The organism is Pseudomonas sp. B10(2017) (assembly GCF_002113295.1).
Taxonomy (GTDB): Bacteria; Pseudomonadota; Gammaproteobacteria; order Pseudomonadales; family Pseudomonadaceae; genus Aquipseudomonas; species Aquipseudomonas pudica.
Window position 1 is genome coordinate 1 of sequence record NZ_NEJU01000002.1, and the last position, 57,671, is coordinate 57,671.

Annotated in this window: 45 protein-coding genes (1 of these 45 running past the window's edge); 22 read left to right on the top strand and 23 right to left on the bottom strand. The window is 64.9% G+C overall.

Translation table 11 applies throughout. The annotated features are described in order from the left end of the window. Positions 1-116: 116 nt before the first annotated feature. On the bottom strand, positions 117-1,316 hold the full coding sequence (locus CAF92_RS02580) for an MFS transporter (RefSeq protein ID WP_085599019.1): 1,200 nt from the start codon (positions 1,314-1,316) through the stop codon (positions 117-119). Between the two features lie 105 nt (positions 1,317-1,421). Beyond that, a complete protein-coding gene (locus CAF92_RS02585; RefSeq protein ID WP_085599021.1) occupies positions 1,422-2,327 on the bottom strand; it encodes a LysR family transcriptional regulator in 906 nt (301 codons plus the stop codon). A gap of 117 nt (positions 2,328-2,444) precedes the next feature. Between CAF92_RS02585 and CAF92_RS02590 the strand changes: the two genes are divergently transcribed. The 3 genes from CAF92_RS02590 to CAF92_RS02600 all read left to right on the top strand — a co-directional run bounded on the left by CAF92_RS02590 (position 2,445) and on the right by CAF92_RS02600 (position 6,816). After that, positions 2,445-2,795 (top strand): cupin, encoded by a 351-nt coding sequence (locus tag CAF92_RS02590; protein ID WP_046615410.1) that lies wholly within the window; start codon positions 2,445-2,447, stop codon positions 2,793-2,795. A gap of 206 nt (positions 2,796-3,001) precedes the next feature. After that, the gene (locus CAF92_RS02595) at positions 3,002-5,419 is read left to right on the top strand and encodes a glucose/quinate/shikimate family membrane-bound PQQ-dependent dehydrogenase (RefSeq protein ID WP_085599023.1); all 2,418 of its coding nucleotides are present in this window, start codon (positions 3,002-3,004) and stop codon (positions 5,417-5,419) included. Between the two features lie 128 nt (positions 5,420-5,547). Continuing rightward, positions 5,548-6,816 carry a carbohydrate porin gene (locus CAF92_RS02600; protein WP_085599025.1) on the top strand — a complete coding sequence of 423 codons (1,269 nt, stop codon included), beginning with the start codon at positions 5,548-5,550 and terminating at the stop codon, positions 6,814-6,816. A gap of 123 nt (positions 6,817-6,939) precedes the next feature. Here the strand turns inward: CAF92_RS02600 and argE are convergent, their stop codons facing one another. Both argE and CAF92_RS02610 read right to left on the bottom strand, forming a co-directional pair. Next, positions 6,940-8,100, bottom strand: coding sequence for an acetylornithine deacetylase (gene argE / locus CAF92_RS02605; protein ID WP_085599027.1), 1,161 nt, complete (start codon positions 8,098-8,100; stop codon positions 6,940-6,942). After that, positions 8,093-8,770 (bottom strand): DUF1028 domain-containing protein, encoded by a 678-nt coding sequence (locus CAF92_RS02610; protein WP_085599029.1) that lies wholly within the window; start codon positions 8,768-8,770, stop codon positions 8,093-8,095. The genes argE and CAF92_RS02610 overlap by 8 nt, the downstream gene beginning before the upstream one ends. A gap of 371 nt (positions 8,771-9,141) precedes the next feature. Between CAF92_RS02610 and CAF92_RS02615 the strand changes: the two genes are divergently transcribed. Then, positions 9,142-10,461, top strand: coding sequence for an NAD(P)/FAD-dependent oxidoreductase (locus CAF92_RS02615; protein WP_046615415.1), 1,320 nt, complete (start codon positions 9,142-9,144; stop codon positions 10,459-10,461). Further along, positions 10,461-10,877: a RidA family protein gene (locus CAF92_RS02620; RefSeq protein WP_085599032.1), complete on the top strand. Its 417-nt coding sequence runs from the start codon at positions 10,461-10,463 to the stop codon at positions 10,875-10,877. The genes CAF92_RS02615 and CAF92_RS02620 overlap by 1 nt, the downstream gene beginning before the upstream one ends. Positions 10,878-11,103: 226 nt before the next feature. On the opposite strand, the gene CAF92_RS02625 is transcribed toward CAF92_RS02620, so the two are convergent. From CAF92_RS02625 to pgm, 4 genes are all read right to left on the bottom strand, one after another. Next, positions 11,104-13,509 carry a TonB-dependent receptor gene (locus tag CAF92_RS02625; RefSeq protein WP_085599033.1) on the bottom strand — a complete coding sequence of 802 codons (2,406 nt, stop codon included), beginning with the start codon at positions 13,507-13,509 and terminating at the stop codon, positions 11,104-11,106. A gap of 66 nt (positions 13,510-13,575) precedes the next feature. Then, positions 13,576-14,520: a FecR domain-containing protein gene (locus CAF92_RS02630; protein ID WP_085599035.1), complete on the bottom strand. Its 945-nt coding sequence runs from the start codon at positions 14,518-14,520 to the stop codon at positions 13,576-13,578. Beyond that, positions 14,520-15,029: a sigma-70 family RNA polymerase sigma factor gene (locus CAF92_RS02635; RefSeq protein ID WP_085599037.1), complete on the bottom strand. Its 510-nt coding sequence runs from the start codon at positions 15,027-15,029 to the stop codon at positions 14,520-14,522. The genes CAF92_RS02630 and CAF92_RS02635 overlap by 1 nt, the downstream gene beginning before the upstream one ends. Before the next feature lie 79 nt (positions 15,030-15,108). Further along, positions 15,109-16,746 (bottom strand): phosphoglucomutase (alpha-D-glucose-1,6-bisphosphate-dependent), encoded by a 1,638-nt coding sequence (gene pgm, locus CAF92_RS02640; RefSeq protein ID WP_085599039.1) that lies wholly within the window; start codon positions 16,744-16,746, stop codon positions 15,109-15,111. Between the two features lie 324 nt (positions 16,747-17,070). On the opposite strand from pgm, the gene CAF92_RS02645 reads away from it, so the two are divergent. Together CAF92_RS02645 and CAF92_RS02650 are read left to right on the top strand one after the other, a co-directional pair. After that, entirely contained in the window at positions 17,071-17,718 is a 648-nt protein-coding gene (locus CAF92_RS02645; RefSeq protein ID WP_085599041.1) for a DUF1345 domain-containing protein, read from the top strand. Positions 17,719-17,992: 274 nt separating this feature from the next. After that, positions 17,993-18,253, top strand: a complete 261-nt coding sequence (locus CAF92_RS02650) for a DUF1652 domain-containing protein (RefSeq protein WP_046615421.1) — start codon at positions 17,993-17,995, stop codon at positions 18,251-18,253. On the opposite strand, the gene CAF92_RS02655 is transcribed toward CAF92_RS02650, so the two are convergent. From CAF92_RS02655 to CAF92_RS02700, 9 genes are all read right to left on the bottom strand, one after another. Further along, the gene (locus CAF92_RS02655) at positions 18,250-20,340 is read right to left on the bottom strand and encodes a bifunctional diguanylate cyclase/phosphodiesterase (RefSeq protein WP_085599043.1); all 2,091 of its coding nucleotides are present in this window, start codon (positions 20,338-20,340) and stop codon (positions 18,250-18,252) included. The two genes, CAF92_RS02650 and CAF92_RS02655, sit on opposite strands and share 4 nt — an antisense overlap. A 275-nt stretch (positions 20,341-20,615) precedes the next feature. Further along, positions 20,616-22,103 (bottom strand): efflux transporter outer membrane subunit, encoded by a 1,488-nt coding sequence (locus CAF92_RS02660; protein WP_085599046.1) that lies wholly within the window; start codon positions 22,101-22,103, stop codon positions 20,616-20,618. Further along, entirely contained in the window at positions 22,100-25,207 is a 3,108-nt protein-coding gene (locus tag CAF92_RS02665; RefSeq protein WP_085599048.1) for an efflux RND transporter permease subunit, read from the bottom strand. Before CAF92_RS02665 ends, CAF92_RS02660 begins: the two co-directional genes overlap by 4 nt. Continuing rightward, complete coding sequence (locus CAF92_RS02670; protein WP_046615426.1) at positions 25,204-28,302, bottom strand: MdtB/MuxB family multidrug efflux RND transporter permease subunit; 3,099 nt, start codon at positions 28,300-28,302, stop codon at positions 25,204-25,206. The genes CAF92_RS02665 and CAF92_RS02670 overlap by 4 nt, the downstream gene beginning before the upstream one ends. After that, positions 28,299-29,621, bottom strand: coding sequence for an MdtA/MuxA family multidrug efflux RND transporter periplasmic adaptor subunit (locus tag CAF92_RS02675; protein ID WP_046615427.1), 1,323 nt, complete (start codon positions 29,619-29,621; stop codon positions 28,299-28,301). The genes CAF92_RS02670 and CAF92_RS02675 overlap by 4 nt, the downstream gene beginning before the upstream one ends. 348 nt (positions 29,622-29,969) lie before the next feature. Beyond that, positions 29,970-30,470 carry a thiol peroxidase gene (tpx, locus tag CAF92_RS02680; RefSeq protein WP_046615428.1) on the bottom strand — a complete coding sequence of 167 codons (501 nt, stop codon included), beginning with the start codon at positions 30,468-30,470 and terminating at the stop codon, positions 29,970-29,972. 166 nt (positions 30,471-30,636) lie between these two features. Further along, the gene (locus tag CAF92_RS02685; RefSeq protein WP_046615429.1) at positions 30,637-31,917 is read right to left on the bottom strand and encodes a serine/threonine transporter; all 1,281 of its coding nucleotides are present in this window, start codon (positions 31,915-31,917) and stop codon (positions 30,637-30,639) included. 346 nt (positions 31,918-32,263) lie between these two features. Next, on the bottom strand, positions 32,264-33,460 hold the full coding sequence (locus CAF92_RS02690) for an amino acid aminotransferase (RefSeq protein ID WP_046615430.1): 1,197 nt from the start codon (positions 33,458-33,460) through the stop codon (positions 32,264-32,266). A gap of 233 nt (positions 33,461-33,693) precedes the next feature. Next, on the bottom strand, positions 33,694-34,719 hold the full coding sequence (locus tag CAF92_RS02700) for an Ldh family oxidoreductase (protein ID WP_085599050.1): 1,026 nt from the start codon (positions 34,717-34,719) through the stop codon (positions 33,694-33,696). A gap of 143 nt (positions 34,720-34,862) precedes the next feature. On the opposite strand from CAF92_RS02700, the gene CAF92_RS02705 reads away from it, so the two are divergent. The 11 genes from CAF92_RS02705 (at position 34,863) to CAF92_RS02755 (ending at position 47,599) form a co-directional block, all read left to right on the top strand. Beyond that, positions 34,863-35,735, top strand: coding sequence for a MurR/RpiR family transcriptional regulator (locus tag CAF92_RS02705; protein WP_046615432.1), 873 nt, complete (start codon positions 34,863-34,865; stop codon positions 35,733-35,735). 22 nt (positions 35,736-35,757) lie between these two features. Continuing rightward, positions 35,758-36,510, top strand: a complete 753-nt coding sequence (locus CAF92_RS02710) for a transporter substrate-binding domain-containing protein (RefSeq protein WP_046615433.1) — start codon at positions 35,758-35,760, stop codon at positions 36,508-36,510. Positions 36,511-36,655: 145 nt separating this feature from the next. After that, entirely contained in the window at positions 36,656-37,375 is a 720-nt protein-coding gene (locus CAF92_RS02715; RefSeq protein WP_046615434.1) for an ABC transporter permease, read from the top strand. Further along, positions 37,372-38,082: an ABC transporter permease gene (locus CAF92_RS02720; protein ID WP_025338833.1), complete on the top strand. Its 711-nt coding sequence runs from the start codon at positions 37,372-37,374 to the stop codon at positions 38,080-38,082. The genes CAF92_RS02715 and CAF92_RS02720 overlap by 4 nt, the downstream gene beginning before the upstream one ends. Positions 38,083-38,098: 16 nt before the next feature. Then, on the top strand, positions 38,099-39,343 hold the full coding sequence (locus CAF92_RS02725; protein ID WP_046615435.1) for an FAD-binding oxidoreductase: 1,245 nt from the start codon (positions 38,099-38,101) through the stop codon (positions 39,341-39,343). 22 nt (positions 39,344-39,365) lie between these two features. Beyond that, positions 39,366-40,148, top strand: a complete 783-nt coding sequence (locus CAF92_RS02730; RefSeq protein WP_085599052.1) for an amino acid ABC transporter ATP-binding protein — start codon at positions 39,366-39,368, stop codon at positions 40,146-40,148. Between the two features lie 436 nt (positions 40,149-40,584). Beyond that, positions 40,585-41,394, top strand: a complete 810-nt coding sequence (locus CAF92_RS02735) for a gamma-glutamyl-gamma-aminobutyrate hydrolase family protein (RefSeq protein ID WP_046615437.1) — start codon at positions 40,585-40,587, stop codon at positions 41,392-41,394. 451 nt (positions 41,395-41,845) lie between these two features. Then, the gene (gene kdgD, locus CAF92_RS02740; protein WP_085599054.1) at positions 41,846-42,757 is read left to right on the top strand and encodes a 5-dehydro-4-deoxyglucarate dehydratase; all 912 of its coding nucleotides are present in this window, start codon (positions 41,846-41,848) and stop codon (positions 42,755-42,757) included. Between the two features lie 102 nt (positions 42,758-42,859). Next, entirely contained in the window at positions 42,860-44,221 is a 1,362-nt protein-coding gene (locus tag CAF92_RS02745) for an MFS transporter (RefSeq protein ID WP_046615439.1), read from the top strand. Between the two features lie 78 nt (positions 44,222-44,299). After that, positions 44,300-45,853 carry a galactarate dehydratase gene (gene garD / locus CAF92_RS02750; protein WP_085599056.1) on the top strand — a complete coding sequence of 518 codons (1,554 nt, stop codon included), beginning with the start codon at positions 44,300-44,302 and terminating at the stop codon, positions 45,851-45,853. 165 nt (positions 45,854-46,018) lie between these two features. Beyond that, positions 46,019-47,599: an aldehyde dehydrogenase (NADP(+)) gene (locus tag CAF92_RS02755; protein ID WP_085599058.1), complete on the top strand. Its 1,581-nt coding sequence runs from the start codon at positions 46,019-46,021 to the stop codon at positions 47,597-47,599. A gap of 169 nt (positions 47,600-47,768) precedes the next feature. Here CAF92_RS02755 and CAF92_RS02760 read toward each other — a convergent pair whose 3' ends face one another. Beyond that, the gene (locus CAF92_RS02760) at positions 47,769-48,518 is read right to left on the bottom strand and encodes a FadR/GntR family transcriptional regulator (protein ID WP_046615442.1); all 750 of its coding nucleotides are present in this window, start codon (positions 48,516-48,518) and stop codon (positions 47,769-47,771) included. Between the two features lie 196 nt (positions 48,519-48,714). Here CAF92_RS02760 and CAF92_RS02765 point away from each other — a divergent pair, with 196 nt between their 5' ends. Further along, positions 48,715-49,365, top strand: coding sequence for a DUF998 domain-containing protein (locus CAF92_RS02765; RefSeq protein WP_085599060.1), 651 nt, complete (start codon positions 48,715-48,717; stop codon positions 49,363-49,365). A 74-nt stretch (positions 49,366-49,439) separates the two neighbouring features. After that, positions 49,440-49,769 (top strand): hypothetical protein, encoded by a 330-nt coding sequence (locus CAF92_RS02770; protein ID WP_085599062.1) that lies wholly within the window; start codon positions 49,440-49,442, stop codon positions 49,767-49,769. A gap of 170 nt (positions 49,770-49,939) precedes the next feature. Here the strand turns inward: CAF92_RS02770 and CAF92_RS02775 are convergent, their stop codons facing one another. From CAF92_RS02775 to CAF92_RS02785, 3 genes are all read right to left on the bottom strand, one after another. Further along, the gene (locus tag CAF92_RS02775; RefSeq protein ID WP_085599064.1) at positions 49,940-50,860 is read right to left on the bottom strand and encodes a LysR family transcriptional regulator; all 921 of its coding nucleotides are present in this window, start codon (positions 50,858-50,860) and stop codon (positions 49,940-49,942) included. Positions 50,861-50,900: 40 nt separating this feature from the next. Continuing rightward, positions 50,901-51,875 (bottom strand): quinone oxidoreductase, encoded by a 975-nt coding sequence (locus CAF92_RS02780; RefSeq protein WP_085599066.1) that lies wholly within the window; start codon positions 51,873-51,875, stop codon positions 50,901-50,903. A gap of 113 nt (positions 51,876-51,988) precedes the next feature. Next, positions 51,989-53,203, bottom strand: a complete 1,215-nt coding sequence (locus CAF92_RS02785) for a YeeE/YedE family protein (RefSeq protein WP_085599068.1) — start codon at positions 53,201-53,203, stop codon at positions 51,989-51,991. A gap of 259 nt (positions 53,204-53,462) precedes the next feature. On the opposite strand from CAF92_RS02785, the gene CAF92_RS02790 reads away from it, so the two are divergent. After that, a complete protein-coding gene (locus tag CAF92_RS02790; protein ID WP_085599070.1) occupies positions 53,463-54,371 on the top strand; it encodes a LysR family transcriptional regulator in 909 nt (302 codons plus the stop codon). On the opposite strand, the gene CAF92_RS02795 is transcribed toward CAF92_RS02790, so the two are convergent. Then, positions 54,372-54,890, bottom strand: coding sequence for a DMT family transporter (locus tag CAF92_RS02795; protein WP_046615445.1), 519 nt, complete (start codon positions 54,888-54,890; stop codon positions 54,372-54,374). 290 nt (positions 54,891-55,180) lie between these two features. Continuing rightward, a complete protein-coding gene (locus tag CAF92_RS02800) occupies positions 55,181-55,762 on the bottom strand; it encodes a hypothetical protein (RefSeq protein WP_085599072.1) in 582 nt (193 codons plus the stop codon). A 227-nt stretch (positions 55,763-55,989) separates the two neighbouring features. Here CAF92_RS02800 and CAF92_RS02805 point away from each other — a divergent pair, with 227 nt between their 5' ends. Then, positions 55,990-57,671, top strand: the 5' portion of a protein-coding gene (locus tag CAF92_RS02805) for a TonB-dependent siderophore receptor (RefSeq protein WP_178081759.1). It continues 451 nt past the right edge of the window; the window shows 1,682 of its 2,133 coding nt (coding positions 1-1,682); its start codon is at positions 55,990-55,992; the stop codon falls past the right edge of the window.

Below are 57,671 nucleotides of genomic sequence, written 5' to 3' on the forward strand. Positions count from 1 at the left end.
AAAGCTGGCCAGAATTGCATTCGCCTTGATGAAGACTCAAGGCGAATACATGAGCAAAGGGGGCAAAAAGCATTGCCCACAACCATAGAATCTCCCACAGGTGACCGCGCTACCGTTCAACCCCGACGCGCCTTTACAAGGAATATCAGCAAGGCCACCCCCGGCAACCCCGCCCCCACCAGCGCCACACCCTGCCAGCCAAACTGGCTGAACACCGCACTGGCTACCGCCGAACCCAGCGCCCCACCCAGGAAGATGCTGGTCATGTACACCGCGTTCAGCCGCCCGCGGCTGGCCGGGTCCAGCGCGTACACTTCACGCTGGCCGATGACCATGTTCATCTGCACCGCAAAATCCAGCAGCACGCCGGTCAGGCCCAGGCCGATCACGCTGTAGCCCGGCACTGTCAGCCCCAGCAACAGTGCCGCTGGCGCCAGCAACAACGCCAGCAGTGAACCGGCCCGGGCATGCCCGGCATCGGCCAGGCGGCCGGCCATGGGTGCGGCAACGGCGCCCACCGCGCCCACCAGGGCGAATACCGCGATCTGGCTCTGCGACAGGCCATGCTCGGTTGCCAGGGCCATCGGCACCGCCGTCCAGTAAAGGCTGAACGCCGCGAACATCAACGCCTGGTAAAGCGAGCGCTGGCGCAGCAAGGGATAACGGCGCAGCAACGTGAGCAGCGACAGCATCAGGCCGGCATAGCTGGCCTTGTGCTCGGGCACCCGCCTCGGCAAGGTCAGGGCCAGCAGCAGGATGATCGCCAGCATCACCCCGGCAGCGCCAATGAACACCGCACGCCAGCCGAAGTAGTCGGCCACCAGGCTGGACAACGGCCGCGCCAGCAGGATACCCAGCAGCAGGCCGCCCATGATGTTGCCGACCACCCGCCCACGCTGCTGCTCCGGCGCCAGGTGCGCGGCCAGCGGGATGAGCATCTGCACCGCCACGGAACTGAAACCGATCAGCAGCGCGTAGCCGAGGAACAGCTGGCCTTGGCCGCTGCTGCTGGTACCCGCCAGCAGCAGGCTGACGCAGGCCAGCACGGCGGTAGCCACCATCAAGCGGCGGTTCTCCAACAGGTCGGCCAGTGGAACCAGCAACAGCAGGCCCAGGGCATAGCCCAGCTGTGTGAGTGAAACGATCAGGCTGGCATGCTCGGTGGACAGCCCCAGGTCCGGGGCGATCAGGCCAACGATGGGCTGGGCGTAGTAGATATTGGCGACGATGGCGCCGCAGCAGAAAGCCAGCAGGGCGACCAAGGCCCGGCTGAGGCCGGTGGCTGCAGGCTGCGCCGCGGCAAGGGAAGGGTTCATGCGAATGTCCTCGGCAATGGCTGGAATATGCTGGCCACCATACCCAGACGTTCTTCAGGCGAGAATCCAGCGCTGGCGCAACAGGGCTTTGCACACTGCGCAACACTAGGTGCTGCGCTGCAACAGGTTTTCGCAAAAGTCGATGAAGGCATTCACCCGCCGCGAACCACGATGGTTGGGCAGGTACAGGGCGTTGATGCTGTCATTGGCAGCGCCGGGGCTGGCCTGCCAATCGGGGAACAGCCGCTGAAGGCGCCCGGCCGCCACATCCTCTTGCACCAGCCAGTCGGCGAGCAGCGCGATACCGCTGCCCGCCAGTGCGGTTTCGCGCAGCATGTCGGCATTGGCACTGCGCAACGGCCCGCTCACATCCAGTTCCAGACTGTCCTGCCCACGGGCCAGGCGCCAGGGGCGCCCTTTCTGCCCGTAGCGAAAGCGCAGGCAGGCGTGCCCGAGCAACTGCCGCGGATGCTCCAGCGCGTCTCGCCCGGCCAGATAGCCCGGGCTGGCCACCAGCCAGCGCTGGAAGCGCCCCAACTGGCGGCATACCAGCTCGTCATTGGGCGAGGGGTCGCCCAGGCGGATCGACAGGTCATAGCGCCCGTCAAGCAGGTCATCCAGGCGGTCACTGAGGTCGATGTCCAGCTCCAGAGCCGGATGTTGCGCCAGAAACGGCCCAAGGTGCGGGGCGATGACCCGCCTGCCGAACTCCACCGGCAAGCACAGGCGCAGCACACCGACAGGCTCCTCGCCCCGGTCGGCGACACTGGCATCGGCCTCGTCCAGGGCCTCGAAAATACCCCGCGCGCGCTGGTAATACCGGGCGCCGGCCTCGGTCAGGCTGACCTGGCGGGTGGAGCGGTTGAGCAAGGTGGCGCCCAACGCCGCTTCCAGCGCATCGACCAGGCGCGTCACCGACGATGTCGCCAGCCCGAGCCGGCGTGCGGCAGCAGAAAAGCCCTGGGCATCGACGGTGGCCACGAACATCTTCATCGCCAGGAGTTTGTCCATTTGTTGCCCGTCTTCCAAATCCCGGAAAGTTCTTACAAACAGCCGGGCCGGTCAAGAAGCGCGGCGTACGGCAATTGCGTCCATAGTGGAACCACCCCCTTCGAAACGAGGTTTTCCATGATCCCGACCAACCTGCTGACTGCCCTGCCCCCTTGCGACCCCACCAGCGCCGAATGGGTCGACCAACTGCTCAGCCGCCCGGGCGTGCGCGTGGAACGTATCGTCTCCAGCGGCCAGGCCAGCCCGCCCGGTTTCTGGTACGACCAGGCCGAAGGCGAATGGATCGTGCTGCTCAGTGGTGCCGCCGGCCTGCGCTTCGAGCACGAGAGCCACACCCGCCTGCTGGCGCCGGGCGATTGCCTGGACATCCCACCGCATTATCGCCACCGCGTGGAATGGACCGCCCCCGGCACCGCCACCATCTGGCTCGCGGTGTTCTACAGCAGCGGTACTCCGTGGCCGGCGTGAATCCGGTCATTGAAAATCGAACGCGGGTCACCCACCCGACATGAACATCCTGTTTACTGCATTTTTAAACGCATGATCTAGACTTTTAGCCACACAGTGCACAGTTCAGCCCTGCGACAATCCGCCCCACAAAATTATGTACCAACTTGTTAATTAGCAAGCTAAGAGATTACACTGCGCGCATTCCACCTGCTGAGATCCCTGGCATGAAAGAAACCCCGCGCGCCTCTGGCGCCACAAACATCATCCTGGTCGGCCTGGGCGTGATCATCGCCCTGCTCGGCCTCCTCCTGGCTGCGGGCGGCGTCAAGCTGGCCGGCCTGGGCGGTTCCTGGTACTTCCTTATCGGCGGCCTGGCCATGGCCATCGCCGGCGTCCTCATCGCTCGCCGCAAACCGGCTGGCGCCTGGCTGTACGCGGCATTTCTGGTCGGCACTGCCATCTGGGCGCTGATCGATGCTGGCCTGGTGTTCTGGCCGCTGTTCTCGCGCCTGTTCATGTTCGGCGCAATCGGCATGGTGGTGGCGCTGGTCTACCCGCTGCTGGCCCGTGCCAATGGCGCCAGCGCCGGCCGCGGTGCCTATGGCGTTGCCGGGGTGATGGCCGTGCTGCTGGTGATCGCCGCCGGCAACATGTTCGTCGCCCACCCAAGTGTCGCCCCCACCGGCAAAGGCCCGGGCATGACCCCGGTCGAAGCCGACAAGGCGCAGAAGGACTGGGCCCACTACGGCAACACCGAAGGTGGCAGCCGCTTCGCCGCGCTGGACCAGATCAACCGCGACAACGTCAACAAGCTGAAGGTAGCCTGGACCTACCACACCGGTGACGTGGCGCTCAGCGACGGCAACGGTGCCGAAGACCAGCTGACCCCGCTGCAGGTCGGCAACAAGGTGTTCATCTGCACCCCGCACAACAACCTGATCGCCCTCGATGCCGACACCGGCAAGGAGCTTTGGAAGAACGCGATCAACGCCCAGTCCAAGGTCTGGCAGCGTTGCCGTGGCATGGCCTACTTCGACGCCACTGCCGCCATCGCCCAGCCGACCCAGCCGAACAGCTCGCCAATCACCGCGGCCAGCGTACCGGCCGGTGCCAACTGCCAGCGTCGCCTGCTGACCAACACCATCGATGGCCGCCTGATTGCCGTCGACGCCGATAACGGCGAGTTCTGCCAGGGCTTCGGCAACAACGGCCAGGTCGACCTCAAGGCCGGCCTGGGGGATGTGCCGGACTCCTACTACCAGCTGTCCTCGGCACCTCTGATGGCCGGTACCACCGTGGTGGTCGGCGGCCGCGTCGCCGACAACGTCCAGACCGACATGCCAGGCGGCGTGATCCGTGGTTTCGACGTGATCACGGGTGAAATGCGCTGGGCCTTCGACCCCGGCAACCCGGAAGATCGCCAGGCGCCGCAGGGTGACAGCACCTATGTGCGCAGCACCCCCAACAGCTGGGCCCCGATGTCCTACGACCCGGCGATGAATACCGTGTTCCTGCCGATGGGCTCGTCGTCCACCGACATCTACGGTGTCGAACGCAGCAAGCTGGACCACACCTATGGCGCTTCGGTACTGGCCCTGGACGCCACCACCGGCGACCAGAAGTGGGTGTTCCAGACCGTGCACAACGACCTGTGGGACTTCGATCTGCCGATGCAGCCGAGCCTGATCGATTTCACCAAGGACGACGGCCAGTCGGTACCTGCAGTGGTAATCGGCACCAAGGCCGGGCAGATCTACGTGCTCGACCGCGCCACCGGCAAGCCGCTGACCCAGGTCGACGAAGTACCGGTCAAGCCAGGCAACATCCCCAACGAGCCATACTCGCCAACCCAGCCGAAGTCGGTGGGCATGCCGCAGATCGGCGCGCAGACCCTGACCGAATCGGACATGTGGGGCGCAACCCCGTACGACCAGCTGCTGTGCCGCATCGACTTCAAGAAAATGCGCTACGACGGCCTGTACACCGCGCCGGGCACCGACCTGTCGCTGAGCTTCCCGGGTTCGCTGGGTGGCATGAACTGGGGCAGCATCTCCACCGACCCGGTACATGGTTTCATCTTCGTCAACGACATGCGCCTGGGCCTGTGGATCCAGATGATCCCGTCGCAGAACAAAGGCAGTGCCGCTTCCGGAGGCGAAGCGCTGAACACCGGCATGGGCGCAGTACCGCTCAAGGGCACCCCGTATGCGGTGAACAAGAACCGCTTCCTGTCGGTGGCCGGCATTCCGTGCCAGGCGCCGCCATTCGGCACCCTGACCGCCATCGACATGAAGACCCGCCAGGTGGCGTGGCAGGTACCGGTGGGTACCGTCGAGGACACCGGCCCGCTGGGCATCCGCATGCACCTGCCGATCAAGATCGGCCTGCCGACCCTTGGCGGCACCCTGTCGACCCAGGGTGGCCTGGTGTTCATCGCCGGCACCCAGGACTTCTACCTGCGCGCCTACGACAGCAGCAACGGCAACGAAATCTGGAAGGCCCGCCTGCCAGTTGGCAGCCAGGGCGGCCCGATGACCTACGTCTCGCCGAAGACCGGCAAGCAGTACGTGGTGATCACGGCTGGCGGCGCGCGCCAGTCGACTGACCGTGGCGACTACGTGATTTCTTACGCCTTGCCGTAACACCGCGTCGCCCCCTTCGCGGGTAAACCCGCTCCTACAGGAACTGCACCGTTTGCAAGGGCAGTGAAAATCCTGTGGGAGCGGGTTCACCCGCGAAGAGGCCTTAGAAGACAACCCGAGATTCAGCAATGCCATCCGCAATTCGCATCACCCCCACCCTGCTGCTGGCCCTGGCCAGCAGCACCGCCCTGGCCGACGGCGACCTGATGACCCGCAGCACCCTGACCGGTGACTGGGGCGGCCTGCGTCACCAGCTGGAAGAAGACGGCGTCAAGTTCACCGGCGACTACAGCGGCGAAACCGCCTACAACGCCCACGGTGGCCTGCACCGCTCGGCGCGCTACTCGCAAAACCTGAAACTGGGTGTGCAGTTCGACCTGTCGAAACTGTACGGCCTGGACAACGGCGGCAAGGTCCAGCTGACCATCAACGACCGCCGCGGCAACAGCGCCTCGGAAGACCTGGTGGGCAACCGGCTGCCGATCCAGGAAAACTTCGGCGGCCTGTACACCCGCCTGACCGAGCTGAGCTACGAGCGCACCCTGTTCACCCCGGCACTCAACGTCAAGCTCGGCTACATGGCCATGGGCAACGACCTCGGCGGCCTGGACAGTGGCATCCTGTGCAACTTCATGAACGCCGGCTTCTGCGGCCACCCGCTGAACATGTCTGGCGGCAGTGGCTGGACCAATTACCCCAATGCCCACCTGGGCGTGCGGGGGAAGTACGACCTGTCGCCGTCCTGGCAGCTGCGTGTGGCGGCGTTCAACGTCGACCCGGAAAGCAACGGCAATTCCAGCCGCGCCTGGCACCTGGGCCCCAAGCACACCACCGGCACCGTGGTACCGGTAGAGCTGGTGTACAAGCTGCAGGGCGAGCTGCCCGGCGAGTACAAACTGGGCTACTACTACGACAGCTCCGATGTGAAGCGCATCGGCAGCGACGAGGAAGTGTCCGGCCGCGGCGGCCACTACCTGCTGGTCGACCAGGCCGTGTGGAACGACCAGGGCTTGCCGGGCCGCAGCCTGCATGCCTTCGGCCAGTACTCGGCGTCGAGCAAGGCCGCCTCGCCGTTCACCAAGTGGTATGGCGCTGGCGTGGTGCTGTACAAGCCGTTCGCAGGCCGCCCGAAGGATACCGTGGCGCTGGGCTATGGCCGTGCCGTGCCCAACCCGCGTAGCCGCGACGTGCTGGAAGATGCCGCGTTCAATGCCGGGGAGCAGTTCCCCGATATCGACAGCGCCGAGCAGCTGGTCGAGCTGAGCTATGGCTACCAGGCCACGCCATGGCTCAACCTGCGCCCGGATGTGCAGTACATCATCGAACCGGGTGCGTTCTCCGGGAAGGATATCGACAACGCGCTGGTGGTTGGCCTGCAGGTCAAGGCTACCTTCTGAAATCTTGATTGGGGCTGCTCTGCAGCCCTTCGCGGGCACGCCCGCTCCTACAGGTATATCGCCGGCTGTCCTGGCGGTGCTGTACCTGTGGGAGCGGGCGTGCCCGCGAAGAGGCCAGCGCAATCAACCCTGCCTGAGGTAATCCACCAGCCTCAGCAACATGGCATCACACCCCCGCAACTGCTCGACACTGACGAACTCATCCGGCTTGTGCCCTTGGTCCATACTCCCGGGCCCACACACCACAGTCGGGATGCCTGCCTGTTCGAACAGCCCACCTTCAGTACCAAACGCCACCGTACCGAACTTATCCGAACCACTGAGCAACGCCACCAGGCGAGCCGCCTCGCTATCCGCTGGGGTGGCCAGCCCCGGATACGCACTCAACGGCTGCAAGCGAATGGCGCTGGCGGCATTGACCTTGCGCATGCGCGGCAGCAATTCGGCCTCGGCATAGGTTTGCAACTGGTCGGCCACTGCCTGCGCCTCGAACCCCGGCAAGGCCCGCACTTCGAAATCGAATTCGCATTCCGCCGGCACGATGTTCAGCGCCCTGCCCCCTTTGATCACACCAGTCTGCACAGTGGAGAACGGTGGGTCGAAGCGCTTGTCGTGATGCTCCGGCAACGCCAGGGCATCACCGATATCACCCAGCTTGCCGATCAGCTTCGCCGCATACTCGATGGCATTCACCCCATACGGCGCATACGCCGAGTGGCAGGCCGCGCCATGCACCTGGCAACGCATCGCCAACTTGCCCTTGTGCCCCAGCACCGGCTTGAGTTCGGTGGGTTCGCCAATCAGGCACAGCCGTGGCTTGTGAGGGCGCTGCTCCAGCGCGGCCAGCATCGAGCGCACCCCCAGGCAGCCGACTTCCTCGTCGTAGGAGAACGCCAGGTGCACCGGCATGCGCAACGGCTGGGCGAGAAACGCCGGTACAGCCGCCAGCACCGAAGCGATGAAGCCCTTCATGTCGGCCGTGCCCCGGCCATACAGACGCCCGTCGCGCTCACTCAGGGCAAACGGCTCGACTGTCCAGGCCTGGCCGTCCACCGGCACCACATCGGTATGCCCGGACAGCACCACGCCGCCAACGTCCCGGGGGCCGATGGTGGCAAACAGGTTGGCCTTGGTGCCTTCCGGGTTATGGAACAGTTCGCTTTCCACCCCCAGCTCGGCCAGGTAGTCGCGGATGAAGCCGATCAGTTCGAGGTTGGAATCCCGGCTGACCGTGGCAAAGCCGATCAGCCTGGCCAGCAGCGCGCGACTGGCAAATTCACTCATCGCCCGGCACCCCGTAGCTTGGCGCGGCAGTCGGGTTGAGGGCGCGGGTGACGTAGTCCTGCATCTGCGGCCGGTACGCCTGCCACAGGCCATCGAGTACAGCGATCGGGGCGGCCTCGGCCCAGTCCACGCGCAGGTCCACCAGCGGCCAGGTCAGCTCGCCGGCAATCTTCAACGCCGCCGAGTGCACCGGCCCCGCCTCGCCGCCTGCGGCCATCGCCGCGTGCATGGCCGCCAGCAGGCGGTCGGCCAGATGCCCGCCAGCCTGTTCAAAGGCCTGCACCATCGCCTCGATCACCTGGGTCGAGGCCAACAGGTTGCCTGCTGCCGCACATTGCTCACCGGCGAGGGCGTAGTGCGTGCCCAAGGCTTCCTTGCCAGTGAACAGCGCCACCTGGCCATGGCTGTCGATCACCGTGAGCTGGCGGTACTCGCTCCAGCCATTGGCGCTCAGTACACGGTCCAGCGCAGCGGCAGGCGGCAACTGGCCCTGTTCCAGGGCATCGAGAATCTGCGGGCCCAGCGCCGGCAAGGTGATGTTCTGGGTGGCGACCGCACCCACACCGGCACGCACCCACGGGCAGCGGGCGCCCACTGCGATGCTTGAAGAGCTGATGGCGATACCGACCTGGCCGGTTTCCTGGCAACGACCGATGATGGAAAAAGTCATGTCATGGTTCCTGTTGTGCTGTGCGATACACGGCATTCTGGGTTGAACCTTTCGGCCGGCGAAACGACCTTTTTCCGAGGGGTTAGGCAGGAAAAAACTTTGTTGTGGCTGAGATCGAGCGCCGCCCGCGCGGCGCTTCGCAGCACAAGGCTGCTCCTACATCTGTTTCGGGCCAATCATTCCTGTCGGCACAGCGCGCGGCCCCTTTGCGTCCAACTCGCAAGCCACAGAATCCAGGGTCTTCGCCGTTTTATCGGCAAACCCCAGCTAAATACTATTTTCGCCAATTCCACGGCATCCCTAGTCTGGCCCCAGGCAACGGCGGTCCTCCAAACCGACCTGACAAAAACCGCCTGAACAAGGGCTCGGACATGACACTGAACAACCTCGAAATCGACACCCTCGTCGTCGGCGCCGGCCAGGCCGGCGTGGCCATGAGCGAACACCTGAGCAAGCTTGGCGTGCCGCACCTGGTGCTGGAGCGCAAGCGCATCGCCGAGGCCTGGCGCACTGGCCGCTGGGACTCGCTGGTGGCCAACGGCCCGGTCTGGCACGACCGCTTCCCGGGGCTGGAATTCAACCTCGACGCCGACGCCTTCGCCGGCAAGGACCAGGTGGCCGACTACTTCGAGCAGTACGTACGCAAGTACAACCTGCCCGTACGCACCGGCATCGAAGTGAAGAAAGTGCTGCGCAACAGCGACCGTCCCGGTTTTACCATCGAAACCAGTGAAGGCGTGATTCGCGCCAACCGCGTGGTCGCCGCCACCGGCCCGTTCCAGAAGCCGGTGATCCCGGCCATCGCACCGAAAGACGGCAACCTGCACCAGATCCATTCCGCGGCCTATTACAACCCCGAGCAGTTGCCAGAAGGCGCTGTGCTGGTGGTCGGCGCCGGTTCCTCCGGCGTGCAGATCGCCGAAGAACTGATGCGTGCCGGGCGCCAGGTGTACCTCTCGGTAGGCGCCCACGATCGCCCGCCACGCGCTTACCGCAACCGCGACTTCTGCTGGTGGCTGGGCGTGCTGGGTGAGTGGGATGCGGAAATCGCCAAGCCTGGCCGCGAGCACGTGACCATTGCCGTCAGTGGCGCACGTGGCGGCCACACCGTTGACTTCCGCGCCCTCGCCCACCAGGGCATGACCCTGGTCGGCCTGACCCAGTCGTTCGAAAACGGCGTGGCGCGCTTCCAGGACAACCTGGTCGAGAACATCAACCGCGGCGACGAAAACTACCTGGCCCTGCTGGATGCCGCCGATGCCTACATCGAGCGCAACGGCCTGGACCTGCCGGAAGAGCCCGAAGCCCGCAAGCGCCTGGCCGACCCTGAATGCATGCGCAACCCGCTGCAGCAGCTGGACCTGGCCAAGGCCGGCGTCACCAGCATCATCTGGGCGACCGGTTACGGTGTCGACTTCAGCTGGCTGCAGGTAGACACCTTCGACGCCAACGGCAAGCCCCAGCACCAACGCGGCGTGGCCCGCGAGCCGGGCGTGTACTTCCTTGGCCTGCCGTGGCTGTCGCGCCGTGGCTCGTCGTTCATCTGGGGCGTGTGGCACGACGCCAAGCACGTCGCCGGTCACATCGCCACGCAACGCACCTATACCGCCTACCGCGACCGCGAACAACGCGCGGCGGATGAGCAGCAACAATCCAAGATCAGCAACGTCAGCACCCTCGGAGCCCACTGATGCCTACCCATACTCGCATCCGCATGTTCAACACCAAGGCCACCTACCCCAACCAGACCCTGGACAACGACCTGTGCCAGGCGGTGCGCGCCGGCAACACCATCTATGTGCGCGGCCAGGTCGGCACCGACTTCGAAGGCAACCTGGTGGGCCTGGGTGACCCAAGGGCCCAGGCCGAGCAGGCGATGAAGAACGTCAAGCAGCTGCTCGAAGAGGCCGGCTCGGACCTGTCGCACATCGTCAAGACCACCACCTACATCACCGACCCGCGCTTCCGCGAGCCGGTGTACAAGGAGGTGGGCAAGTGGCTCAAGGGGGTGTTCCCGATTTCCACCGGGCTGGTGGTGGCCGGGTTGGCCCAGGCCGAGTGGCTGATGGAGATCGACGTGATCGCCGTGGTGCCTGACCAAGCCTAGCGGGATCACCAGGAGCGGGCTTGCCCTGATATTTGACAGTCAGTGTTATTGGGGCTGCTGCGCAGCCCATCGCCGGCAAGCCGGGCTCCCACAGGTACGGCGCCAGACCTCAAGGTTTGCGAAATCCCTGTGGGAGCCCGGCTTGCCGGCGATGGGCCGCACGGCGGCCCCCGATTGCTTGATCTGACAGGCATCAGGCGATCAAGCTCACACAATACCGAACCTGCTAGAAACCCACTGTCGCCGACAGCAGGCAGGTACGCGGCGTGGACAACGTCAGCCCCGGCTCGCTGTCATCCGAGGCCCCGGCCGAACTCCAGTAGCGGTCGTCCAGCACGTTCTCGACACTGGCGCGCAAGGTAACCTGGGTGGCATCCACCTTGAACGCATAACGCGCGCCCAGGTCGTAACGCTCCCAACCGTCGATCTTCTTGCTGTTGTTCTGGTCCAGGTACTGCGAGCTCGAGTGGATGCCTCGCGCCGTCAAGGTCAGGCCGTTCACCCCACGCACGTCCCATTCGGCGCCGAGGTTGACGTTGTACTCGGGCGTGGCCGGCGCGCGGTTGCCATCGTAGGCGCCACCGATGGTGTCGGTCAGTTCACTGTCGATGTACATCACCCCACCCAGCACACGCACGCCTTGCACGGGTTCACCGAACACGCTCAGTTCGATACCGCGGTTGTCGCGCTTGCCATTGGGGCCGAACACCCGCGACGTGGGGTTGGTTTCGTAGGCGGGCTGTCGGATGCGGAAGGCACTGGCGGTAAAGGCGACCTGGCCCAGGTCGTACTTGGCCCCCACCTCGACCTGGCGGCTGGTGAACGGTGGGAAGATCTGGTCTTCGTTGACCGATGTCGACGGCGCGATCTTGCCCTGGCTCAGGCCCTCCATGTAGTTGGCATACAACGACAGCTGGTCGGTAACCTTGAGCAGCACGCCGCCCGAGGGCGACACCTTCTCTTCATCGTAGGCGGTATCCCCCTTGATGCCGTCGCTCCAGTCATCCACTTGCACCCGCTGCCAGCGCGCACCCAAGGTCATCAGCAGGCGGTCGTCGAAGAAGCCCAGGGTGTCGGCCAGAGCCACGCCGGAGAAGCGGTTCTCCGTGTACACCTCGGGGTCGATGCGGGTTGGTGTGCCCGGTGTCGGCGTGGCAACCGGGTGGTAGAGGTTGCTGGGCGCCGAGGCATAGCGGGCGCCGCCGTTGGTGAAGTCCATGTAGAAGTAGGTGGCGGCCAGGTTCAGTTCGTGACTGACCGGCCCGGTATGGAACCAGTTGCGCACGCCGGCCATGGCGGTACGCACGGTTTCATCCCGGGTGAAGTCACGCGGCTGCACGGTGAAGTCGCCGGCATCGTTGCTGATGGACACGTTGTGGCGCAGGAAGTCATGGTTGCTCTTGCGCGCGCCGACCGCGCCATAGGCCAGCAGCGACTCGCTGATATCGTACTCGGCATGCAGCGCACCGAAGGTGTCGTTGGTGCGCGCCTTGCTCCAGGCCTGGGCGTAGTTGTGGCGTACGTCGTTGGCATCCGGCACCTTGGCATTGGCACCGACCAGCACCCGCTCCTGCGGTGCATCGGTGTCGCGCTCGGTATGGCCGAGGTCTGCCGAAAGCCGCAGGCGCTCGCCACGAAAGTCCAGGCCCAGCACCGCCATTTCGCGCTCGACACGCTGGTGGTCCCATTCGGTGTCGCCCGCCTGTTTCACGCCATTGAAACGCACGCCGAACTGCTGGCCTTCGCCAAAGCGCCGGCCAATGTCCACCGCACCGCCTGCCTGGCCCGCCGAGGCATGGCTGCCGGTAAACTCGGTGAGCGGCTGGTCGCCGGCCCGCTTGGGCTGCACATTGATGCCGCCGCCGACACTGCCTCGCGGTGAAATACCGTTGATCAGCTGGCTGGGGCCTTTGATGATGTCGACCCGGTCGGCCATTTCCATGTCGATCGAGTAGGTCGGCAAGATGCCGTACAGGCCGTTGTAGGCCACATCGCTGTTGAACAGGCTGAAGCCGCGAATGGTGAACTGCTCGAAGCGCCCACCCGCCGGGTTGGTGGCGCGCACCGATGGGTCGCTGGCGATCAGCTCGCCCAAGGTTCGCGCCTGCTGATTCTTCACCAGTTCGCTGGTGTAGCTGGTGATGCTGAACGGGGTTTCCATGAAGTCGCGCGTACCCAGCAGGCCCTGTGAACCCTGACGGGCCACCTGGCCACCGGCATAGGGTTGCGTTTCGTTGCCTGCGGCCAGGCCACCGACGATGCTGGTCGGGGCGATTTCCAGCGCACTACCCGCCTGGGTGGCCGGCATCAACGTGAAAGCGCCCTCGCCCACCGGCAGCAACTGCAGGCCGCTGCCGCGCAGCAACTGGGTGAAGCCTTCGTCGACACTGTAGCTGCCGGACAGGCCCTTGCTCTGCCGGCCGTTGACCAGCAGCGGGTCCAGCGACAGGCTGACCCCGGCCTGGTCGGCAAACTGGGTAAGTGCCGCCCCCAGGCTTGCGGCCGGCACCTGATAGCTGCGCCGGGCGGGTTCATCGGCCCAGGCTGGTGCACACAACAACAGGCTCATGGCGAACAGCGGATGTGCCGCACGCGCCAGTGGGCGCAGGCGGCAGGTCATGACAACAGGCATTGAACAAGGCTCCCCTTTATTTGCTCCTACCGGTAATGACCGGTGAGTGAAAAAAAGGGGACAGCCTCATGCGCGATTTTCTCGCGGGGCCAGGCTCACCCAATACCGCGTGCGCGTGTGCACCTGCAACGGCAGGCTGGCGGCAAGCAAGGCCAGCACCCGGTCGGTGTCGTCGAGGCGGAACGTGCCAGTCACGCGCAGGGCCTCCAGTTCGGGCGCCCAGCGCAGCACGCCGGGCCGGTACCTGCGCAGCTCGTGCAGCAGCTCGCCCAAGGGGCGGTCCTCCAGGCGCAGCACGCCTTCGCGCCAGCCCAGCTGCCAGGCGTCCAGCCCTGTGACAGGGCCAACCCCGGCCACTTGCAGGCTGGCCTGCTGCCCGGCCTGCAGCAGCAGTGCCGGGCCGAGCCGCGGCTGCAGGTTGGCCGTGCCCTTGAGCACCGATACCCGGCAAGCCTGATCGACCAGGCGCAGGCACACCTCGCCGGCATCCAGCGCGACCTGGCCGTAGGGCACCCGCAGCGTCAGGCTCGGATTGCCGGGCAACCTGACTGCCACTTCGCCACGCAACAATGTCAGGTGACGGGCGCCCAGGTCGATATCCGCCGCACTGTCGGTGTTCAACTGCACGAATGTGCCATCGTTCAGCAGCACCTGCCGGCGCTCCCCGACCGCGGTGTGCATGTCGGCGGCCCAGGCCTCCAGCGGCAGTTCGCGGCTTGCCAGCCAGGCAGCTGGCAACAATGCCGCCACGCCCAGGGCCTGCTTGAGCAAAGCCCGGCGGCCGGTATCCGGGCGGTCCAGGGTGGCCATGGCCACTGCGCCGGGTAGCGCGCAAAAGCGTTGGCGCAAAAGCAGTGCCTTTTGCCAGGCGTGTTCGTGCAAGGTGCTGCTGGTACGCCATTGCTCCAGGCGCTGCAGGTCACCCTCGCTGGCAGCGCCAGAGTCCACCAGCGCCAGCCAGCGCGCGGCGGCCCGCAATGCCTCGCGGGTTTCGGGAGAATGGCTGGTCATTACAATTCGGCCAGCAGGCAATGCTCGTAGGCCTGCGCCATGTAGCGTTTGACCGAGCGCTCGCTAACGCCCAGGCGCTTGCCGATCTCGCCATAGCCCAGGCCCTCCAGCTGGCTCCAGAGAAAGGCCTTGCGTACCGGCGCCCTGAGGCCGTCGAGCAACTCGTCGAGGGCTTGCAGGGTTTCCAGCAGCAGCCAACGCTGTTCTGGCGAGGGCACATGCTGCTCGGGCAAGTGCGCCAGTGCATCGAGGTAGGCTTGTTCCAGGCTGCGGCGCTGGTGGAAGTTGCTCAACAGGCGCTTGCCCACGGTCAGCAGGTAGGCACGCGGTTCACGAATGTCTGCCAGCGGCTGGGCGCTGGCCAGGATACGCAGGAAGGTATCCTGGCTGAGGTCGGCGGCATCCCAGGCGTTGCCCATGCGCCGCCGCAGCCAGGTTTCCAGCCAGCCGCGATGTTCCCGGTACAGGGCAGGCAGGCTATGCTCCGGTGGCGGCGCGGCGTCGATCATGGGGGAAGGCCCTGCGGTGGCGTAAATAAGATTAATTCTAATTTACACCGAGCCGCAGAACCAAGCGGTTTGTTACCTGTCAGGCAATCGCCGCATCCACCAGTACCTGCGCTTCCTGCACCAGGCGCTGCAGGTGCGCCTCATCGATGAAGCTTTCGGCGTAGATCTTGTAGATGTCCTCGGTGCCCGAGGGGCGCGCGGCGAACCAGCCATTGGCGGTCATCACCTTCAGCCCGCCGATCGCCTGACCGTTACCAGGCGCATGGCTGAGGATCTGCACGATCGGCTCACCCGCCAGTTCGGTCGACTTCACCTGCTCCGGCGCCAGCTTGCTCAGCAAAGCCTTCTGCCGGGCATCGGCCTTGGCTTCGACACGGGTGGCGAAAGGCTTGCCCAGCGCCTCGGTCAGGTCGGCGTAGGCCTGGCTGGGGTTGCGCCCGGTGCGGGCGGTCATCTCGGCAGCCAGCAAGGCCGGGATCAGCCCGTCCTTGTCAGTGGCCCAGACCGAGCCATCGCGGCGCAGGAACGAAGCCCCCGCGCTTTCCTCGCCACCAAAGCCCAGCGTGCCGTCGAACAGGCCCTGGGCGAAGAACTTGAATCCCACCGGCACTTCGTAAAGCACACGGTCCAGGCGCTTGGTGACGCGGTCGATCAGGCCGCTGGACACCACGGTCTTGCCGACGGCCGCATCGCTGCGCCATTGCGGGCGGTGGCGATACAGGTAGTCGATGGCCACGGCCAGGTAGTTGTTCGGCTGCAGCAGGCCATCCGGGGTGACGATGCCATGGCGGTCGTGGTCCGGGTCGCAGGCGAAGGCCACGTCGAAGCGTTCGCGCAGGCCGATCAGGCCCTGCATGGCGTATGGCGATGACGGGTCCATGCGGATCTGGCCGTCCCAGTCGACGGTCATGAAGCGGAAGGTCGGATCGACCTCGGTATTCACCACTTCCAGGTCCAGCTGGTAATGCTCGGCGATCGCCGACCAGTACCGCACCCCTGCCCCGCCCAACGGGTCGACGCCCAGGCGCAGCTTGGCGCCGCGGATGACGTCGAAGTCGATGACGTTTTCCAGGTCGGCCACGTAGTTGCTCACGTAGTCGTGGCGCTGGGTGGTGGATGCCTGCAGCGCCTGGGCATGGTCCATGCGCTTGACGCCCGCCAGGCCAGCGGCCAGCAGTTCGTTGGCCTTGGCCTCGATCCACTTGGTGACGTCGCTGTCGGCCGGGCCGCCGTTGGGCGGGTTGTACTTGAAGCCACCGCTTTGCGGCGGGTTGTGCGACGGAGTGATGACGATACCGTCGGCCAGGCCCTGCTCGCGGCCACGGTTGTGGCAGAGGATGGCATGGGAAACAGCAGGCGTTGGCGTGTATTCGTCGTCCTTGGACAGCATTACCTGCACGCCGTTGGCCGCCAGCACTTCCAGGGCGCTGGCGGTAGCCGGTGCCGACAGTGCGTGGGTGTCGGCGCCGATGAACAGCGGGCCATCGATGCCCTTCTCCTGGCGATACAGGCAGATGGCCTGGGTAATGGCCAGGACGTGGTACTCGTTGAAGCTCAATTCAAGCGAAGTGCCACGGTGCCCCGAGGTGCCGAAGGCCACCCGCTGGGCCGCCACGGCAGCGTCGGGGCGGCCGGTGTAGTAGGCGGTGAGCAGTCGGGGAATATCGACCAGCACGCTGGCCGGAGCCGGCTTGCCTGCCAAAGGACTGAGCGTCATGCAGAAACCTCGAGTTCAACGGATGTTGGTGTTGGAGCGTGCAGTTTACTGAGAGTTGCTTTGCTGTGCGATGGGCGGCAGCAAAGAATCGGTGAGCGCACCGCACATACCCTGTGGGAGCGGCTTTAGCCGCGAACACCGGCGCAGCCGGTGCCATGCACCGCGCTGGATTCTTCGCGGCTGAAGCCGCTCCCACAGGGTACTTGCCAGCCACCGCGGTGCCTGCTTCGCGGGCTCGCCCGCTCCCACAATGGACCCGCGCATGTCCCTCATCTCTGTAATGACCGGCTAGAGTGGTACCCATACACTCGAAAACGAGACCCCATGGCTTTCCACCGCCTGACCCACACCCACCCGCGCCTGAGCATCGCCACTTTAGTCGGCCTGCTCGGCGGCTGGCTGATCCCTGCCAGCGACAGCGTGCAGCACATCCTCGCCGGCTGGAACCTTGGCGTGTGGCTATACCTGCTGCTTGTGCTCTACCTGAGCTGGAGCGCCAGCCCGGAAAAGGTGCGCAAGGTCGCCCGCGTCGAAGACGAAAACGCCGGCCTGGTCCTGCTCACAGTGTGCATCGCCGCCATTGCCAGCCTCGCCGCCGTCACCCTGCAACTGGTGTCCAGCCGTGGCCTGCAAGGCACGGCGCTGGCGCTGCATTACCTCTATACCGGCCTGACCGTGGCCGGCTCCTGGCTGTTGATCGGCTGCATTTTCAGCCTGCACTACGCGCGGCTGTTCTATACCGGACAAAACCACGAACCGCCGCTGCGCTTCGCCGATGGCGAACGCAACCCCGATTACTGGGACTTCCACTACTTCTCGTTCACCATCAGCGTGGCTGTGCAAACCTCCGACGTGGGGGTCGCCGGCCGTGGCCTGCGCCGGGTGGTGCTGGCGCATTCGCTGGTAGGGTTCGTATTCAATACGGCGATCCTGGGGTTTACCATCAACATCGCTGCCGGCTTGCTCGGCTGATCGCACCGCTCGTCCGAAAACATCGTGCGGTAATGTCGATCAAAGTGGCAGAAACTGGCGGCTTAACTGCCGTCAGCGGGCCAGAAAAACGTTTGCCTCGCGGGCCTGCGGCAAATGCCGTCCATGACAAGGATGTGACCTCTGTCATGTGTTAGCAAATTTGTCGTATTTACCGCCGAGAATACTCCATGACAAGTGCTATGGTTACCTTCCCGGCGGCCGCATCGATGTGGCCACCCGCTCACCACGTCCAGGTACGGACAAGGAGGCTGGCATGAACAAGATGACGTTCCCCAACGCCTGCCAGGTGATGCGCTGGCATTTCCACCCGCTGGGCTTCGAAGCCAGCATGGATGCGCCACGCAGCATGGTCGCGCGGCTTTTCGACCGCGCCACCGGCGAAACCCTGCTGGCGATTGCCGGCATCCCCTGCTCGGCGATAATGGCCGCTGCCGATGTAGAGCGCATCATCGAGGCCGTCGAGGCGGAGATGGATACCTTCATGCCCGCCTTCGCCTTGCGCGACGCGGTCTAGCCCACTGCGGTACTTTCCTGGCGCATGGCCTGCAACTTGCCCATGAACTGCTCGGCCGGCACCGGCTGGCCCAGCAGGTAGCCTTGCAGCGAATCACAGCCCAGGCGGGTCAGAAAGTCCTGCTGCCTGTCAGTCTCCACCCCTTCAGCAACGATACGCAGGCCCAGCGCCTGGCCCAGCGCCACGATTGCCGAAACGATCGCCGCATCGTCGCTGTCCTGCTCCAGGTCGCGCACGAAACCGCGGTCGATCTTCAGCTCGTTGGCCGGCAGGCGTTTGAGGTACATCAGGCTGGAATAACCGGTGCCAAAGTCATCGATGGACAGGTCCACGCCCATGTCGGACAACCGCTGCAGCACCGTCAGGCTGGCATCGGCGTCGTGCATGGCGGTGGTTTCGGTAATTTCCAGGGTCAGGCAGTTGGCCGGCAGGCTGTTCTGCTGCAGGGCCCGGGCCACGCTCTCGACCAGCCCGGCATGGCAGAACTGGATGGCAGACAGGTTCACCGCCATGCGCCAGCCGTGGTGGCCCTGGTCCAGCCACTGGCGCATCTGCCGGCAGGCCTCGATGAGCACCCATTCGCCAATCGGAATGATCAGGCCGGTCTTTTCCGCCAGGCCGATGAAACGGTCGGGCAGCAACAGGCCCTGCTGCGGATGCTCCCAGCGCAGCAAGGCCTCGGCACCGATCGGCTGGCAATTCTGGGCGTCGAACTTGGGCTGGTAGTGCAGGCGGAACTGACGCTGCTCCAGGGCTTGGCGCAGGTCCTGCAATAGCTGCAATTGCTGGCGGGCGTTGCTGTTCATCGACGCGTCGAAGAAGCTGTAGCCATTCTTGCCGGCGCTCTTGGCGTGGTACATGGCGGCGTCGGCATTGCGCAGCAGCTCGTGCTGGTCCTGGCCATTGCCCGGGTACAGGACAATGCCCAGGCTCGCCGTCAACTGCAGGTCATGCTCGGCCACGCTGAACGGCCGTGACACCAGGTTGACCTGCTTGACCGCCACATCCATGGCATCGTTCGGCTCGCGCAGCTGCACCAGCAGCACGAATTCGTCGCCGCCGATGCGCGCCAGCGTGTCCTGGCTGTGCAGGTGCCCGCGCAGGCGTGTCGCCACCGCTTTGAGCAGCAAGTCGCCGACGTGGTGACCGAAGGCATCGTTGACTGGCTTGAAGCCGTCCAGGTCGATGAACATCAGGGCAAAGCAGCCGCCCTGCTCCGCTACCTTGGCGATGGCCTGCTCGATGCGGTCAGCCAGCAAAGTACGGTTGGGCAGGTCGGTGAGGGTGTCGTGCAGGGCCAGCTGGGTCAGTTCCTGGTTGGCCAGGGTCAGCGACCGGGCCAACTCGGCGGTGCGCGCCTCCAGGCGAGCGTCCAGCACCGAGGTGAGCAAGGCCACCGCCAGTACCGCCAAAGTGGTGATCAGCACCAGGTAGACCAGGCCGTCGCCTTGCAGGCCTCCCCCCACCAGCGCACCGCAGAAGCTACCATCGGGGAAATTCGCCGCGGCCATGCCGGTATAGTGCATGCCGACGATGGCGAAGCCCATCACCACCGCCGCCAGGCCGCGAATCTGCCGCACATAAGGGGTGTGCGCGCGCAGCCTGAAGGCGATCCACAACGCCGCTGCCGAGGCGCCCACGGCAATCAGCAGCGAGGCCCCGAACAGCGTCGGGTCATAGTCGATGCCCGGCAACATGCGCAGCGCGGCCATGCCGGTGTAGTGCATGAAGGCGATGCCGGCGCCCATGATCAGCGCGCCAAACGCCAGCTGCTGCCACGGCAGGCTCGGCTGGCTGACCAGCCACAAGGCAAAGCCCGAGGACAACACGGCAATCAGCAACGAAAACGCGGTCAGGGCAAGGTCGTACCCAAGGTCGATGGGCAGGCTGAAGGCGAGCATGCCGATGAAGTGCATCGACCACACACCGATGCCCATGGCCAGCGCGCCACCACCCATCCACAGGCAGGCAGCCCGGCCTTTGGCCGTGGCGATGCGGCCGGTCAGGTCAAGGGCGGTATAGGACGCCAGGATCGCCACGCACAGCGAAATCAACACCAGCGAAGAGGAGTAGCTACCGGTCAGCATTGAGAGTTCCAGCGACGGGACGGGAGGCCCGGAAAAAGCTGACGATTGTACTCAAGCTTAGGGGAAACGCACGGGGTTTTTGCGAATGGGAATGGATCCAAAGGGAAGACGCTATACGGCCTCGCAGGAATGCACTCTCTTTTGTGGGAGCGGCCTTGTGTCGCGAAAGGGCTGCGAAGCAGCCCCAGCAATATCAGCCATTGTGCCGAGAACCTGGGGCCGCTTTGCGGCCCTTTCGCGACACAAGGCCGCTCCCACAAAGCACTGCCAATATTTCAGTCCTGCTCGGCAAACGCCTGTTCCGCATCCCAACCACCACCCAGCGCGGCAACCAGCTGCACGCTTGCCACCAGGCGCCCCTGCAGCAGGTTCAACACACTGCGCTCGTTGCTCAGCGCCGTGGTCTGCACGTTGATCACATCCAGGTAGCCGATCAGCCCGGCGCGGTACTGGTTCTCGGTCAGGCGCAGCGACTCGCGAGCGGCATCCAGCGCCTCCTGGCGCACCACCGCCTCATCGCCATACACCTTCAACTGCACCAGCAGGTTTTCCACTTCCTTGAAGCCGTCGAGCACGGTCTGGCGGTACTGCGCCACGGTCTGGTCATACACCGCCACCGTGCGGTCCACCTCGGCACTGCGCTTGCCCGCGTCAAACAATGTGAGGGCCAGCTGCGGGCCCACCGACCAGTAGCGGTTGGGCAGTTCGATCCAGTTGCTGAAACTGCTGCTGGAGTAACCGCCACTCATGCTCAAGCTCAGGTCCGGGAAGTACGCCGCCCGCGACACGCCGATGTTGGCGTTGGCAGCCATCACGTTGCGCTCGGCCGCAGCGATGTCCGGGCGTCGCTCAAGCAGCTGCGAAGGCAGGGCCACCGGAATTTGCGGCAGCGCCGGAATGGCCTTGCTGTCGGCCAGGGCGAAGTCCGCCGGTGCCTTGCCCAGCAACACGGCAATGGCATTCTCGAACTGGGCGCGCTGCCAGACCAGGTCGATCAGATCGGCCTGGGTGCTCTTGAGCTGGGTGCGCGCCTGGGCCACCGCATCCGGGCCGGCGACGCCGGCGCGGTACTGGTTCTCGTTCATCCGCAGCGAGCGCTCATAGGCTGCCACGGTGGCTTCCAACAGGCGCTTCTGCTCGTCGATCACCCGAAGCTGCAGGTAGTTCTGCACCAGTTCCGACTGCTGGCTGAGGCGGATCGAGGCCAGGTCGGCCAGGCTGGCTTCGGCACTGGCTTCGTTGGCGTTGAGGGTTTCGCGCAGCTTGCCCCACAGGTCGATTTCCCAGCTGACGCCGAGCTGGGCGTTGTAGGTGTTGCGAATGCCACTGCTGTTGTTGGACAGGCTCGAGCTGGAGCTGCCGGTACCCTGGGCCGAGCGGTTCTTGCTGACACTCAGGTCCAGGCTGGGGAACAGTGCCGCCCGGCTGCTGCGCACCAGCGCCTGGGCCTGGCGGTACTGGGCCTCCGATTGCGCCACGGTCTGGTTGCTGCGGTTGAGCTCTTCTACCAGCGCATTGAGCCCGGCATCGCCGTAGATTTCCCACCAGGCGCCGCGGGCGATGGCATCGGACGGCGTGGCCTGGGTCCAGCCTTCGGCATGCTTGAACTGCGCCGTGCTGCTCAGCTCCGGGCGGTGGTAGTCCGGGCTCAGGGTGCAGGCGCTGAGCAGGGCGACGCACAACCCGGCACCGAGCAGGCGCGAGCCACGCCCACGGGTCAGCGTCTGCAGGGCGCGGTGAAGTGGGGTCTGGGCAAAAGTCATAGCGGGGTTTCCAGGGCGGCGTCGGTGCGCACGCCACGCCAACGGTTGAAACGGTGACGCAGGCGGTCCAGGTACAGGTAGACCACCGGTGTCGTGTAAAGGGTGAGGATCTGGCTGAATACCAGGCCGCCAATGATGGTCAGGCCCAGTGGCTGGCGCATTTCCGCGCCTTCGGCGCGGCTCAGCAGCAGCGGCAACGCACCGAGGATGGCCGCCAGGGTCGTCATCAGGATCGGCCGCAGGCGCAGCAGGCAGGCCCGGCGGATCGACTCTTCCGGTGTCAGGCCCTGGTGGCGCTCCAGCTGCAAGGCCAGGTCGATCATCAGGATGGCGTTCTTCTTCACCACGCCGATCAGCAAGAACAGCCCCAGCAGCGAGATCAGGCTGAACTCGCCGCCGGTGACGTACAACGCCAGCAAGGCACCGACGCCGGCCGAGGGCAGTGTCGAGAGGATGGTCAGCGGGTGAATGTAGCTTTCGTAGAGAATGCCCAGCACCAGATAGACAAGCACCAGCGCGCCAAGGATCATCAGCGGCTGGCCTTCCTGAGTCTTGGCGAAGGCATCGGCGGTACCACCGAGCTTGGCGATCACTTCCTCGGGCAAGCCAAGCTTGGCCACCGCACGCTCAAGCGCCGCCATGGCCTGGTCGGGGCTGTAGCCTTCGGCGACGTCGAAGGCGATGCTTTCGGCGGCGAACTGGCCTTCGTGGCTGACTCGGTCGTTGGCCAGGCTGTTCTCGTAGTGGGCAATGGTCGACAACGGTACACGGGCACCGTCGGCGGTAATCACCTGTACCTGCTCGAGGGTGCTCGGGTCCCAGGCGTACTTCGGGTTGATCTCCAGCACTACCTGGTACTGGTTGAGGCTGTCGTAGATGGTGGAGATCTGCCGCTGGCTGTAGGCGTTGTTCAACACCGTGGTGACCATGTCCATGTCGATGCCCAGGCGCTTGGCCTGGTCGCGGTCGACTACCAGGGTCACCTGCTGGGTACCGGCACCGTCGCGGGCGTCGATGGCAGTCAGCTGCGGCAGTGTGCGCAGCGCCGCCACCACTTTCGGGAACCACTCGCGCAACGCCGTCAGGTCACCGCTCTGCAGGGAGTACAGGTACTGCGAAGAGGTCTGGTCACGGCCCCCTCCGCCCAGTTGCAGGTCCTGGTCGGCCATCAGGAACAGGCGCCCACCGGGTACCTTGGGCATTTCCTTGCGCAGGCGTTCGATCACCTTCTGTGCATCGATCTTGCGCTCGCTGATCGGCTTCAGGCGCACCAGCACAAAGGCGTTGTTGGTGCCGCTGTTGCCGCCGATGAAGCCGGCAACGCTCTGCACCGCCGGGTCGGCCAGCAAGGCGCGGCGGTAGATTTCCATTTTCGGCTGCATCACGCTGAACGACAGGCCGTCGTCGCCACGGATGAAGCCCATCAGCTGGCCGGTGTCCTGCTGCGGCATCAGCGTCTTGGGCACCACCACATAAAGGGCGATGTTGATGCCGATGGTGGCCAGCAGGCTGATCAGCGTCAGGCGCTTGTGGCGCAAGGCCCAGCCCAGGCTGCGGTCATAGGCATCGACCATGCGCTGGTGCAGCTGGTCGCTCCAGCGCTGCAGGCGGGTCTGCTCGGCCTGCTGCGGCTTGAGCCAGCGGGCACACAGCATCGGCGTGAGGGTCAGCGACACCACCAGCGACACGATGATCGCCGCCGCCAGGGTGATGGAGAACTCCTGGAACAGGTTGCGCACGATGCCGCCCATGAACAGGATGGAGACGAACACCGCCACCAGCGACACGTTCATTGACAGCAAGGTGAAACCCACTTCCTTGGCACCTAGGAAGGCCGCTTTCATCGGCGGCTGGCCATCCTCGATGTGCCGCGAGATGTTCTCCAGCACCACGATGGCATCGTCCACCACCAGGCCGGTGGCAAGAATAAGCGCCATCAGCGACAGGTTGTTGAGCGAGAACCCGCACAGGTACATGACCGCGAAGGTGCCCACCAGTGACACCGGCACCGCCAGGCTGGGGATCAGCGACGCCCGCAGGCTGCCGAGGAACAGGTAGACCACCAGGATCACCAGCACCACGGCGATCAGCAGGGTATGCTCGGCCTCCTTGAGGGTGGCCTTGATCACTGGCGAGCGGTCCATGGCCACGTTCAGTTGCACGCTGGCCGGCAACAGCGACTGCAGGGCCGGCAGCTGCGCCTTGATCTGGTCGACCGTTTCGATGATGTTGGCGCCGGTCTGGCGGTTGACCACCAGCAGCACCGCGCTCTGGTCATTGAAGAAGCCGCTGTTGTAGCGGTTCTCGACGCCGTCGGTGATGGTCGCCACGTCGGACAGGCGCAGGATCGTGCCGTTCTGCTGGCGGATAACCACGGGCTCGTAGTCCTTGGCGCTTTCCAGCTGGTCATTGGCACGCACCTGCCAGTTGCGCTCGGCGTCTTCGACAAAGCCCATCGGCCGGCGCTGGTTGGCGTTGGACACCGCAGTGCGCACTTCATCCAGCGCCAGGCCGTACTGGTTGAGCAACTGCGGCTCGACGGCAATGCGCACTGCCGGCAGCGAACTGCCGCCGATCTGCACCTCCCCTACCCCCGGCACCTGGGCAAGGCTCTGCGACAGGATGGTATCTGCCAGGTCGTACAGCTGGCCTTTCTGCAGCACGTCCGAGGTCAGTGACAGCACCATGATCGGTGCCTGTGACGGGTTGATCTTCTTGTAGGTGGGCATGCTGCGCATACCGCTGGGCAGAAGGTTGCGGGTGGCGTTGATCGCCGCCTGCACCTCACGCGCCGCACCGTCGATGTCACGGCCCATCTCGAAGCCGATGATCACCCGTGTGGAGCCCTGGTTGGAGCTGCTGGTCAGGGTGGTCACGCCGGCGATGCTGCCCAGCTTGCGCTCCAGCGGCGTGGCCACGGTGGAGGCCATGACTTCCGGGCTCGCGCCGGACAGGTTGGCCGACACCACGATCACCGGGAAGTCCATCTGTGGCAGCGGCGCCACCGGCAGCAGGCCGAAGCTGACCCCACCCAGCAGCATGATCGCCAGGCTCAACAGCATGGTCGCCACCGGGCGACGGATGAAAGGACCGGACAGGTTCATGCCTCGGCCTGCTTCACGTCAGTGGCCGGGCGCCAGCGGCGGGCCAGGCGGTCGAAATACAGGTAGATGACCGGGGTGGTGAACAACGTCAGCACCTGGCTGACCAGCAACCCGCCCACCATCACCAGGCCCAGCGGCTGGCGCAGCTCGGCGCCTGAACCGGTGGCGAGCATCAGCGGCACGGCGCCGAACAGCGCGGCCAGGGTGGTCATCAGGATCGGCCGGAAGCGCAGCAGCGCCGCCTGGTAGATGGCATCACGCGGGCTCATGCCCTGCTGGCGCTCGGCTTCGAGAGCGAAGTCGATCATCATGATCGCGTTCTTCTTGACGATGCCGATCAGCAGGATGATGCCGATGATGGCGATCATGCCCAGGTCGTTGCCGCTGATGAGCAAGGCCAGCAAGGCGCCGACCGCCGCCGACGGCAGGGTCGAAAGAATGGTCACCGGGTGGATGTAGCTCTCGTACAACACGCCCAGCACGATGTACATGGTCACCACCGCCGCCAGGATCAACAGCAAGGTGCTCGACAGCGATGCCTGGAAGGCCTCCGCCGCGCCCTGGAAGCGGGTCTGCACGCCCAGCGGCATGCCGATGTCCTTCTGCACCTGCTCGATCACCTGCACCGCCTCGCCCAGCGAAGCGCCGTGGGCCAGGTTGAACGACAGGGTCACCGCCGGGAACTGGCCGATGTGGGAAATGGCCAGCTGGGCCTGGCGCTGCTCGATGCGCGCCAGCGCCGACAGGCGCACCTGGCCGCCATCGGTGGCCTTGACGTGGATCGACTCCAGCGCCTGCGGGCCGATCACCGCCGCATCCTGCGATTGCAGCACCACGCGGTATTGACTGGCCTGGGTGTAGATGGTCGAGATCTGGCGCTGGCCGAAGGCGTCGTACAGGGCGTTGGTGATCTGCGACACGCTGATGCCCAGGCGGCTGGCCATGTCGCGGTCGATCACCAGGTACACCTGCAGGCCCTTGTCCTGCAGGTCGCTGGCCACGTCGGCCAGTTCCGGGCGCTGCTGCAGCGCCTGCACCAGCTTGCCGCTCCATTGCGCCAGCAGGTCGGCGTCCGGCGACGACAGGCTGAACTGGTACTGGGTACGGCTGACCCGGTCTTCGATGCTCAGGTCCTGCACCGGCTGCATGAACAGGCGAATACCCACCAACCGGTCGACTTGCGGCTGCAGGCGGTTGATCACCTCGGTGGCCGTGACATCACGCTCGCCATGGGGCTTGAGGTTGATCAGCAGACGGCCGCTGTTGAGCGTGGCGTTGTCGCCATCGACACCGATGTAGGACGACAGGCTCTGCACTGCAGGGTCCTGCAGGATCACCTTGCTCAGGGCTTGCTGGCGTTCGCTCATGGCGGCGAACGAGGTGGACTGCGGCGCTTCGGAAATGCCCTGGATCACCCCGGTGTCCTGCACCGGGAAGAAGCCCTTGGGCACCACCATGTACAGGAATACGGTGAGCGCCAGGCTGGCCACGGCAACCAGCAGCGTCAGCGGCTGGCGCTTGAGTACCCACTGCAGGGCGCTGCCGTAGTGCCTGATCAGCCAGTCGATCCAGGCGCCACTGGCGCGGTAGAAACGGCCCTGCTCCTCTTCCTTGGGCTCGCGCTTGAGCAGGCGCGCGCACATCATCGGCGTGAGGGTCAGCGATACCACCAGGGAAATCAGGATGGCCACCGCCAGGGTGATGGCGAACTCGCGGAACAGGCGGCCGACCACATCGGCCATGAACAGCAGCGGGATCAGTACCGCGATCAGCGAGAAGGTCAGCGAGATCAGGGTGAAGCCGATTTGCCGGGCGCCCTTGAGCGCCGCCTGCATGGGCGTCTCGCCCTCCTCGATGTGCCGGGAGATGTTCTCCAGCATGACGATGGCGTCGTCGACCACGAAACCGGTGGCGATGGTCAGGGCCATCAGCGTCAGGTTGTTGACCGAGAAGCCGGCCAGGTACATCACGCCGAAGGTGCCAATCAGCGACAACGGCACGGCGATCGACGGAATGAGGGTGGCGCTGAAACGGCGCAGGAAGACGAACGTGACCATCACCACCAGGGCGATGGCGATCAGCAGTTCGTGCTGCACGTCCTTGACCGCGGCGCGGATGGTCTGAGTACGGTCAGTGAGTACCGAAACATCAAGGCCGGCCGGCAGGTTGTCGGTGATCGACGGCAGCAGGGCCTTGATGCGGTCGACCACTTCGATGACGTTGGCGCCCGGCTGGCGCTGGATGTTCAGCAGCACGGCGTGGTTTTCGTTGGCCCAGGCGGCCAGGCGCTCGTTTTCCGCGCCGTCGACGATTTCGGCCACGTCCTTCAGGCGCAGCGGTGCACCGTTGTTGTAGGCCAGGATCAGGTTGGCGTATTCCTCAGGGGAACGCAGCTGGTCGTTGGCATCGAGCATCGACACCCGGGTCGGGCCGTCGAAGTTGCCCTTGGGCTGGTTGACGTTGGAGGCGCCGATCAGCGTGCGTACGTCCTCCAGGTTCAGCCCGTTGGCGGCCAGGGCGTCGACGTTGACCTTGATCCGCACCGCCTGGCGCTGGCCGCCGGCGATGCTGACCATGCCCACACCGCTGATCTGCGCGAGCTTCTGGGCGACGCGGGTGTCGACCAGGTCGTTGAGCTTGGGCAGCGGCATGGTCTTGCTGGAGATGGCCAGGGTCAGCACCGGTGTGTCAGCCGGGTTGACCTTGTTGTACACCGGTGGCGCCGGCAGGTCGCTGGGCAACAGGTTGCTGGCGGCGTTGATCGCGGCCTGCACCTGCTGCTCGGCAACGTCCATGTTCATGTCGAGGTTGAAGCGCAAGGTCAGCACCGAGGCGCCGCCGGAGCTGGTCGAGGCCATCTGCTGCAGGCCCGGCATCTGGCCGAACTGGCGTTCAAGCGGTGCGGTAACGGCGCTGGTCATGACCTGTGGGCTGGCACCGGGGTACAGGGTCATGACCCGGATGGTCGGGTAATCCACCTGCGGCAAGGCGGAAACCGGCAGCAGCTTGTAGGCGATCAGGCCGGCCAGGACGATAGCCAGCATGCTCAGCGTGGTGGCAACCGGCCTCAGGATGAACAGACGCGAGAGGTTCATGCGCCCGCCTTGCCTGCTGCGCTACCAGGCTGTGCTTCAGCGGGTTGCACGCCACCAGTGCTTGCCGAACCCTTGGCTTCCTGGCCTTGCAGGTGCTGGCCCGGGGTGGTCGGCACCTGCGAGCTGTCTTCGACCACTTCCACCTTGGTGCCTTCGCGCAGGCGGTCGGTGCCCTCCAGCACCAGGCGGTCGCCGGCCTTCAGGCCCTCGAGGATGACGCTGTTCTCGCCGTCGCTGGCCCCTACCTTGAGCTTGCGCACATTCACCTTGCTCTCGTCGTTGACCACATAGGCGAAGGTGCCGTCGTTGCCGAACTGGATGGCCGCCGACGGGGCCATGGTCACCTGCTTGAGGGTATCGGCCAGCAGGCGCACGTTGACGAACTGGTTGGGGAACAGGGCCAGGTCCTTGTTCTCGAAGCGGCCCTTGAACTTGAGTGTGCCGGTAGTGGTGTCGATCTGGTTGTCGATGCTGCCCAGCACGCCGGTGGACTGCAGCTTGCTGTCACTGCGGTCCCAGGCTTCGACCGGCAGGCTGGCGCCGCTGCGGTAGCGTTCCAGCACGGTGCTCAACTCGGTTTCCGGCAGGGTGAAGGCAACGCTGATCGGCTCGGTCTGGGTGATCACCACCAGCGCGGTGGTGTCGTTGGCCGCCACCAGGTTGCCCAGGTCGAGCTGGCGCAGGCCCACGCGGCCGTTGATCGGCGCGCGGATCTGGGTGAAATCGAGGTTCAGGCGGGCGTCGTTGACCTGCGCCTGGTTGGTCTTCACCAGCCCCTGGAACTGCGCCACCTGCGCTTCGGCGGTGTCGAGGGTTTGCTTGGCGATGCTGTCTTCGGCGTACAGGCCTTTATAGCGGGCCAGGTCGACCTGGGCGTTCTTCAGCTGCGCCTGGTTCTGCGCCAGGGTGCCTTCGGCCTGTTGCAGGGCGATGCGATACGGGCGCGGGTCGATCTCGGCGAGCAGGTCGCCGGCCTTGACCTGCTGGCCTTCCTTGAAGTGGATCTTGACCAGCTCGCCAGCCACACGGCTGCGCACGTTGACGGTGTTGGTCGCAGTGACGGTGCCCAGGGCCTTGTAGTACAACGGGAAGTCGCCGACCCGTACCGGCTCGACGCGTACCGGCACCGGGTCGCTGGAGCCGCCGAAGCCTGGGCGCCCGCCCATCATGCCCGTGCCCTTGCCACCGCGCCCGCCACCGGCTTCTTTAGGCGCAGGCGCTGCTGCGGGCCACAGCCACCAGGCCAGTGCAGCCACCAGCAGCAGGATCAGCAGGCCTACGAGCCAGCGACGAGGGGAACGGGAATTGGACGCTTGCATGGGTTGAACGAACCTTGTTCGGAATGACGACTTGGGGAGGATGAACGATAAGCACTGGCATCGTTTTAGCAAAGCGCCTTTACCAGAGGTTTACCTTTGCCTGACGTTGCCAAGGGTTTGAACTTTAAATGAAAACGGCCCGGAACGCGTTCCGGGCCGTTTTCAGGGTGTTGCTTGGAGCGGTGGCGGGCTGAAAGGTTTCGGTTGCCTGTGCCGGCCTCTTCGCGGGCTTGCCCGCTCCCACAGGTACAGCACAGGTTTCAAAGGCTGTGACATCCCTGTGTGAGCGGGCAAGCCCGCGAAGGGGCCGGTACAGGCGATAGACGCCCGCCCTGCCCCACACAACGCTTACTTCAGCACAGCCAGCGCTGCATCGTAGTTCGGCTCGTCAGCGATTTCGCCAACCAGCTCGCTGTGCAGCACCTTGTCGTTTTCGTCCAGCACCACCACGGCACGGGCAGCCAGGCCGGCCAGCGGGCCATCGGCAATGGCCACGCCGTAGTTTTCGAGGAACTCGCGGCCACGCAGGGTCGACAGGTTCTTCACGTTGTCCAGGCCTTCGGCGCCGCAGAAGCGTGCCTGGGCGAACGGCAGGTCGGCGGAGATGCACAGCACCACGGTGTTGGCCACATCGTTGGCCTGGGCATTGAACTTGCGCACGGAGGTAGCACAGGTCGGGGTATCGACGCTCGGGAAGATGTTCAGCACCTTGCGCTTGCCGGCGTAGTCTTTCAGCGACTTGTCAGCCAGGCCTTCACCTACCAGGGAGAAAGCCGGAGCCTGGGCGCCGGTTTTCGGCAGTTCGCCTTTGACCTGAACCGGGTTGCCTTTGAGAGTCACTTGAGCCATGACGAAATCCTTATGCGGGGTTTGAAAAGGACACTGAGTTAAGCATGAAGGCGGCCGGGTGCCTATGGGGGCAGGTGAAATTGTTCTATTGCCGGACAATTCTTGTGGACAAAAAAATGCCCGGGTGGCAACAAGCGACCCGGGCATTACTGTTGCAGATGGCGTATCAGCCCAGCAGGCCGTATACCACCGAAGTCAGCGCAACCAGGCCGACTACTACCACGAACACGTTGGAGGCAGCACCGCTGTATTTGCGCATCGATGGCACGCGGCGAATGGCGTACATCGGCATCAGGAACAGCAGCACCGCGAGGATCGGGCCACCGAGCGACTCGATCATGCCGAGGATGCTCGGGTTGAGCGTGGCGACGATCCAGCACACCACCAGCATCAGCGCGGCGACCACGCGGTCCAGGGTCTTGGCCCCCGGGCGTGCGCCGGCCTTGGTGATGATGCCCTTCAGGCCTTCGCTGGCGCCGATGTAGTGGCCGAGGAACGACTTGGCGATGGCCACGAAGGCGATCAGCGGCGCAGCGAACGCGATGGTCGGGTTGCTGAAGTGGTTGGCCAGGTACGACAGGATCGACAGGTTCTGCGCCTTGGCCTCGGCCAGCTGGGCGCTGCTCAGGGTGAGCACGCAGCTGAACACGAAGAACAGCACCATCACCACCATCAGCAGGTGGGCACGGCGCAGGATCTGGCCGCTACGCTCATCGGCATGCTCGCCGTAGCGGCGCTTCTGGTCGACGGCAAAGGCGGAGATGATCGGCGAGTGGTTGAACGAGAACACCATCACCGGAATCGCCAGCCACAGGGTGTGCAGGAAGGCCGAGGCCGGTGGTACCTGGGTGGCGCTGTCGAGGATGCCACCGGTCCAGTGCGGGACCAGGTACAGGCCCAGCAATGCCAGGGCGACGATGAACGGGTAGACCAGCAGGCTCATGACCTTGACCGTGGCCTGCTCCCCACAGCGCACGATGGCCAGCAGGCCAAGGATCAGCACGAACGACAGGATGGCGCGTGGCGGCGGCTGCATGTGCAACTGGTGCTCCATGAAGCTGGACACGGTGTTGGTCAGCGCCACGCTATAGATAAGCAGGATCGGGAAGATCGCGAAGAAGTACAGCACGGTGATCGAGGCGCCGGCGGTAATGCCGAAATGTTCCTTGACCACCTCGGTGATATCGCCGTCATTGCGCCCGGAAAGGACGAAACGGGTCAGCCCGCGGTGAGCAAAATAGGTCATCGGGAAGGCCAGTATGGCCAGGATCAGCAACGGCCAGAAGCCGCCAAGGCCGGCGTTGATCGGCAGGAACAGGGTTCCGGCGCCGATCGCTGTGCCGAACAGGCCCAGCATCCAGGTGGTGTCGTGACGCGACCAACTGCCGAGGGTGGCGGGGGTCGATTCTGCAAAGCGTTGTTCAACGCTTGGGGCCTGCTCATTCATTCCGGGTGAAGCTCCACTCGCAAGACTGCAACAGGCTGAGAATGGCGAAATAGACGTTTCGCCCAACTCAACCGAAAAAGGGAGCGCGATTGTGCACGGAAAGGTTGCACTTGCGAAGCCCTTTTCCGAGGAGCGGTTGCACTTGTCTTTACAAGCGGGTTATGCCGGTGGGCTGCAGGAGGAATTTGACAGGTGTAGGAGCGGCCTTGTGTCGCGAAAGGGGTGCGCAGCGCCCCCAACGTTTGCAGCTTCGCCGCGAATATTGCCGGGGCCGCTTTGCGGCCCTTTCGCGACACAAGGCCGCTCCTACAGAGGCCGCACCCCACTGAAGCGGCCCCGTGCGGTGTTACTTCTGGACGGCGGCGAAAGCTTCGGCAACCCGTTGCAGGTTGGCCGGGCGCAGGCCGGACATGCATACGCGGCCGCTGTCGATCAGGTACACGCCGAACTCGTCACGCAGGCGGCGCACCTGCTCGACGCTGAAGCCGGTGTAGCTGAACATGCCGCGCTGGCGCAGGAAGAACTGGAAGTCCTGGCCTGGCAGCAGCACGGCCAGGGCGTCGACCAGCGCCTGGCGCATGTCGAGGATACGCTTGCGCATCACTTCGACTTCCTCGGCCCATTGGGCATTGAGGGCGGCATCGCTGAGTACGCCAGCGACCAGCTGGGCGCCGAAGTTGGGCGGGCTGGAGTAGTTGCGACGCACAGTAGCCTTGAGCTGGCCGAGCACGCTCTGGGTAGTGGCTTCATCGTCGCAGACCACCGACAGGCCGCCAACACGCTCGCCGTACAGCGAGAAGATCTTCGAGAACGAGTTGCTGACCAGGCACGGCACGCCGGCGCGGGCCATTTCGCGGATGGCGTAGGCGTCTTCCACCAGGCCTTCGGCGAAGCCCTGGTACGCGATGTCGAGGAACGGGATCAGCTGGCGTGCCTTGACTACTTCAACCACCTGTTGCCACTGGTGCTGTTCCAGGTCGGCGCCGGTGGGGTTGTGGCAGCAAGGGTGCAGCAGCACCACACTGTTGGCCGGCAGGTTCTGCAGGGTGGCCAGCATGCCGTCGAAGTCCACGCCACGGGTGGCCTGGTCGAAGTACGGGTAGGTGTGCACCTTGAAGCCGGCGCCTTCGAAGATGGCGCGGTGGTTGTCCCAGGTCGGGTTGCTGACCCAGACTTCGGACTGCGGGAAGTAGCGCTTGAGGAAGTCGGCACCGACCTTGAGGGCGCCGGAACCGCCCACGGTCTGCACGGTGGCAACGCGCCCGCCGGTAACAGCCGGGTGATCGGCACCGAACAGCAGCGCCTGGATCGCCTGGCGGTAACTGGCCAGGCCTTCCATCGGCAGGTACAGCGAAGCTTCGTGGTCCTGGCCGGCGATGCGTTTTTCCACCGCATCCACAGCCGCCAGTTGCGGCACCACGCCGGCCTCATCGTAGTACAGGCCGATACTCAGGTTGACCTTGTCGGCGCGCGGGTCGGCCTTGAAGGTTTCCATCAACGAGAGGATCGGGTCGCCGGCATAGGCATCGACATGTTTGAACACAGCGTGCAGCTCCTTGGATCAGGACAGTTCGAAAAGGCAGCCCTGAGCATACCCGGAGTGCGGGCTCAGGAACATCAACTATTGTGCAAGGTTGTCTATGCAACATTGCATGGCTGGGGATTGGTGCAGGCAGTGAGGGCCTCATCGCCGGCAAGCCAGCTCCCACCGGTACTACACAGGCCTTGAGGGTTGTGGTGTACTGCGGGAGCTGGCTTGCCGGCGATAGGGCCGGGTCAGCCAAGCAGCTCTTTCAGGCCTTGCAGCTCCTGCTCGGTCACCGCCACCCCCTCCTCCTCGGCCACCTCGCGCTCGCGGTAACGCCGCTCGCCGGGCATGCGCGTCAGCCCCACCGCCTGCATCTGCTCGACCAGTTCGCGGCTGCGCTGGGCAAACCGCTCGCCCTCGGCCTTGCTCGGGTCGATGACGATGATCAGCTGCCCGGTCCACGGCGTCTTCGCCCCGGGGTGCCCCGACCAGTCGAACTCCCAGGAGAAATGCCCGCCGGTCAGCGCCGCCGCCAGCAACTCCACCATCATCGACAAGGCCGAGCCCTTGTGCCCGCCAAATGGCAGCAAGGCGCCGCCTTCCAGAATCGCCTTGGGGTCGGTTGTCGGCTCGCCATTGGCGTCCACCCCCATGCCCTCCGGCAATTGCTGCCCAGCGCGCGCGGCAATCTGCACGTCGCCATGGGCCATGGCGCTGGTGGCCATGTCGAAGACGATCGGGTCATGTTCCGCGCAGGGTGCGGCAAAGGCGATGGGGTTGGTGCCGAACAGCGGCTTGCGGGCGCCGTGTGGCACCACGCAGGTCATGCTGTTGACCACGCTCAGGGCTACCAGGCCTTCGTCGGCGAATGGCTCCACATCCGGCCAAAGCGCAGCGAAGTGGTGCGAGTTGTGGATCGCCAGCACGGCGATGCCAGCGTTGCGTGCCTTGGCCACCAGAAGTTCACGGGCTGCGGCCAGCGCCGGCTGGGCGAAGCCGCCTGCGGCATCGACACGAACATGACCGGGCGCCACGTCGCTGACCTTCGGCGTGGCCTGGCCATCGACCCAGCCGCTGGCCAATGTCGAAACATAGCCAGGCATGCGAAACACCCCATGGCTATGGGCGCCATCGCGCTGGGCGCTGGCGCAGTTGTGGGCCAGCACCCGGGCCACGCTTTCGCTGCAGCCATGGCGCTGGAAGATGCTCTGCAACAGGGCCTGCAGCTCGGTAAAAGGCACACGCACGACTGTGCTGGTGGAAGGTGCGGACATCTGAAGCTCCTTGTTGGAATTGGAATGGCTACAGCGTTGCAACGACAAAAACTTTCCTGCATGTGACAGCTATCTGTCAAATGTTGACTTGATGACAGAAAACAGCCATTTTCTTTCGCAAGCCTTACCCCTGGAGCCGCAGCATGAGCCAACCGATCAAGCAACGCCTGGAAAACAGCCTCGAAGGGGCCGCTGCTTCGGGCCGCAAGATCGCCACCTACATGCTCGCCAACTTGCATGAACTGCCGTTCCAGACCTCGGCCAGCATTGCCGTCAAGCTGGGCGTCAGCGAATCCAGCGTCGGCCGTTTCTGTCGCTCATTGGGTTATGCCCACCTCAAGGCGTTGAAGCAAGACCTGCAGAACGACCTGGGCGATGGCCCGTGGCTGGTGGGCGACCGACTGCAAGATTACCGCCAGAACCAGGACGCCAGCGACAACGCCGGCAGCCTGGAGCTGGAAATCGCCGCACTGGTGCGCGTGCACGAGTATCGCCAGAGCAGTGCCTGGCACAGCGTCGCCCAGCGCCTGGCGAGCAAGCAGCGGGTTTTCATTGCCGGCTTCCAGACCGAGCGTGGCATCGCCATGTGCATGAGCCACCTGCTGCAGTACCTGCGCGACGGCGTGCAACTGGTCGATATCAGTGCCGGGCACTTTGGCGAAGTATTGCTGGGCCGCGCCGAAGACAGCGCCCTGGTGGTGTTCGAAGCCCGCCGTTATTCCCGCCATGCCCTGCTGTTGTGCCAGAAGGCGCGCGAGGCGGGCATTGCGGTCACCCTGGTGACCGATCCCTTCTGTGACTGGGCCGATGCCAACGCCGACGAGGTGTTCCGCATCCCCACCGAGTTCAACCTGTTCTGGGAGTCCACCTCGACCATGCTGTCGTGGGTGCACCTGATGGTCAACGAGGTCTGCAAGAAGCTCGGACCGGATGTTGAAAAACGCTTGGAAGCAACTGCCGCTCTACATAACGAATTCGTCGGCTACACCTCGTGGTCGACGGGAAAACAACAATAGCAAGAGTGCAATGAGGTGCGAGATGAACAAGACCATGGCCTTGGTGGGTGCGTGCGCCCTGCTGCTGTCGGGTGCCGCCAGTGCCGAAACCCTGCGCTTCGCCACCGAGGGCGCCTACCCGCCCTTCAACTATGTCGACGCCAATAACCAGTTGCACGGCTTCGACATCGACATCACCCATGCCCTGTGCGAGCAGATGAAAGTCGAGTGCACCCTGGTTGCCCAGGACTGGGAAGGCATCATCCCGGCGCTGATGGCACGCAAGTACGATGCAGTGGTCGCGTCGATGATCAACACCGAAGAACGGCGCAAGAAAATCGCCTTCACCGACCACTACTACCGCACCCCGCTGACCGTTGCCGTGGCCAAGGACAGCAAGATCAGCGACGCCCAGACCAACTTCGATGGTTACACCGTTGGCGCCCAGTCGTCCTCCACCCAGGCCATCTACGCCGAAGACGTCTATGCCAAGGCCGGTGCCGACGTGAAGCTGTACCCGACCATGGACGAAGCCAACGCCGACCTGGCCGCCGGCCGCCTGGACGGGGTGATTGCCGACAAGTTCCCACTGCACGAGTGGATGACCAAGAACGGCGGGGACTGCTGCAAGATCCTCGGCGACGTGGCCGACACCAAGGCCGATGCCGCCATTGCCGTGCGCAAGGACGACGAAGCCCTGCGCCAGCGCCTGAACACCGCGCTGCAACAGATCGTGGCCAACGGCACCTACCAGAAGATCGCCAGCAAGTACTTCGCTTTCGATATCTACAACTGACCTTCAAGGCCTCATTGCCTGACCGGGCCCTATCGCCGGCAAGCCAGCTCCCACAGGTAGCTCACTGACCTGAAGAACAGAGGTGTACCTGTGGGAGCCGGCTTGCCGGCGATGAGGCCGGTAAGGTCAACACAAGGTGTTCGTCATGCTCGATCAATTGTCCTTGCTGTCCTTCGCCAGTGGAGGCTGGGGCCAGGCACTGCTGGCCGGCGCGCTGGTCACCGTTTCCCTGGCCCTGGCCTGCCTGCCCATCGGCCTGCCGCTGGGCCTGGTCGTCGCCCTTGCAGCACGCTCGCGCAAGCGCTTGCCGCGAGCCTGGGCCACCACCTTCTCCACCGTGTTCCGTGGCCTGCCCGAACTGCTGACACTGCTGATCATCTATTACGGCTGCCAGATCGCCGCGCAGAAGATCCTCGCAGCCCTGGGCTACCAGGGTGAGTTCCTGATCAATACCTTCCTCGCCGCGATGATCGCCTTCAGCCTGGTGTTCGCCGCATTCTCCAGCGAGATCTGGCTGGCAGCCTTCAAGACCCTGCCCAAGGGCCAGCTGGAAGCCTGCTCGGCGCTGGGCCTGAGCAAGCGCACCGGCTTCTTCAAGGTGCTGCTGCCGCAACTGACCCGCATCGCCCTGCCCGGCCTGTCCAACAACTGGCTGTCGCTGCTCAAGGACACCTCGCTGGTATCCACCATCTCGCTGGTCGACCTGATGCGCCAGACCAACCTGGCTGTCAGCGTGACCAAGGAGCCGATGTTCTTCTATGGCGTGGCCTGCCTGGGCTACCTGCTGTTCGCTGCCATTTCCGGACGCGTGTTCGCCTTCATCGAACGGCGCAGCAACCGCCACCTGCAAGGAGCACGCGCATGAGCTTCGAACAACTGCTGGCGCTGGTCCTCGACCCCGACCTGCTCGACCGCTACGGCCCACGCTTCCTCGATGGCCTGCTGGTAACGGCCAAGCTGGTGGCGATTTCCTTCAGCCTGGGCGCCGTGCTCGGCCTGTTGCTGGCCCTGGCGCGCATGTCGCGCAGCCTGCTGCTGCAGCGCATGGCCGCCGGCTACGTGTACTTCTTCCGTGGCTCGCCGCTGCTGGCCCAACTGTTCCTGCTGTATTACGGCCTGGGCTCGCTCAAGGGCTTCTGGCAGGACGTCGGCCTGTGGTGGTTTTTCCGCGAAGCGTGGTTCTGCACCCTGCTGGCGTTCACCCTGAACACCGCCGCCTACCAGGCCGAAATCTTCCGCGGCAGCCTGATGGCCGTCGCGCCCGGGCAGCATGAGGCGGCGCGGGCGCTGAACCTGAAGCGCTCGACCACCTTCTTCAAGGTGATCCTGCCGCAGTCGCTGCTGGTGGCCATCGGCCCGCTGGGCAACGAACTGATCCTGATGATCAAGGCCAGCGCGATCGCCTCGCTGGTGACCATCTACGACCTGATGGGCGTGACCAAACTGGCCTTCTCGCGCAGTTTCGACTTCCAGATCTACCTGTGGGCCGCCGTGCTCTACCTGCTGATCGTCGAACTGGTGCGGCGCCTGCTGAAACACCTGGAAGCCCGCCTGGGCCGCCACCTGAACTGACCGAAGGATACGTTCCATGCATTGCCAGACCCTTGTCCTCGGCGCCGGCATCGTTGGCGTCAGCACCGCGCTGCACCTGCAGGCCCGCGGGCGCCAGGTGATCCTGATAGACCGCGACGAACCGGGCTGCGGCACCAGCCACGGCAACGCCGGGCTGATCGAGCGCTCCAGCGTGATCCCCTATGCCTTCCCCCGGCAACTGGGCGCGCTGCTGCGCTACGGCCTGAACCGCCAGCCCGATGTGCGTTACAGCCTGCTGCACCTGCCCAAGGCCGCCCCCTGGCTGTGGCGCTACTGGCGCCAGTCGGCCCCCGGGCGCCTGGCCGGGGCCGCCGCCGACATGCTGCCGCTGGTGCAGCGCTGCGTCGAGGAGCACGACGCACTGATCGCTGCCGCCGGCCTGGAAGGGCTGGTGCAGGCCAAAGGCTGGATCGAAGTGTTCCGTGACCCGGCGCTGTTCGAGCAGGCCAAGGCCGACGCCAAGGGCCTGAGCCGTTATGGCCTGCAGTTCGAAATCCTCGAATGCGGGCAGTTGCAGGCCCGCGAGCACCAGCTGGACGCCAGCGTGGTCGGCGGCATTCACTGGCTCGACCCCAAGACCGTGAACAACCCCGGCGCCCTCACCCGCGGCTACGCCACCCTGTTCACGCAGCGCGGCGGGCAGTTCCTGCATGGCGATGCGCGCAGCCTGCGCCAGGTCGACGGCCAATGGCAGGTCGACAGCCGCCGCGGTCCGATCACCGCCAACGAGGTGGTGGCCTGCCTAGGCCCGCAGTCGGCCGACCTGTTCAGCGGCCTGGGCTACCAGATCCCGCTGGCGATCAAGCGTGGCTACCACATGCATTACAGTACCCGTGACGGTGCGCAACTGGAACATTCCATCTGCGACACCCAGGGCGGCTACGTGCTGGCGCCAATGGCCCGCGGCGTGCGCCTGACCACCGGCATCGAGTTCGATGCCAGCAGCGCACCGGGCAACCAGATCCAGTTGGGCCGCTGCGAAGCCCTGGCGCGCAAGCTGTTCCCGGCGCTGGGCGAGCGCCTGGACGACACCCCCTGGCTGGGCCGCCGCCCATGCCTGCCCGACATGCGCCCGGTGATAGGCCCGGCGCCGCGCCATCCTGGGCTGTGGTTCAACTTCGGCCACGCCCACCACGGCCTCACCCTGGGCCCGGTCAGCGGCCGACTGGTGGCCGAGCTGGTCACCGGCGAACGCCCCTTCACCGACCCCGCGCCCTACAGCGCGACCCGTTTCGACTGAACCCCTGCGGGAGAACAACAAGATGACCGCACCACTGAGCCTTGCCACCCTTGCCCCCGAACCCGACCCGCGCCCGGTGCTGATCCGCATCGAAGGCCTGAACAAGCACTACGGCGCGTTCCACGTGCTGCGCGACATCGATCTGCAGGTGCGCGAAGGCGAACGCATCGTGCTGTGCGGGCCGTCCGGCTCGGGCAAGTCGACCTTGATCCGTTGCATCAACCGCCTGGAAGTGGCCCAGCAGGGCAGCATCAAGGTGGATGGCATCGACCTGGCATCCACCACCCGCGAAGCGGCGCAGGTGCGCAGCGACATCGGCATGGTGTTCCAGCACTTCAACCTGTTCCCGCACATGAGCGTGCTCGACAACTGCCTGCTGGCCCCCACCAGCGTGCGCGGGTTGTCGCGCAAGGACGCCGAGGAGCGGGCGCGCATGTACCTGAGCAAGGTCGGCATCGAAAGCCAGGCGCACAAGTACCCCAGCCAGCTGTCCGGCGGCCAGCAGCAGCGCGTGGCGATCGCCCGGGCGCTGTGCATGAAGCCGCGGATCATGCTGTTCGACGAGCCCACCTCGGCGCTGGACCCGGAGATGGTCGCCGAAGTGCTGGATGTGCTGGTGCAACTGGCTGGCACCGGCATGACCATGCTCTGCGTCACCCACGAAATGGGCTTTGCCCGCCAGGTCGCCGAGCGGGTGTTGTTCCTCGAGGGCGGGCAGATCATCGAAGACAGCTCGCCGCAGGTGTTCTTCAACCAGCCGCGTACAGAGCGGGCCAAGGGGTTCCTGGCGCAGATACTGCACTGAGTAATGGAGTAATACCTGTCCCAATCGCCGGCAAGCCAGCTCCCACAGGGTATCTGCAGCCTTCAAGCCCAGTGCAGTATCTGTGGGAGCTGGCTTGCCGGCGATTGGGGCCAGTAGCACAAACACAAACCCACCTTCATTGCACAGCTGCAAAGACCCAACTGCATCGTTAAATATTATTGACCTTAACCCCCGCCAAACCCACGCCGCCACAGGCCCGCATCGGTTTCAGCCCCCAAAAACCGGCGCATTCCCGGCCATCAAGCCCTGCTCCGTCGTTTGACATATCGAACGGCTCTGGCAAGCTATCTACAGGCCCCGACCGGAATCGTCGCCTCCGACGAGCCGGCAGTGCTCGGGGCTACAGGTTGCACCCATGGCCCCGCGCCGTGCACCTGCACAACAACGACAGGCCGAACCTGTCCCAAGGTGACATATGTCCAACAGCAACATTGGCAACAAGCAACCCTCCCTGCGCAAACCCGTCGTCCTGATGACCATGGGCAGCCAAGAGCGCAAAGGCCATGACTACCAGGTCATGACCCACAAATACATCACCCCGCTGGTCGAGTTTTCCGATTGCGTCCCGGTGCTGGTGCCCACCTGCTGCGGCATCGAAGACCTCGAGACCTATCTGGACATGGCCGACGGCGTGTACCTGACCGGCGCCGGCAGCAACATCGACCCGGCCCTGTACGGCCAGGAGAACGAGACCCCCGGCAAAGGCCAGGACAAGAACCGCGACCTGTTCGACATCCCGCTGGTCAAGGCCGCGATCAAGCGTGGCCTGCCGATCTTCGGCATCTGCCGTGGCATGCAGGAAATCAACGTGGCACTGGGTGGCGACATCTACCAGAAGGTGTACGCCGAGCCTGGCTTCAACGACCACCGGGAAAACCCGGAAGACCCGGTCGAGGTGCAATACGCCCAGGTGCATGGTGTGAAGATCAAGCCGGACAGCTGGCTGCGTGACGCCCTGGGTACCGACGAGATTCGTGTCAACTCGCTGCATGGCCAAGGCCTGCACAAGCTCGGCGCCGGCATCGAGGCCATCGCACACGCCGAAGACGGCCTGGTAGAGGCGATCCATGCCCCGAGCATCTCGCCGTTCCTGTTCGCCGTGCAGTGGCACCCGGAGTGGCAAGCGGCGAAGAACCCGGATTCGATCAAGATTTTCCAGGCTTTCGGTGACGCTTGCCGGGCCCAGGTGCGCAAGGCGCAGATCAAGCGCCAGCACGCTGCCTGAAACCAGTTTCCTCTGCTTTGATCGCGGGGCGGCGCAAGGCCGCCCCCGTTTTCCCCGGTCACCCTCTGCTGGTCCCAGAACACTTCCCGTGGAAACGGGCGGCGGGCTTGTGCCTGTCTCCGCGATCTTTTTTTCCTACCCTCACCAAGAGATATGATGACTGATCGCGATTGGTCTGCCATCTGCGTCTCGTGCATCTGTTGTTGTCGCCTGTTCTGGCCTCTTCGCGGGTAAACCCGCTCCCACAGGGATCTCCGCAAATTTCAAGCGCGACGCGGTCCCTGTGGGAGCGGGTTTACCCGCGAAGAGGTCGGCACAGGCAATAACATTCCTTCCGCCCCTCCCACAAAAAAATCTCCCAAAGGGACTAGTCATCGCACATGTTGTACGATAACTTACCTCCAACGCAAAACAACACCCTTCACCCAAGCGCCACAGGATGCCAACAACAATGACTCCACAAGAACTCAAATCCATCCTCTCCCACGGCCTGCTGTCTTTCCCGGTCACCGACTTCAACGCCCAGGGCGACTTCAACCCGGCTGGCTACGTCAAGCGCCTGGAATGGCTGGCCCCGTACGGCGCCAGCGCCCTGTTCGCCGCCGGCGGCACCGGTGAGTTCTTCTCCCTGGCCGCCAGCGAATACAGCCAGGTGATCAAGGCCGCCGTCGACACCTGCGCCAGGTCGGTACCCATCCTCGCCGGCGTCGGCGGCTCCACCCGCCAGGCCATCGAATACGCGCAAGAAGCCGAGCGCCTGGGTGCCAAGGGCCTGCTGCTGCTGCCGCACTACCTGACCGAAGCCAGCCAGGAAGGCGTCGCCGCCCACGTCGAAGCAGTGTGCAAATCGGTAAACATCGGCGTAGTCGTCTACAACCGCAACGTCTGCCGCCTGAACGCCGACCTGCTGGAAAAACTGGCCGAGCGTTGCCCGAACCTGATCGGCTACAAGGACGGCCTGGGTGACATCGAGTTGATGGTGTCGATCCGTCGCCGCCTGGGCGACCGCTTCAGCTACCTGGGTGGCCTGCCGACCGCCGAGGTGTATGCTGCTGCCTACAAGGCCCTGGGCGTGCCGGTGTACTCCTCCGCCGTGTTCAACTTCGTGCCGAAGACCGCCATGGACTTCTACAACGCCATCGCCCGTGACGACCACGCCACCGTGGCCAAGCTGATCGACGACTTCTTCCTGCCGTACCTGGACATCCGCAACCGCAAGGCCGGCTACGCCGTAAGCATCGTCAAGGCCGGTGCCAGGATCGCCGGTCATGACGCCGGCCCGGTGCGTACTCCGCTTACCGACCTCACCGCCGACGAGTACGAAAAACTCGCCGCGCTGATGGACAAGATGGGCCCGCAGTAAGCGCCGCCCGCGGCCTGCCATGCCGCGCCCGGAGTGGGCCAGCCCCACTCCGGTTACAACTCGTGAGCCCGCACAAAAATAACTAGTGGGAGTACTACCAGCATGCAAGCGACGAAGAAGACGCATGTGCGCTACCTGATCCTGTTCATGCTGTTTCTGGTGACCACGATCAACTACGCTGACCGCGCCACCATTGCCATCGCGGGCTCCAGCCTGCAGAAAGACCTCGGCATCGATGCCGTGACCCTCGGCTACATCTTCTCCGCCTTCGGATGGGCATACGTGGCTGGCCAGATTCCTGGTGGCTGGCTGCTCGATCGCTTTGGTTCCAAGAACGTCTACGCCTTCAGCATCTTCACCTGGTCGCTGTTCACCCTGCTGCAGGGCTTTGTCGGTGGCCTGCCGGTGGCCTGGGCGGTGGTGACGCTGTTCACCCTGCGCTTTCTGGTCGGTTTTGCCGAAGCCCCGTCGTTCCCGGGCAATGCGCGCATCGTCGCGGCCTGGTTCCCGACCCAGGAACGCGGCACCGCATCGGCCATCTTCAACTCGGCGCAGTACTTCGCTACCGCACTGTTCGCACCGATCATGGGCTGGATCGTGTTCAGCTTCGGCTGGGAGCACGTGTTCGTGGTCATGGGCGCACTGGGCATCGTGTTCTCCATGGTCTGGCTGAAGACCATCTACAACCCGCGCCAACACCCACGCATCAGCCCAGGCGAACTCGAACACATCGAGCAGAACGGCGGCCTGGTGGACATGGACCAGAAGCGCGGCAACGACGGCCCGAAATGGGGCTACATCAAGCAACTGCTGACCAGCCGCATGCTGCTGGGCGTGTACCTGGGCCAGTACTGCATCAACGCCATCACCTACTTCTTCCTCACCTGGTTCCCGGTGTACCTGGTGCAGGAGCGCGGCATGACCATCCTCAAGGCCGGCTTCATCGCCTCGCTGCCGGCGGTCTGCGGCTTCATCGGTGGCGTGCTGGGCGGGGTGATTTCCGACTGGCTGCTGCGCCGCGGCAACTCGCTGACCTTCTCGCGCAAGCTGCCGATCGTCTGCGGCCTGCTGCTGTCGACCACCATGGTGTTCTGCAACTACGTCGACGCCGAGTGGATGGTGGTCGGCTTCATGACCCTGGCGTTCTTCGGCAAAGGCATCGGCGCGCTGGGCTGGGCGGTGGTCGCCGACACCTCGCCGAAACAGATCGCCGGTCTGTCGGGCGGGCTGTTCAACACCTTCGGCAACATCGCATCGATCACCACGCCGATCGTGATCGGCTACATCATCAGCGCCACGGGTTCGTTCAAGTGGGCCCTGGTGTATGTCGGCGCCAACGCCCTGGTGGCGGTATTCAGCTACCTGGTGATCGTCGGCCCGATCAAGCGCATCGAGCTGCGTGAAAGCCCAAAGCCTGACACCGAGCCAGTGGCCGGCAGCGAACTGGCCGGCTCGCGCCACTGAGTGAGCACGCCCGCGTCGGCCACCCCCGCCGTGGGCGGATGTACAAAAGCCTGAGAACCTGACAAGTAGGGCCCGAACATGCAGTTGATCGAACATTCCGACTCGCCCCGCTACGTCCGCCTGCACGACGACGACAATGTCGTGGTGGTGGTCAACGATGGCGGCCTGGGCGAAGGCGCCCGCTTCGCCGACGGCCTGACCTTGGTCGAGGGCGTGCCACAGAGCCACAAGGTGGCCACCGTAGCCATCGCCAAGGGCGAGCCGGTGCGCCGCTACGGGCAGATCATAGGCTACGCGCTGGAAGACCTGCGCCAGGGCAGCTGGGTGCAGGAGAGCCAACTGGCCATGCCGGCCGCCCCGGCGCTGGACAGCCTGCCACGCTGCGACGCCGTCCCGCAGCCGCTGCCGCCGCTCGAAGGCTTCACTTTCGAAGGCTACCGCAACGCCGACGGCACCGTCGGCACCCGCAACATCCTCGGCATCACCACCACCGTGCAGTGCGTGGCCGGCGTGTTGGAGCATGCGGTCAAGCGCATTCGCAGCGAATTGCTGCCCAAATACCCCAACGTCGATGACGTGGTGGCCATTACCCACAGCTATGGATGCGGCGTGGCGATCAATGCGCGCGATGCCTACATCCCGATCCGCACGGTGCGCAACCTGGCGCGCAACCCCAATCTGGGCGGCGAGGCCCTGGTCATCAGCCTTGGCTGCGAAAAGCTGCAGGCCGGCCAGGTGATGCACGACAACGACCCGTCGGTGGACCTCAGCGACCCGTGGTTGTACCGCCTGCAGGACGCCAGCCTGGGCTTTGTGGAAATGATCGAGCAGATCATGGATCTGGCCGAGACCCGCCTGAAGAAACTCGACCAGCGCCGCCGCGAAAGCGTGCCGGCCAGCGAACTGATCCTGGGTATGCAGTGCGGGGGCAGCGATGCCTTCTCGGGCATCACCGCCAACCCGGCGCTGGGCTACGCTGCCGACCTGCTGGTTCGTGCTGGCGCCACCGTGCTGTTCTCGGAGGTAACCGAAGTGCGCGACGCCATCTACATGCTCACCTCGCGGGCGGAAAACCAGGAGGTCGCAGAGGCCCTGGTGCGCGAAATGGACTGGTACGACCGCTACCTGCAGCAAGGCGCCGCCGATCGCAGCGCCAACACCACGCCGGGCAACAAGAAAGGCGGCCTGTCGAATATCGTCGAAAAATCCCTGGGGTCGATCGTCAAGTCTGGTAGCGGCGCCATCCAGGGCGTGCTCGGCCCGGGCGAGCGGGTCAACCGCAAAGGCCTGATCTTCTGCGCCACCCCGGCCAGCGACTTTGTCTGCGGCACCCTGCAACTGGCTGCCGGCATGAACCTGCATGTGTTCACCACAGGACGCGGCACCCCGTACGGCCTGGCCATGGCACCGGTGGTCAAGGTGTGCACCCGCAGCGAGCTGGCCCAGCGCTGGCCCGACCTGATCGACATCGACGCCGGGCGCATCGCCAGCGGCCGCTCGACCATCGAGGAACTGGGTTGGGAGCTGTTCCACTACTACCTGGACGTGGCCAGCGGCCGCAAGCAGACCTGGGCCGAACAGCATCGCCTGCACAACGACATCACCCTGTTCAACCCGGCACCGATTACCTGATGCCCCGGGTTCTCGACTGTGTCGCAGTCCCTGTGGGAGCGGGCATGCCCGCGAACACCGGCGCAGCCGGTGCCATACACCGGGTTGCCTGCTTCGCGGGCTCGCCCGCTCCCACAGGTCATGCGACAACCTGCCAGATTTTCTCTCAACATACAGGAGCACCCCATGCCTGAAATCCTCGGCCACAACTTCATCGCCGGCCAGCGCAGCGCCGCTGGGCCGCAGCGCCTGCAGAGCCTGGACGCCAGCACCGGCGAGGCCCTGCCCTACAGCTTCGCCCAGGCCACCGAAGCCGAAGTGGACCAAGCCGCCAAGGCTGCCGCCGCCGCTTTCGCCGAATTCCGCCAGCTGGCCCCGGCGCGGCGCGCCGAATTCCTCGACGCCATCGCCGCCGAGCTGGACGAACTGGACGACGCCTTCGTCGCCATCGTCTGCCGTGAAACCGCCCTGCCCCCCGCCCGTATCCAGGGCGAGCGCGGCCGCACCAGTGGCCAGATGCGCCTGTTCGCCCAGGTGCTGCGCCGTGGTGACTTCCTCGGTGCGCGCATCGACCTGGCCCTGCCCGAGCGCCAGCCCCTGCCACGCGTGGACCTGCGCCAGATGCGCATCGGCGTCGGCCCGGTCGCCGTGTTCGGCGCCAGCAACTTCCCGCTGGCCTTCTCCACCGCCGGTGGCGATACCGCTGCGGCCCTGGCCGCCGGTTGCCCGGTGGTGTTCAAGGCCCACAGCGGCCACATGGCCACCGCCGACCTGGTCGGCTGCGCCATCCAGCGCGCCGCCGAGCGCACCGGCATGCCCAAGGGCGTGTTCAACATGGTGTACGGTGGCGGCGTCGGCGAGTGGCTGGTCAAGCACCCGGCCATCCAGGCGGTCGGCTTCACCGGCTCGCTGAAAGGCGGTGACGCCCTGTGCCGCATGGCCGCCGAGCGCCCGCAGCCGATCCCGGTGTTCGCCGAGATGTCCAGCATCAACCCGGTCATCATCCTGCCGGCTGCCCTGGCCAAGCGTGGCGAAGCCATCGCCCGTGAGCTGGCCGGTTCGGTGTGCCTGGGCGCGGGCCAGTTCTGCACCAACCCGGGCCTGGTGATCGGCCTGCAGTCGCCGCGGTACAGCCAACTGCTGGCCGAGCTTGGCCAGCACCTGAGCCAGCAGGCCGGCCAGACCATGCTCAATGCAGGTGGCCTGCGCAGCTACGTCGGTGGCCTGGAGCACCTGCACGCCCATGCCGGTATCGAGCACCTGGCCGGCCAGACGCAGGCAGGCAGCCAGGCGCGCGCCCAGCTGTTCAAGGCCGATGCCCGCCTGCTGGTGGAATCTGACCCGCTGCTGCAGGAAGAAGTGTTCGGCCCGACCACCGTTGCCGTGGAAGTGCAGGACAACGACCAGTTGCGCGCCGCCCTGCTCGGCCTGCGCGGCCAGCTGACCGCGACCCTGATCGGCGAGCCGGAAGACCTGCAAGCCTTCGCCTGGCTGGTGCCGCTGCTGGAGGAGAAAGTCGGGCGGATCCTGGTCAACGGCTACCCGACCGGTGTCGAGGTGTGTGATGCGATGGTGCATGGCGGGCCTTACCCGGCCACTTCGGATGCGCGTGGCACGTCGGTCGGCACCCTGGCCATCGACCGCTTCCTGCGCCCGGTGTGCTACCAGAACTACCCGCAGGCGCTGTTGCCCGAGGCACTGCGCGACGGCAACCCGCTTGGGCTGCGCCGGCTGGTGAATGGCCAGTGGAATGAGGGCGCGATCTGATCGCTCCTTGAAACCAGAAAGCCCCGCACATGGCGGGGCTTTTCTTTCGGCTGTGCCGGCCTCTTCGCGGGCACGCCCGCTCCCACAAGTATCGCTGCACACTCAAGATAAGGTGATCCCTGTGGGAGCGGGCGCGCCCGCGAAGAGGCCGGCACAAGCGACGAAGGCCTCAGGCCCCCTGCGCCTCGGCCTCCTCATGTGCCTGGCGCAAGCGCTCGCGGCTGTTGCTCAGGTGCATGCGCATGGCCATCTTCGCCCCTTCGCTATCACGCCGGGCGATGGCTTCGTAGATCGCCTCGTGCTCGTGCATCAGCCGGCTCATGTAGTGCGCCTGGTCATCGCGGGCCAGCCGCGCCGAGTTCAACCGGGTACGTGGGATGATGCTGGTGCCCAGATGATTGATGATGTCGGCGAAGTAATGGTTGCCGCTGGCCTGGGCAATGCGCAGGTGGAACTGGAAATCTGCCGACACCGCATCCGTAGCGTGGGCGGCCCCTTCGTTGAGTTCATCCAGCGCCGCACGCATGCCGGCCAGCTCTTCATCGCTGCGCCGCTGCGCCGCCAGGCCCGCCGATTCGATCTCCAGGGCAATGCGCAATTCCAGCACCGCCAGTACTTCACGCAGAGTGACCACGGTCGCCGGGTCGATACGGAAACCACCCGTGGCCGGCGCGTCCAGCACGAAAGTGCCAATGCCGTGGCGGGTCTCGACCTGCCCGGCGGCCTGCAGCCGCGAGATCGCTTCACGCACCACCGTGCGGCTGACACCCTCTTCGGCCATGATCTGCGATTCGGTCGGCAGCTTGTCGCCGCGCTTGAGCTGGCCGCTGCGAATGCGCTCGGTCAGCACCGTGACCAGTTCCTGGGCCAGACTGCGCGGCTTGCGCCGGGTCTTTGCCTGTACCTGCTGCTCTGTCATTGCCCTGTATTTCACCTTGAAAGACAGCGCTCATCATAGCGCAAGCAGTTGTACGATCACATACACGCAGTGCGGTATTTCTTGGCGTCCGCAGGCGACACGCAGCCCTGAACCGAAACACTGGTAATGCTGGCGCCTCGCAGGTGCGAGGCTGTAATGTGCGGTTTCACGCTCATCCATGGAAGGAAAACACAGCATGCAACCCCTCGACCGCCTGTTGCTCGCCTGTGGCCTGTTGATCCCATTCTGGCTACTGGCAGGCGTATGGTTCACCGCCCTGGCCTACCCCGGGTACGACCACCTGCAACAGGCCATGAGCCAGCTCGGTGCCGTCGGTTCGCCGACCCAGAACTGGTCGCCGCTGGTCAACAACTTCCCCCTTGCCATCCTGTTCACCCTGTTTGCCTGGGGCCTGGCGCGGCGCTGGCGTGGCTCGAAGCTGGCATTGCTGAGTGCGGCGCTGGTGCTGTTGCATGGCGTGGGCAGCCTGGGTACCGGGTGGTTTCCCTGCGACCAAGGTTGCGTTCCGTCGCAGCCTTCCCGTTCGCAACAGCTACACAACCTGTCCGGCTTGCTGATGTTCCTTTCGCTTACCCTTGCTAGCGCGCTGTGGGCCTGGTTGGGAAATCGCATTGCCGGCTCCAGGGCACTGGGGTTGTTTTCCCTGGCCTGCGTGATGCTGGCGATCGTGACCGTCGCACTCATGGGCAAGGCAGCGCAAAGCGGCCAATGGTTCGGCCTCTACCAGCGCTTGAACTACGGCGTATCAGTAATCTGGGTCGCCAGCCTGGCCTGGACGAGCCTGCGCACCCCTCACGCCAGCCCGTTGCGAATGGCAACAACCTGACGGCAATTTGCTGGCCCCCGGTCGCTTCTTGTGAAGGCAAACTTCGTTTTCCTTCAGATGCTTAGGACAGCAACATGCGAGTAATTCTAGCAACGATGGCCGGCTGCCTGCTGGCCACGCTCGCTTTCGGCGCCCAGGCACGGGCGCTGAGCCAGAACGATCGCCACACTTGCGGCTGGGGCGCGCAGATAGCCGCTGAGGCGCAGCAGGCCAAGCTTTCCGGGGTAACCCTGTATGCCACGCGCAAGAAGCTGCAGGCGCGCAAGTTCCCCAAGCCGTGGATGCGCATGACCGCCTTCGGTATTACCGAACAGACCTACAACAGCCGCTCTCGGCTCAAGCCTGCAGCGATCAAGCAGACCTATTACGAGCAGTGCGTGCAGCATGCTGTAGCAAGGCGATAAAGCTCTCAAACCATTGCCCAGCCCTTGGGCTGTATTGTCGCAAGCGGCCCGCGTACCCTGTGGGAGCGGCTTTAGCCGCGAAGAATCCAACGCGGTGCATGGCACCGGCTACGCCGGTGTTCGCGGCTAAAGCCGCTCCCGCAGGGGCCCTGCTGATTCAATTAGTTATTCTATAGCCGCCACGGTGCGCCGGCCTCGAAGCGTGCTTCCAGCCACGCCTTGAAAGCCACCAGGGCGGCAGTGTTTAGGCGCGCAGTCGGCCGTACCAGGTAAATGCCTGCCGCCACATCCAACTGCCATTGCGGCAGCACCCGCACCAAGCGCCCGGCGGCGAGGTCCTCGCCCATCAGCCAGTCCCCTCCCGCCAGGATGCCAACGCCACGCCGCGCCGCCTCCAGCAGGGCTTCGTTGTCGTTGCTGCGCAGGTTGCCGGCAACCTTGACACTCACCTGCTGCCCAGCACTCATCAGTCGCCATTCAGGAAAGCTTCGCAAGCCACTGAAACCCAAGCAATTGTGCCCAGAAAGATCCTCCGGTTGCCCAGGTGCGCCATGCCGGGCCAGGTACTCGGGCGACGCACACAGGATGCGCAGGTGATCACATAGTTTCCTGGCCACCAGGCGGTTGTCAGCCAGCTCGCCAATGCGGATGGCGGCGTCGAAACCCTCGCCGATCAGGTCGACGAAACGATCGGCATATTCGGCCTCCACCGCCACCTGCGGGTAGGCCAGCACGAAATCGGCCAGCATCCCGCTCAACCAGCGCCGGCCCATGGCTGCCGGCAATGCCAGGCGCAGGCGCCCACGTACTGTCGCCGCCCCCTCGGCTGCTTCCTGTTCGGCCTCGGCGATCAGCCGGTTGGCCTCGCGCACCTTGGCCACCAGCCGCTCGCCTTCATCGGTGAAGCGCAGTTGCCGCGTGCTGCGCTCCACCAAGCGAATGCCCAGCCGCACCTCCAGCGCACTCAGGCGCTTCGACAGCACCGTTGGGTGGCGCTCCAGCTGACGCCCGGCAGCGGCAAACGAGCCCTGCTCGTGCAGCGCCAGCAAGGTGGCAAGTTCATCGGCGCGGCGGCTGTCGAAGGCATCCATGGCAAGGCTCGGCACAAGGCAGCAGGGTGGAATTCGGGTATCAGGCAGTAAGGACCAGCGCGCCCTCCGACAGCCCTTGCTCCAGGTCCCCGTGGGCCCTGGCCGCTTCGGTCAGCGGGTAGGCACGCCAGACCCGAGGCTGGATGATACCCTCGGTGACCGCCGCCAGCACATCGGCGGCGCGCTGCTGGTACTCGTCGACCGTGCGGGTGTGTGCAGCCAGCGAGGGCCGGGTCAGATACAGCGAGCCCTTGGCGTTGAGCGTGGCAACCTCGATGGGCGCTGGCGCGCCGGAGGTGCCGCCGAACGACACCAGCAAGCCACGCACCCGCAGGCTGTCCAGCGAGGCTTGCAGCGACACCTTGCCGACACAGTCATAGGCCACGTCCACGCCCTGGCCCTTGGTCAGGGCGCGGACCTGGCAGGCCAAGGTTGCCGCGTCGAACACCAGCACATGGTGGCAACCCGCTGCCTGCGCCCTTGCCACACTCTGCGGGCGTGATACCACACCGATCACCGTCGCCCCCAGGTGCCGCGCCCAGGGCGCCATAAGCTGGCCCAAGGCACCGGCGGCACCGTACAACAACACTAGGCTACCCGGGCCCACGGCATAAGTGGTCTTCAGCAAGTACTGCGCCGTGATGCCCTTGAACAGCACGGCGGCAGCGGCCTGGTCATCCAGTTGCGGCGGCAGCTTGATCAGGCGCTCCGCCGGGTACAGGCGGCCGCTGGCGTAACCGCCAACCGGACCCATGGCATAGGCGACCCGGTCGCCCACCTGCACGTCATGCACCCCTTCGCCGACGACAGCGACCCGCCCAGCCCCTTCCAGCCCCAGCCCGGAAGGCAAGTCCAAGGGGGCACCGCCCTTGCGCTGCAACAAGTCGAGCGGGTTGACCCCCATGGCCGTCTGCTCCAGCCAGACCTCGCCGGGCCCTGGGGCTTGTGCTTGCAAGTGCTCAAGCTGCATGACATCGGCAGTGCCGGTGCTGTTGAGAATGATGCGGGTAGCCATGATCGAATCCTGCTGGATAAGTGTTCGAGTCAGACTAATCAGGCGGGGCAAGTTGAACAATCAGGCGGGATGCAGATGATTTCTGCACCCCTTGCAGCAATTGGCTAAGTGCTTCAGCAGCCGGTCAGCGCAACAGGCCGACGCTCGCCGGCAAAGAACAGCGGACGCAGGCGCACACCGATCAGGTTGCCGGCATAGGCCGCCACCAGCCACAGCCAGCCGTGCACGCTACCCGAGGCGATGCCACTGAAGTACGCGCCGATGTTGCAGCCATAGGCCAGGCGCGAACCATAGCCCAGCAGCAAGCCACCGATGATGGCGGCCACCAGAGACGCCAGCGGGATCTTCAGGCTTGGGGCAAAGCGGCCGGCCAGGCCTGCCGCCAGCAGCGCACCCAGCACGATCCCCAGGTCCATCACCGTGGTGATGTCCTGCCACAGCGGCGAGGCCAGCGCCTTGGCATTGGCCGGCGCCTGCCAGAACACCCAGCTGCCGACATCAACGCCCAGGCCATCGAGGGCCTTGGCCCCCCACAAGGCGAAGGCCGAGGTAATGCCCCACGGCCGCCCCGCCAGCGCCAAAGTGGCGTAGTTCAGCAAGGCCAGGGCGATGGCCCCCCACAGTAACGGCCATGGGCCGCGCAGCAAGCGGCGCAAGCCCTGGCGTTCGCCGCTGGCAGGCGCTTCCAGCGCGCCGTGCCGGCGCTTTTCCAGTACCACGGTGGCCCAGCCGATCAGCCCGAACACCGCCAGGCTGGCCAGCAGCGCCGGCCCCACACCCCACGCCTGCACGATGGAGGTGGCCGGGAACGATGGCAAGGCGAACCACCAGTCGGCGTGGTGGGTGGCGGTGACCGAACCGATGATGAAGAACAGCAAGGTCACCAGCATGCGCGCATTGCCGCCACCGACGGTGAACAGCGTACCCGATGCACAACCGCCTCCCAGCTGCATGCCTATGCCGAAGATGAACGCGCCGAACACCACCGACAGCCCCGCCGGTGCCACCAGGCCGTTGACCGGGTTGCCGAACAGGCTGCCGGCCGACAGCGCCGGGAAGAACAGCAGCACGGCCAGGGCCAGCATGACCATCTGCGCACGCAGGCCCGCGCCGCGCCGCTCGTTGATGAATACCCGCCAGGCCGAGGTGAAGCCGAAGGCGGCGTGATACAGCGTCACGCCAAGCGCGGCGCCAACGATCAGCAGCAGCACCTGCTTGAAGCCGGCATTGAGGTTGAGGAACCAGGCACCGGCCAGCAGCAGGGCCAAGGCGATCAAGGGGGCGCCCAGGCGACGCGGCTCGGGTGTTGCGGTTGCGGAAAGACCCATCGGAATACTCGGATAACAGTGAAACGGGTGGGGAGTATAACCCCAACAACTGGCGCGTTCCGTGTAGCAGCAGCCTTGTGCTGCGAAGAGGCCGGTACTGACGCCGCCTGTCTATGGCCTGTACCGGCCTCTTCGCAGCATAAGGCTGCTCCTACAGAACCTCACTAAACCAATAAGTCATGTGTCGTTCCATAAAAGCGGTCTTGGGCATTTGTTAAGCTGATCAAAACTGCCAGACTCAACCAAGACCATTCGCACGATGGATGAACTACGCAAGATCGACCTCAACCTGCTGCTCGCCCTGCACGCCCTGCTGAGCGAAAAGCATGTGACTCGCGCCGCCCTGCGCCTGCACCGCAGCCAACCGGCGGTAAGCCACGCCCTGGCGCAGTTGCGCAAGCACTTCGACGACCCCTTGCTGGTGCGCCAGAACGGCCGCATGGCGTTGACCGCCCGCGCCCAATCGCTGGCCAAACCGTTGCACGACGCCCTGGGTAACCTCAACGGCCTGCTGGCCGCCCCACAGTTCGAGCCGGCCAAGGCCCAGCGTCGCTTCAGGCTCTCGCTGTCCGACTATTCCTCGCGGATCATCCTGCCACCCCTGCTGCGCCACCTGCGCCAGGTCGCACCCGGGGTGGATTTGGCCATCAGCCAGGCCAGCCGCGAGACCATGCTGGCCCAGTTGCTCGACGGTGAACTGGACCTGGCCCTGGGTATCTTCCCGGACCTGCCCCAGGCCATCACTGCGCAGCCGCTGTTCACCGACAGCTTCATCAGCGTTGCCGACCGCCAGGTGCTGCCAACCAGCGGCGGCCTGGCCCTGGCCGACTGGCTGGCCCGCCCGCATGTGCTGATGGCCATGCACCCGGATGCCTTCGATGAAATCGAGCGCGCCCTGGCCGCGCAGGGCCTGCGTCGGCGGATTGCCCTGGCCTTGCCGCACTGGAGTGCGGCGGTCGAGGTGCTGGCCGGCACCGACCTGATCCTGACAGTGGCCAGCCGCGCGGTGGGCTCGCTGCACCAGCACAAGACATTGCGCCAGTTCGAGCCGCCACTGGCGATTCCTTCGTTCGATTACCAGCAAGCCTGGCATAGTCGCAAGGACGACGACCCCGGGCATCGCTGGCTGCGGGAAACCGTGTGGGCGTGCAGCCAGCCGGGTCGCTGATCAGCCTTCCGGCTGTTTCACCACGGCAGTGGCACTGGTCGGCGTGCCTGCTGCCCAGTTACCCTGCACCAGCAGCACGCCGCAGAGGATCAGCACCACACCCGCCAACCTGGCCAGGTTGAGCGGCTTGCCCCCCAACCCCATCACCCCGAAGTGGTCTGCGACCACCGCCGTGATGATTTGCCCCGCCACCACCAGCACCAGGAACCCCGCCGCACCCAGCCTGGGGGTGAGCGCCGCGGCACCGGCCACGTACAACGCCCCCAGCACCCCACCAACCCACAGCCACCAGGGCCCCTGCAGGGCCTTGCCCATGTCCGGCGCCGGCACCCTGAGGATCAGCAGCGCGGCGATCACTACCAGCGAACTCACCGTCAATGACGTGAACGCGCCCCACAACCAATGCCCCAGCGCCCGGCCGACGGCGGCATTACCCGCAGCCTGGAACGGCAGCACGGCACCGGCAAGCAACGCCAGGGCAAAGGGAAGTACCAGAAGGCACAGGGTCTTGCTGAACATGGCAGTCCTCATTCGTGACAGATGTTCAGGCGATGATCGGAAATTTCCCTTTATCCATGGAAATCGAAAGTGTGCACGTACTTCATTCACCCCATGGATACACGATCACGCAGCCCATCACCGGCAAGCCAGCTCCCACAGAGTCCCTGCCAATTCAATGAGTCATGTGCAGTTCCATGGGAGCTGGCTTGCCGGCGATGGGGCGCACGGCGGCCCCATCTATTAGCTGAAAGGCATCAATGCAAGGCGATGCCATGGGCAGGCAACCCGTAGCCTGCCCCAATGAATGGTCAGCGCGAGGTTTCGATGCGCAGCACTTCGGTGTAGATCGCCTCGACCGTCTGGCCGACCCTGAGGTTCTTCATGCGTGCCTGCAGGTCAGGGTTCTCGACCTTGACCACCTGCAGCTTGCCCTCAGGCGGTAACAGGCTCACCTCATGCGTCTCGAGGTCGATCTTGTTGATCTGCGAGGTCACCCTGACCTGGCGGAACGCCTCGCCGCCCGGGTTGGGGTTGTCCGCCGTGGCGCGAATGGTACCGGACTCTTCAGTCGCCTTCGGTGCACCGCCCACCTCGGGATTGAGCACATAGGCCACCGCACGGGTCACGTAGATGTCGACCTGGTCACCCACCTTGAGGTTGGGCAGTGCCTTGGCCTTTTCCGTGAGCTGGAAGGTCACATCCTTCTTGGCGTCAGGGCCTTTCACCGTGACTTGGCGACTGGCCAGGTCGATGGCCGTGACCTGCGTGGTGACATGGCTTTCCAGCGCCTCGCTACCAATGGGAATACCGGCAGCCTGCACCGTGAAGCTGGCGGCGGACGCGAGGGTGGCAAAGGCAACAGCACGAGCGAGAGAGCGAATTGGATTCATAGGCCTGCTTCCATGTAATCAAGACCGGATGGGTGCGTGAAATGTTCACGCGCCAACAAGAATAGCCCTTGCCTGGCACATTGCCGGCCCCTGCCCCTTGCGACGCGTTTTGTCGCTTTCTCACCACTCGCACCGTTGCAATAGCAAATGCGAATTCTTTACACTTGCTTTACATTTACAAATCATTACTATTCGTGACCTCCAAATACAACAAAGAGTCACCTGTAATGGCAAAAAAGTCTGTTGCCCCGGCGTCCATTTCCATGCTGGGCCTGCTGGTTGTGCCTGCTGTTCACGCGGCTGTCCAACCTGAATCGCAGGGTTCCCTCGCCTTGCCCGCCACTGCTGTCACCAGCGCCTACGAGCAGCAAAGCTACAAGGCCAGCGAAAGCCGCAGCGCCATGAAGATCGACGCCCCGCTGCGCGACATCCCGCAAACCGTCAACGTCGTGCCTGAAAGCGTGATCAAGGACCAAGGTGCGCAGTCCATGGAAGACGTGCTGAAGAACGTGCCCGGCGTCGGCCTGTCCAACGGCGACGGCCAGCGTGACCAGGTGACCATTCGCGGCTTCAGCGCCATTGGCGACATGTACATCGACGGCGTGCGCGACGACGCCCTGTACTTCCGTGACCTTTCCAACATCGAGCGGGTCGAGGTGATCAAGGGCCCTGCTGCCGTGCTGTATGGCCGTGGCTCTTCGGGCGGCCTGATCAACAGCATCAGCAAGAAGCCGAGCTTCACGCCCAAGCGCGAAGTCGGCATGAGCTTCGACAGCGAAGGCAAGCGCCGCACCCAGTTCGACACCGGCTGGGCCGACCCGCAAAGCAACCAGGCCTACCGCGTGACCGGTGCCTTCGAAGACAGCGACACCTTCCGCGACGATGGCTACATCGACCGCAAGGCCATTGCGCCGTCGGCGTACTTCCGCCTCTCCGACGACCTGGAACTGAACCTGGGCGCCACCTACCTGTACGACAAGCGCCTGATCGACTTCGGCATCCCGGCGCTGGGCAACCGCCCGGTAGATGTGGACCGCGACAAGCGCTTCGGCTCCGGCGATGCCGACCAGGACTATGCCCGCAGCGAGGTGTTCTCGCTGACTGCCAGCCTGGACTACCGCATCAACGACGACTTCACCCTGACCAACACCAGCCGCTATTACCGCTACGACCTGGATCGCAACAACACCCTGGCCGACAGCAGCCCCACGCGCTTCGTCACCGCGCCTAACGGCGAACTGCTGGTCAAGCTCAACCGTGGCAACGTCGCCCGCGACGAGTACGGCATGTTCAACCAGACCGAACTCAAGCAACAGGCGCAGCTTGCCGGCATGCAGCACAACCTGCTGTATGGCGTGGAAGTGGGCTTGCAGGACAAGCACCAGCGGGTGCTGAGCCAGAACAACGTGGCCCAGGTGCCGGTGTACCGCGACGCCCTGGTGCCAGTGCCGGAGCACGCCGCCAACCTGTCGTCCAAGGGCACCAACTTCCAACAGACCACCGGCCTTTATGTGCAGGACATGATCGAGTTGAACGAGCACTGGAAGGCCCTGGTCGGCGTGCGCTATGACATCTTTGGCCAGAAGTACGACGACGACCGCGCGCAGAACGTAGACCTCGACCGTACCGACAAGACCTGGAGCCCCCGTGCCGGCCTGGTCTACCAGCCGGATAACATCCAGTCCTACTATGTGTCGGTCAGCCGCAGCTACCAGCCTTCAGGCGAAGTGTTCGCAGTCAGCCCGACCAACCAGCACCTGGAACCAGAAGAAACCACCAACTACGAAATCGGCGCCAAGTGGGACCTGCTCGACAGCCGCCTGTCGCTTACCGCAGCGGTATTCCGCCTCGAGCGCACCAACATGAAGACCGCCGACCCGGCCAACCCCAACCTGACCGTGCTGGCGGG

Bases quoted from the DNA above. Each gene is read 5' to 3' on its own strand.
- CAF92_RS02700 (WP_085599050.1), bottom strand. From the start codon at position 34,719: ATGTCCGCACCTTCCACCAGCACAGTCGTGCGTGTGCCTTTTACCGAG.
- CAF92_RS02755 (WP_085599058.1), top strand. From the start codon at position 46,019: ATGCCTGAAATCCTCGGCCACAACTTCATCGCCGGCCAGCGCAGCGCC.
- CAF92_RS02645 (WP_085599041.1), top strand. From the start codon at position 17,071: ATGGCTTTCCACCGCCTGACCCACACCCACCCGCGCCTGAGCATCGCC.
- CAF92_RS02595 (WP_085599023.1), top strand. From the start codon at position 3,002: ATGAAAGAAACCCCGCGCGCCTCTGGCGCCACAAACATCATCCTGGTC.
- CAF92_RS02725 (WP_046615435.1), top strand. From the start codon at position 38,099: ATGCATTGCCAGACCCTTGTCCTCGGCGCCGGCATCGTTGGCGTCAGC.
- CAF92_RS02795 (WP_046615445.1), bottom strand. From the start codon at position 54,890: ATGTTCAGCAAGACCCTGTGCCTTCTGGTACTTCCCTTTGCCCTGGCG.
- CAF92_RS02705 (WP_046615432.1), top strand. From the start codon at position 34,863: ATGAGCCAACCGATCAAGCAACGCCTGGAAAACAGCCTCGAAGGGGCC.
- CAF92_RS02760 (WP_046615442.1), bottom strand. From the start codon at position 48,518: ATGACAGAGCAGCAGGTACAGGCAAAGACCCGGCGCAAGCCGCGCAGT.
- CAF92_RS02720 (WP_025338833.1), top strand. From the start codon at position 37,372: ATGAGCTTCGAACAACTGCTGGCGCTGGTCCTCGACCCCGACCTGCTC.
- CAF92_RS02715 (WP_046615434.1), top strand. From the start codon at position 36,656: ATGCTCGATCAATTGTCCTTGCTGTCCTTCGCCAGTGGAGGCTGGGGC.
- pgm (WP_085599039.1), bottom strand. From the start codon at position 16,746: ATGACGCTCAGTCCTTTGGCAGGCAAGCCGGCTCCGGCCAGCGTGCTG.
- CAF92_RS02745 (WP_046615439.1), top strand. From the start codon at position 42,860: ATGCAAGCGACGAAGAAGACGCATGTGCGCTACCTGATCCTGTTCATG.
- CAF92_RS02580 (WP_085599019.1), bottom strand. From the start codon at position 1,316: ATGAACCCTTCCCTTGCCGCGGCGCAGCCTGCAGCCACCGGCCTCAGC.
- CAF92_RS02785 (WP_085599068.1), bottom strand. From the start codon at position 53,203: ATGGGTCTTTCCGCAACCGCAACACCCGAGCCGCGTCGCCTGGGCGCC.
- CAF92_RS02610 (WP_085599029.1), bottom strand. From the start codon at position 8,770: ATGACTTTTTCCATCATCGGTCGTTGCCAGGAAACCGGCCAGGTCGGT.
- CAF92_RS02685 (WP_046615429.1), bottom strand. From the start codon at position 31,917: ATGAATGAGCAGGCCCCAAGCGTTGAACAACGCTTTGCAGAATCGACC.
- CAF92_RS02650 (WP_046615421.1), top strand. From the start codon at position 17,993: ATGAACAAGATGACGTTCCCCAACGCCTGCCAGGTGATGCGCTGGCAT.
- CAF92_RS02660 (WP_085599046.1), bottom strand. From the start codon at position 22,103: ATGACTTTTGCCCAGACCCCACTTCACCGCGCCCTGCAGACGCTGACC.
- CAF92_RS02780 (WP_085599066.1), bottom strand. From the start codon at position 51,875: ATGGCTACCCGCATCATTCTCAACAGCACCGGCACTGCCGATGTCATG.
- CAF92_RS02770 (WP_085599062.1), top strand. From the start codon at position 49,440: ATGCGAGTAATTCTAGCAACGATGGCCGGCTGCCTGCTGGCCACGCTC.
- tpx (WP_046615428.1), bottom strand. From the start codon at position 30,470: ATGGCTCAAGTGACTCTCAAAGGCAACCCGGTTCAGGTCAAAGGCGAA.
- CAF92_RS02735 (WP_046615437.1), top strand. From the start codon at position 40,585: ATGTCCAACAGCAACATTGGCAACAAGCAACCCTCCCTGCGCAAACCC.
- CAF92_RS02665 (WP_085599048.1), bottom strand. From the start codon at position 25,207: ATGAACCTGTCCGGTCCTTTCATCCGTCGCCCGGTGGCGACCATGCTG.
- CAF92_RS02800 (WP_085599072.1), bottom strand. From the start codon at position 55,762: ATGAATCCAATTCGCTCTCTCGCTCGTGCTGTTGCCTTTGCCACCCTC.
- argE (WP_085599027.1), bottom strand. From the start codon at position 8,100: ATGAGTGAATTTGCCAGTCGCGCGCTGCTGGCCAGGCTGATCGGCTTT.
- CAF92_RS02625 (WP_085599033.1), bottom strand. From the start codon at position 13,509: ATGCCTGTTGTCATGACCTGCCGCCTGCGCCCACTGGCGCGTGCGGCA.
- CAF92_RS02585 (WP_085599021.1), bottom strand. From the start codon at position 2,327: ATGGACAAACTCCTGGCGATGAAGATGTTCGTGGCCACCGTCGATGCC.
- CAF92_RS02765 (WP_085599060.1), top strand. From the start codon at position 48,715: ATGCAACCCCTCGACCGCCTGTTGCTCGCCTGTGGCCTGTTGATCCCA.
- CAF92_RS02790 (WP_085599070.1), top strand. From the start codon at position 53,463: ATGGATGAACTACGCAAGATCGACCTCAACCTGCTGCTCGCCCTGCAC.
- CAF92_RS02710 (WP_046615433.1), top strand. From the start codon at position 35,758: ATGAACAAGACCATGGCCTTGGTGGGTGCGTGCGCCCTGCTGCTGTCG.
- CAF92_RS02775 (WP_085599064.1), bottom strand. From the start codon at position 50,860: ATGGATGCCTTCGACAGCCGCCGCGCCGATGAACTTGCCACCTTGCTG.
- CAF92_RS02600 (WP_085599025.1), top strand. From the start codon at position 5,548: ATGCCATCCGCAATTCGCATCACCCCCACCCTGCTGCTGGCCCTGGCC.
- CAF92_RS02620 (WP_085599032.1), top strand. From the start codon at position 10,461: ATGCCTACCCATACTCGCATCCGCATGTTCAACACCAAGGCCACCTAC.
- CAF92_RS02635 (WP_085599037.1), bottom strand. From the start codon at position 15,029: ATGATCGACGCCGCGCCGCCACCGGAGCATAGCCTGCCTGCCCTGTAC.
- CAF92_RS02655 (WP_085599043.1), bottom strand. From the start codon at position 20,340: ATGCTGACCGGTAGCTACTCCTCTTCGCTGGTGTTGATTTCGCTGTGC.
- CAF92_RS02675 (WP_046615427.1), bottom strand. From the start codon at position 29,621: ATGCAAGCGTCCAATTCCCGTTCCCCTCGTCGCTGGCTCGTAGGCCTG.
- CAF92_RS02730 (WP_085599052.1), top strand. From the start codon at position 39,366: ATGACCGCACCACTGAGCCTTGCCACCCTTGCCCCCGAACCCGACCCG.
- CAF92_RS02590 (WP_046615410.1), top strand. From the start codon at position 2,445: ATGATCCCGACCAACCTGCTGACTGCCCTGCCCCCTTGCGACCCCACC.
- CAF92_RS02670 (WP_046615426.1), bottom strand. From the start codon at position 28,302: ATGAACCTCTCGCGTCTGTTCATCCTGAGGCCGGTTGCCACCACGCTG.
- kdgD (WP_085599054.1), top strand. From the start codon at position 41,846: ATGACTCCACAAGAACTCAAATCCATCCTCTCCCACGGCCTGCTGTCT.
- CAF92_RS02615 (WP_046615415.1), top strand. From the start codon at position 9,142: ATGACACTGAACAACCTCGAAATCGACACCCTCGTCGTCGGCGCCGGC.
- garD (WP_085599056.1), top strand. From the start codon at position 44,300: ATGCAGTTGATCGAACATTCCGACTCGCCCCGCTACGTCCGCCTGCAC.
- CAF92_RS02630 (WP_085599035.1), bottom strand. From the start codon at position 14,520: ATGACCAGCCATTCTCCCGAAACCCGCGAGGCATTGCGGGCCGCCGCG.